The organism is Asanoa iriomotensis (genome assembly GCF_016862515.1).
GTDB classification, from domain to species: Bacteria; Actinomycetota; Actinomycetes; order Mycobacteriales; family Micromonosporaceae; genus Asanoa; species Asanoa iriomotensis.
Genome location: NZ_BONC01000025.1, coordinates 55662 through 105841, shown reverse-complemented (window position 1 = coordinate 105841; position 50180 = coordinate 55662). Strand labels below are relative to the sequence as shown.

At 71.0% G+C, this 50180-nt stretch carries 48 protein-coding genes, 4 tRNA genes and 1 pseudogene (1 of these 53 only partly in view); 23 read left to right on the top strand and 30 right to left on the bottom strand.

The features are described from left to right. Positions 1-216 (bottom strand): annotated as a pseudogene (locus tag Air01nite_RS19140) (hypothetical protein); the annotation flags it as partial. Between the two features lie 45 nt (positions 217-261). Then, entirely contained in the window at positions 262-615 is a 354-nt protein-coding gene (locus tag Air01nite_RS19135; RefSeq protein WP_203704015.1) for a PaaI family thioesterase, read from the bottom strand. A gap of 157 nt (positions 616-772) precedes the next feature. Here Air01nite_RS19135 and Air01nite_RS19130 point away from each other — a divergent pair, with 157 nt between their 5' ends. The 3 genes from Air01nite_RS19130 to Air01nite_RS19120 all read left to right on the top strand — a co-directional run bounded on the left by Air01nite_RS19130 (position 773) and on the right by Air01nite_RS19120 (position 3060). Further along, complete coding sequence (locus Air01nite_RS19130; protein WP_203703998.1) at positions 773-2113, top strand: ABC transporter substrate-binding protein; 1341 nt, start codon at positions 773-775, stop codon at positions 2111-2113. A gap of 159 nt (positions 2114-2272) precedes the next feature. Beyond that, positions 2273-2734, top strand: coding sequence for a hypothetical protein (locus Air01nite_RS19125; protein ID WP_203703996.1), 462 nt, complete (start codon positions 2273-2275; stop codon positions 2732-2734). 77 nt (positions 2735-2811) lie between these two features. Further along, positions 2812-3060, top strand: a complete 249-nt coding sequence (locus Air01nite_RS19120) for a hypothetical protein (protein ID WP_203703995.1) — start codon at positions 2812-2814, stop codon at positions 3058-3060. Positions 3061-3138: 78 nt separating this feature from the next. Here the strand turns inward: Air01nite_RS19120 and selA are convergent, their stop codons facing one another. After that, on the bottom strand, positions 3139-4437 hold the full coding sequence (gene selA / locus Air01nite_RS19115; protein ID WP_203703994.1) for an L-seryl-tRNA(Sec) selenium transferase: 1299 nt from the start codon (positions 4435-4437) through the stop codon (positions 3139-3141). Positions 4438-4461: 24 nt separating this feature from the next. Beyond that, a tRNA-Sec gene (locus tag Air01nite_RS19110) sits at positions 4462-4557 on the bottom strand. 104 nt (positions 4558-4661) lie between these two features. Between Air01nite_RS19110 and eno the strand changes: the two genes are divergently transcribed. Together eno and Air01nite_RS19100 are read left to right on the top strand one after the other, a co-directional pair. Next, positions 4662-5933 carry a phosphopyruvate hydratase gene (gene eno / locus Air01nite_RS19105; protein WP_203703993.1) on the top strand — a complete coding sequence of 424 codons (1272 nt, stop codon included), beginning with the start codon at positions 4662-4664 and terminating at the stop codon, positions 5931-5933. 90 nt (positions 5934-6023) lie between these two features. Further along, the gene (locus Air01nite_RS19100; protein ID WP_203703992.1) at positions 6024-6842 is read left to right on the top strand and encodes a hypothetical protein; all 819 of its coding nucleotides are present in this window, start codon (positions 6024-6026) and stop codon (positions 6840-6842) included. A 91-nt stretch (positions 6843-6933) separates the two neighbouring features. Here Air01nite_RS19100 and Air01nite_RS19095 read toward each other — a convergent pair. The 8 genes from Air01nite_RS19095 to Air01nite_RS19060 form a co-directional block, all read right to left on the bottom strand. Then, positions 6934-7007: transfer RNA gene (locus tag Air01nite_RS19095), tRNA-Phe, on the bottom strand. Between the two features lie 14 nt (positions 7008-7021). Then, positions 7022-7095, bottom strand: a tRNA-Asp gene (locus tag Air01nite_RS19090). Between the two features lie 38 nt (positions 7096-7133). After that, positions 7134-7206, bottom strand: a tRNA-Glu gene (locus Air01nite_RS19085). Positions 7207-7360: 154 nt separating this feature from the next. Continuing rightward, on the bottom strand, positions 7361-8182 hold the full coding sequence (locus tag Air01nite_RS19080) for a polysaccharide deacetylase family protein (protein WP_203703991.1): 822 nt from the start codon (positions 8180-8182) through the stop codon (positions 7361-7363). A 130-nt stretch (positions 8183-8312) separates the two neighbouring features. Next, a complete protein-coding gene (locus Air01nite_RS19075) occupies positions 8313-9218 on the bottom strand; it encodes a MerR family transcriptional regulator (RefSeq protein WP_203703990.1) in 906 nt (301 codons plus the stop codon). Continuing rightward, on the bottom strand, positions 9208-9822 hold the full coding sequence (idi, locus tag Air01nite_RS19070; RefSeq protein ID WP_203703989.1) for an isopentenyl-diphosphate Delta-isomerase: 615 nt from the start codon (positions 9820-9822) through the stop codon (positions 9208-9210). The genes Air01nite_RS19075 and idi overlap by 11 nt, the downstream gene beginning before the upstream one ends. Next, on the bottom strand, positions 9819-11297 hold the full coding sequence (crtI, locus tag Air01nite_RS19065) for a phytoene desaturase family protein (RefSeq protein WP_203704014.1): 1479 nt from the start codon (positions 11295-11297) through the stop codon (positions 9819-9821). Before crtI ends, idi begins: the two co-directional genes overlap by 4 nt. Positions 11298-11319: 22 nt before the next feature. Beyond that, entirely contained in the window at positions 11320-12429 is a 1110-nt protein-coding gene (locus Air01nite_RS19060; RefSeq protein WP_203703988.1) for a polyprenyl synthetase family protein, read from the bottom strand. 68 nt (positions 12430-12497) lie between these two features. Between Air01nite_RS19060 and Air01nite_RS19055 the strand changes: the two genes are divergently transcribed. Next, positions 12498-13439 carry a phytoene/squalene synthase family protein gene (locus Air01nite_RS19055; protein WP_203703987.1) on the top strand — a complete coding sequence of 314 codons (942 nt, stop codon included), beginning with the start codon at positions 12498-12500 and terminating at the stop codon, positions 13437-13439. Continuing rightward, positions 13439-14623 (top strand): cryptochrome/photolyase family protein, encoded by a 1185-nt coding sequence (locus Air01nite_RS19050; RefSeq protein ID WP_203703985.1) that lies wholly within the window; start codon positions 13439-13441, stop codon positions 14621-14623. Before Air01nite_RS19055 ends, Air01nite_RS19050 begins: the two co-directional genes overlap by 1 nt. Here the strand turns inward: Air01nite_RS19050 and Air01nite_RS19045 are convergent. Next, positions 14614-15702 (bottom strand): serine hydrolase domain-containing protein, encoded by a 1089-nt coding sequence (locus tag Air01nite_RS19045; protein ID WP_203703984.1) that lies wholly within the window; start codon positions 15700-15702, stop codon positions 14614-14616. The genes Air01nite_RS19050 and Air01nite_RS19045 overlap by 10 nt on opposite strands. 21 nt (positions 15703-15723) lie before the next feature. Between Air01nite_RS19045 and Air01nite_RS19040 the strand changes: the two genes are divergently transcribed. Beyond that, positions 15724-17085 (top strand): dihydrolipoyl dehydrogenase family protein, encoded by a 1362-nt coding sequence (locus Air01nite_RS19040; RefSeq protein ID WP_203703983.1) that lies wholly within the window; start codon positions 15724-15726, stop codon positions 17083-17085. Here the strand turns inward: Air01nite_RS19040 and Air01nite_RS19035 are convergent. Beyond that, positions 17082-17639 (bottom strand): Uma2 family endonuclease, encoded by a 558-nt coding sequence (locus Air01nite_RS19035; RefSeq protein WP_239090809.1) that lies wholly within the window; start codon positions 17637-17639, stop codon positions 17082-17084. The genes Air01nite_RS19040 and Air01nite_RS19035 overlap by 4 nt on opposite strands. Before the next feature lie 136 nt (positions 17640-17775). Here Air01nite_RS19035 and Air01nite_RS19030 point away from each other — a divergent pair, with 136 nt between their 5' ends. The 8 genes from Air01nite_RS19030 to Air01nite_RS18995 all read left to right on the top strand — a co-directional run bounded on the left by Air01nite_RS19030 (position 17776) and on the right by Air01nite_RS18995 (position 32701). Continuing rightward, the gene (locus Air01nite_RS19030; protein ID WP_203703981.1) at positions 17776-18783 is read left to right on the top strand and encodes a LacI family DNA-binding transcriptional regulator; all 1008 of its coding nucleotides are present in this window, start codon (positions 17776-17778) and stop codon (positions 18781-18783) included. A gap of 209 nt (positions 18784-18992) precedes the next feature. After that, complete coding sequence (locus Air01nite_RS19025) at positions 18993-20360, top strand: ABC transporter substrate-binding protein (RefSeq protein WP_203703980.1); 1368 nt, start codon at positions 18993-18995, stop codon at positions 20358-20360. 69 nt (positions 20361-20429) lie between these two features. Then, the gene (locus tag Air01nite_RS19020; RefSeq protein ID WP_203703979.1) at positions 20430-21341 is read left to right on the top strand and encodes a carbohydrate ABC transporter permease; all 912 of its coding nucleotides are present in this window, start codon (positions 20430-20432) and stop codon (positions 21339-21341) included. 11 nt (positions 21342-21352) lie between these two features. Further along, positions 21353-22318 carry a carbohydrate ABC transporter permease gene (locus tag Air01nite_RS19015; protein WP_203703978.1) on the top strand — a complete coding sequence of 322 codons (966 nt, stop codon included), beginning with the start codon at positions 21353-21355 and terminating at the stop codon, positions 22316-22318. Between the two features lie 84 nt (positions 22319-22402). Continuing rightward, entirely contained in the window at positions 22403-24019 is a 1617-nt protein-coding gene (locus tag Air01nite_RS19010; protein WP_203704013.1) for a glycoside hydrolase family 13 protein, read from the top strand. 100 nt (positions 24020-24119) lie between these two features. Next, the gene (locus tag Air01nite_RS19005; protein ID WP_203703976.1) at positions 24120-27533 is read left to right on the top strand and encodes a galactose-binding domain-containing protein; all 3414 of its coding nucleotides are present in this window, start codon (positions 24120-24122) and stop codon (positions 27531-27533) included. A gap of 53 nt (positions 27534-27586) precedes the next feature. After that, on the top strand, positions 27587-31870 hold the full coding sequence (locus tag Air01nite_RS19000) for a discoidin domain-containing protein (protein WP_203703975.1): 4284 nt from the start codon (positions 27587-27589) through the stop codon (positions 31868-31870). Between the two features lie 66 nt (positions 31871-31936). Beyond that, positions 31937-32701 carry an alpha/beta fold hydrolase gene (locus Air01nite_RS18995; protein ID WP_203703974.1) on the top strand — a complete coding sequence of 255 codons (765 nt, stop codon included), beginning with the start codon at positions 31937-31939 and terminating at the stop codon, positions 32699-32701. A 45-nt stretch (positions 32702-32746) separates the two neighbouring features. On the opposite strand, the gene Air01nite_RS18990 is transcribed toward Air01nite_RS18995, so the two are convergent. Beyond that, positions 32747-33496: a crotonase/enoyl-CoA hydratase family protein gene (locus Air01nite_RS18990; protein ID WP_203703972.1), complete on the bottom strand. Its 750-nt coding sequence runs from the start codon at positions 33494-33496 to the stop codon at positions 32747-32749. A gap of 210 nt (positions 33497-33706) precedes the next feature. On the opposite strand from Air01nite_RS18990, the gene Air01nite_RS18985 reads away from it, so the two are divergent. Then, positions 33707-34735 (top strand): ScyD/ScyE family protein, encoded by a 1029-nt coding sequence (locus tag Air01nite_RS18985; RefSeq protein ID WP_203703971.1) that lies wholly within the window; start codon positions 33707-33709, stop codon positions 34733-34735. Positions 34736-34790: 55 nt separating this feature from the next. Here Air01nite_RS18985 and Air01nite_RS18980 read toward each other — a convergent pair whose 3' ends face one another. Then, complete coding sequence (locus tag Air01nite_RS18980; RefSeq protein WP_203703970.1) at positions 34791-35213, bottom strand: hypothetical protein; 423 nt, start codon at positions 35211-35213, stop codon at positions 34791-34793. A gap of 80 nt (positions 35214-35293) precedes the next feature. Here Air01nite_RS18980 and Air01nite_RS18975 point away from each other — a divergent pair, with 80 nt between their 5' ends. Then, entirely contained in the window at positions 35294-35752 is a 459-nt protein-coding gene (locus Air01nite_RS18975) for a DUF1707 domain-containing protein (protein WP_203703969.1), read from the top strand. Positions 35753-35812: 60 nt separating this feature from the next. On the opposite strand, the gene Air01nite_RS18970 is transcribed toward Air01nite_RS18975, so the two are convergent. The 12 genes from Air01nite_RS18970 to Air01nite_RS18915 are packed head-to-tail and all read right to left on the bottom strand — an operon-like array spanning position 35813 to position 44728. After that, positions 35813-36940, bottom strand: a complete 1128-nt coding sequence (locus tag Air01nite_RS18970) for a LysM peptidoglycan-binding domain-containing protein (RefSeq protein WP_239090806.1) — start codon at positions 36938-36940, stop codon at positions 35813-35815. A gap of 32 nt (positions 36941-36972) precedes the next feature. Beyond that, complete coding sequence (locus tag Air01nite_RS18965) at positions 36973-37425, bottom strand: hypothetical protein (protein WP_203703966.1); 453 nt, start codon at positions 37423-37425, stop codon at positions 36973-36975. Continuing rightward, entirely contained in the window at positions 37422-37859 is a 438-nt protein-coding gene (locus Air01nite_RS18960; protein ID WP_203703965.1) for a TadE family protein, read from the bottom strand. Before Air01nite_RS18960 ends, Air01nite_RS18965 begins: the two co-directional genes overlap by 4 nt. Then, the gene (locus tag Air01nite_RS18955) at positions 37852-38304 is read right to left on the bottom strand and encodes a TadE/TadG family type IV pilus assembly protein (RefSeq protein WP_203703964.1); all 453 of its coding nucleotides are present in this window, start codon (positions 38302-38304) and stop codon (positions 37852-37854) included. The genes Air01nite_RS18960 and Air01nite_RS18955 overlap by 8 nt, the downstream gene beginning before the upstream one ends. 2 nt (positions 38305-38306) lie before the next feature. Next, on the bottom strand, positions 38307-38534 hold the full coding sequence (locus tag Air01nite_RS18950) for a hypothetical protein (RefSeq protein ID WP_239090805.1): 228 nt from the start codon (positions 38532-38534) through the stop codon (positions 38307-38309). A 29-nt stretch (positions 38535-38563) separates the two neighbouring features. Next, a complete protein-coding gene (locus Air01nite_RS18945; RefSeq protein ID WP_203704011.1) occupies positions 38564-39421 on the bottom strand; it encodes a type II secretion system F family protein in 858 nt (285 codons plus the stop codon). Further along, positions 39421-40320: a type II secretion system F family protein gene (locus tag Air01nite_RS18940; RefSeq protein WP_203704009.1), complete on the bottom strand. Its 900-nt coding sequence runs from the start codon at positions 40318-40320 to the stop codon at positions 39421-39423. The genes Air01nite_RS18945 and Air01nite_RS18940 overlap by 1 nt, the downstream gene beginning before the upstream one ends. Before the next feature lie 2 nt (positions 40321-40322). Further along, positions 40323-41855, bottom strand: coding sequence for a TadA family conjugal transfer-associated ATPase (locus Air01nite_RS18935; RefSeq protein ID WP_203703963.1), 1533 nt, complete (start codon positions 41853-41855; stop codon positions 40323-40325). Continuing rightward, positions 41845-42639: a CpaE/TadZ family protein gene (locus Air01nite_RS18930; RefSeq protein WP_203703962.1), complete on the bottom strand. Its 795-nt coding sequence runs from the start codon at positions 42637-42639 to the stop codon at positions 41845-41847. Before Air01nite_RS18930 ends, Air01nite_RS18935 begins: the two co-directional genes overlap by 11 nt. Positions 42640-42642: 3 nt before the next feature. After that, positions 42643-43293, bottom strand: coding sequence for an SAF domain-containing protein (locus Air01nite_RS18925; protein ID WP_373310431.1), 651 nt, complete (start codon positions 43291-43293; stop codon positions 42643-42645). Next, entirely contained in the window at positions 43290-44204 is a 915-nt protein-coding gene (locus Air01nite_RS18920; RefSeq protein WP_203703961.1) for a hypothetical protein, read from the bottom strand. The genes Air01nite_RS18925 and Air01nite_RS18920 overlap by 4 nt, the downstream gene beginning before the upstream one ends. Then, positions 44198-44728: a hypothetical protein gene (locus Air01nite_RS18915; protein WP_203704007.1), complete on the bottom strand. Its 531-nt coding sequence runs from the start codon at positions 44726-44728 to the stop codon at positions 44198-44200. The genes Air01nite_RS18920 and Air01nite_RS18915 overlap by 7 nt, the downstream gene beginning before the upstream one ends. A 516-nt stretch (positions 44729-45244) precedes the next feature. On the opposite strand from Air01nite_RS18915, the gene Air01nite_RS18910 reads away from it, so the two are divergent. The 4 genes from Air01nite_RS18910 to Air01nite_RS18895 all read left to right on the top strand — a co-directional run bounded on the left by Air01nite_RS18910 (position 45245) and on the right by Air01nite_RS18895 (position 47516). Further along, positions 45245-45979 (top strand): prepilin peptidase, encoded by a 735-nt coding sequence (locus Air01nite_RS18910; protein WP_203703960.1) that lies wholly within the window; start codon positions 45245-45247, stop codon positions 45977-45979. Positions 45980-45988: 9 nt separating this feature from the next. Continuing rightward, positions 45989-46357 carry an MmcQ/YjbR family DNA-binding protein gene (locus Air01nite_RS18905; RefSeq protein WP_203703958.1) on the top strand — a complete coding sequence of 123 codons (369 nt, stop codon included), beginning with the start codon at positions 45989-45991 and terminating at the stop codon, positions 46355-46357. Further along, positions 46354-46938, top strand: coding sequence for a hypothetical protein (locus tag Air01nite_RS18900; protein ID WP_239090804.1), 585 nt, complete (start codon positions 46354-46356; stop codon positions 46936-46938). The genes Air01nite_RS18905 and Air01nite_RS18900 overlap by 4 nt, the downstream gene beginning before the upstream one ends. A gap of 152 nt (positions 46939-47090) precedes the next feature. Further along, positions 47091-47516 carry a GNAT family N-acetyltransferase gene (locus Air01nite_RS18895; RefSeq protein ID WP_239090803.1) on the top strand — a complete coding sequence of 142 codons (426 nt, stop codon included), beginning with the start codon at positions 47091-47093 and terminating at the stop codon, positions 47514-47516. Here the strand turns inward: Air01nite_RS18895 and Air01nite_RS18890 are convergent. Together Air01nite_RS18890 and Air01nite_RS18885 are read right to left on the bottom strand one after the other, a co-directional pair. Then, positions 47488-48990 (bottom strand): aldehyde dehydrogenase family protein, encoded by a 1503-nt coding sequence (locus Air01nite_RS18890; RefSeq protein WP_203703957.1) that lies wholly within the window; start codon positions 48988-48990, stop codon positions 47488-47490. The two genes, Air01nite_RS18895 and Air01nite_RS18890, sit on opposite strands and share 29 nt — an antisense overlap. A gap of 10 nt (positions 48991-49000) precedes the next feature. After that, entirely contained in the window at positions 49001-49645 is a 645-nt protein-coding gene (locus Air01nite_RS18885; protein WP_203703956.1) for an adenylate kinase family protein, read from the bottom strand. Positions 49646-49777: 132 nt separating this feature from the next. On the opposite strand from Air01nite_RS18885, the gene Air01nite_RS18880 reads away from it, so the two are divergent. After that, positions 49778-50180, top strand: partial view of an epoxide hydrolase family protein gene (locus Air01nite_RS18880; RefSeq protein ID WP_203703955.1) — the beginning only. 737 nt of this gene lie beyond the right edge of the window; only the first 403 of its 1140 coding nucleotides appear in the window; it begins with the start codon at positions 49778-49780; its stop codon lies beyond the right edge, outside the window.

The window sequence follows — 50180 nt, the reverse complement described above, 5'->3', positions numbered from 1 at the left end:
GTCGATGTCGGGGAAGTCCAGCGTCCACCGGCCGGCCGGCACGCCCTCGCCGACCATCGTCGCGGCCAGGCACCAGGCGACGTCGTAGGCGCCGACCACACCGGACCGGTCGACCACGGCATCGAACGCGCTCGCTACGGCGTCGCTGTCGCCGTCGAGGGCGAGCCGCAACACCTGCGCGGCGTCGTCGACCGCATCCGGGGGAACCTCGACCACGGGCGAACTCTACGACCCGGCGTCAAACCGGACCACACGAACGGCTCACACGGGGGACCGCAACAGGCAGGTGAGTCGCGCGGTGCACACGCGGTCGCCGGCGTCGTCGGTGATGACGATTTCGTACGTGGCCACGCTGCCGCCGCGATGGGCCGGCGTCGCGACCCCGGTGACCGTGCCTGTGCGTACCGCCTTGTGGTGTGTGGCGCTGATGTCGACGCCAAGCGCGATCGTGCGGCCGATGCTGTGCCCGTGCAGGACGGCGGCGATCGAGCCCAGCGTCTCGGCGAGCACGCAGGACGCACCGCCGTGCAGCAGGCCGTACGGCTGGGTGTTGCCGTCGACCGGCATGGTGCCGACGACGCGGTCCGGAGTCATTTCGGTGAGCTTGATGCCCATGCGGTCGGCGAGCGCGCCAGGGCCGTGGTCGAGGGGTGATGTTGACACGCCGTCACGTTACCGCTCGGTAGACCGGGTTTCGTCGGGCGCTATCCCACATATCGGTGTCGGCACGCTAATGTGCCCTGGACTTCAGGGGAGGAAGGACGGACACCCCATGCTCGTCTCCCGCGGAGCGCGTCACCTGGCGATCGCCATGTCTGCCGCGCTTGTGCTGACCATCGCTGCCTGCGGTGAGGACGCGCCGCCATCACAAGCCGACACCTCCGCCACCCCGGCCAGGTTGTACGGCACGGACGGCAACATGATCAACTCGTTCGGCGACGAGTTCAAGGACCAGGCGGGCATGCTCGCCGGGATGAAGGGGACCACTCCGCTCACCCCGCTGTCCGCGGACTTCAAGGCGCGGCTCAAGTCGGTCCGCGCCGATCTCTCCGACTACCTGTACGCCGCCGAGACCTACGACGCGATGGTGATCAGCGCGATCGCCGCCGAGCAGGCCCGCTCCGGCGAGCCCGACGCGATCGCCAAACAGATCAACTCGGTCACCACAGGCGGCGAGGAGTGCGACACCGTCGCGGCGTGCCTGACGCTCGCCCGCGCCGGCGAGGACCTGAGCTACCGCGGCGTCTCGCTGACCCGCGGCGGGTTCACGGACGCCGGCGAACCCTCGACCGCCAGCTACGGGACCCTCCACTTCGGCACGGCGGACCGGCTCGACGACAGCAAGACGGAGTACGTGGGCGCCGGCGACGAGTCGACCACCACGACGAAGAAGCCGCCGCGCGCCGGCACCGGCGGCGACAAGCCCAAGCCGCTGAAGATCGGTGGCCTGCTGCCGGAGACCGGTGACCTGGCCCTCGCGTACCCGCCGATGGAAGCCGCCGCGGCGCTCGCGCTCAAGGAGATCAACGCCGCCGGCGGCGTCTTCGAGCAGGACGTCGTCTGGCTGCCCGGCGACGACGGCACCAACCCCGACGTCGCGAAGGAGACCGTGGCCAAGCACATCGCGGCCAAGGTCAGCGTGATCATCGGCGCCGGCGCGTCGAGCATCTCCCGCGCGGTGCTGCCCGACGTGGTCAAGGCGGGCCTGGTGCTCTTCTCGCCGTGCAACACCGACGCCGGGCTGAGCACGATCGACGACAGCGGCCTCTACTTCCGCACCGCGCCCTCGGACATCCTGCAGGGGCGCGCGCTCGCGGACGTGATCCTCCGGGACGGCCCACACAAGATCGCGATCGTGGCCCGCAACGACTCGTACGGCACGGGCCTGCAGGACAACGTCAAGTCCGAGCTGGAGCGGGCCGGCTTCCCGGCCGACATGATCGAGACGCTGGTGTACGAGCCCCCGACGCCCGCCGCACCGGACATCGACTTCACGGCCGGCGCCAACCAGATCAAGGCCCATGGCCCGGACGGTGTGCTGGTCATCGGCTTCGGCGAGTCGGCGCAGGTCATCAAGGCGATGGCGAAAGCCGGCGTGCAGATCCGCCACTAGGTCCTATTCGACGGCTCAGTGCGGCCTGCGACGGGCCCAGCCGCCGCCAGCCGACGCCTGGACTCCGTCTCGGCTCGCACTGATCCGTCGAATAGGACCTGGCCACGCCTGGCACGTTTCCGGGAGCCGCGGTCGGTGCGCCACCCATAGGTTCTGGTCATGAGCGAGTGGGACTCTTCCTACCTGGCGAGTGACCAGGACGCGGTGGACGGTTTCGGCAGCAGCGACGCGGGCGTGCCGCACTCCATCGTGGAGCATGAGGTCGACGGCGGCCGCCGCTACCTGACCGACGTCGACGGCGACGGTTACGCCGACCTGGTCGCGGTCGACGGCGACCACGACGGCGTGGTCGAGACGGCCTACAGCGACACCGACGGCGACGGCCGGCTCGACACGACGATGCGCGACTACGACGAGGACGGCCTGGCCGACCAGGTGCTGCACGACGCCAACGGCGACGGCCGCACCGACGCGGTCGCGAGCGACCACAACAACGACGGCCGGGTGGACGCGCTGGCGATCGACACGGACTTCGACGGTCGCACCGACACCTGGATCCGCGACACGAACTACGACGGTCTCCCGGACCACATGCGGACAAGTCTCTACGTGGCGAACTGAGCGTCGAGTCGCGGCGGGAGCCGGGTGGCCGTAGGTTGTGCGCGAACACAACCCGCACGCGCACGCGAGGAGATCCGATGAGCGAGTCCGAAGAGGTCGTCGAGACCCGCGGCGACGAACACGTCGAGCTGATGACGGCGGACGCCAACAACGACGGCAAGACCGACGTGTGGGTGGTCGACACCGACGGCGACGGCAAGCCCGACCTGTTCCAGTTCGACACCGACGGCGACGGCAAGGTCGACGTCACGATGGTCGACCTCGACGAGGACGGCACGCCGGACGAGATCGTCGACGGCGACGGCGGCCACCCGCCGGCGGCCTGACCTGTCTTCGGGCGCCCGCCTCCGCCGAGGCGGGCGCTCTGGGTCCGCCGCAGCCCGGCCATCACATCGAGACAGACCCTAAGTCTGCTTCGCGGCGGTGCGGACCGCGGTGAGTAGGTCCTCGTCGTCGTCCGGTGTGACCGTGCGCAGGTCGAGCAGGCAGCGGCCCGCCGAGACCCGGCCGACGACCGGCGGCTCACCGTGGCGCAGCAGCGCCGCGTACGCGGTCGGCAAGCTCAGCGCCACGCTCGGCAGCACCACCCCAGGCGCACCACCGCCGCCGACCGTCGAGCCGGTGTCCACCACCTCCACGTCCACGCCGGCATCGGCCAGCGCGGCCGCCAGCCGCCGCGCCCGTTCACGCAGTGCGGTCACCGGCGTGCGCAGCGCCGCCGTGGTCGGCGGGAGCGGCCCCCGCACGGTCGCCTCCAGCGCGGCCAGCGTCAGCTTGTCGACCCGCAGCGCGCGGGCCAGTGGGTGCCGGGCCAGCCGGGTCACGAGGTCCGAGCGGCCGAACACCAACCCGGCCTGCGGGCCGCCGAGCAGCTTGTCCGCGCTCGCCGTGACCAGCGCCGCGCCGCCGGCCAGCGCCGAGGCCGCGTCCGGCTCGTCGGGCAGCAGCGGCTCGGGCGCCAACAGCCCCGAACCGATGTCGTAGACCACCGGCACCTCCAGGCTCACCAACTCGGCCAGCGTGGGCGCCGCGGTGAACCCCGTGACCCGGTAGTTCGACGGGTGCAGGCGCAGCACCAGCGCGGTCTCGGGCCCGATCGCCGCGGCGTAGTCGGCCAGCCGGGTGCGGTTGGTCGTGCCGACCTCGCGGAGCACCGCACCGGCGGCGGTGAGCAGATCCGGGATCCGGAAGCCGTCGCCGATCTCGATCAGCTCACCCCGGCTGATCACCACCTCGCGCCCGCCGGCCAGGGCGAACACGATCAGCGCGAGCGCCGCGGCGTTGTTGTTGACGACGTGCACGGCCTCCGCACCGGGCACCGCGGCCCGCAGCGCACCGAGGACCTCGGCACCGCGCCGCGCGCGTACCCCCGCTGCAAGGTCGAATTCCACGTCCGTGTAACCGGCCGCGTCGGTGACCGCGGCCACCGCGGCCGGGGAGAGAGCGGAACGGCCGAGGTTGGTGTGCACGATGACGCCGGTCGCGTTGAGCACCCGACGCAGCGTGGAGGCCGACGCCGGCAGCGCCGCGACCGCCGCCTCAGCGGCCGCCTCGGCCGGCAGCCGCCCTGAACGCACGTCGTCGAGCGCCCGGGACACGGCGGCCCGGACCAGCACCGGGCCCAGCCGCTCGGCGGCCGCGACCAGGCGCGGGTCGGCGAGGACCGCGTCGACCCGCGGCGTACTGCGGCGTGGATCGCTCATCACACACCCTCGAGCAGTGCCTGGTGGCGGAGGCGTACGGGAATCGAACCCGCCTGACCCGGATGCCGGGTCACGCCGGTTTTGAAGACCGGGAGGGCCACCAGGCGCCCACTCGCCTCCGGCGCGACTATAGGCGACGAATCGGCCCCGAGAGCCGCGAACCGGCTTGACTCGCACCCGGAGGTGCGGGTTTAGGTTCCCGGCATGAGGGCAGGGGGAGCGCGATGACAGCCATCAGCCAGGTGATCGGGCGGCAGATCCTGGACAGCCGGGGCAATCCGACCGTCGAGGTCGACGTGACGCTCGCGGACGGCTCGATCGGGCGTGCCGCAGTGCCGTCGGGCGCGTCGACCGGGGCCAACGAGGCCACGGAACTGCGCGACGGCGACCCGGCGCGCTTCCACGGCAAGGGCGTCGGCAAGGCGGTCGCGGCCGTCAACGGCGTCATCGCCGAGGCCGTGACCGGGCTCGACGCGGAGGACCAGGCGCTGGTCGACGCGACGATGATCGAGCTCGACGGCACCAAGGACAAGGGGCGACTGGGCGCGAACGCGATCCTGGCGGTCTCCCTGGCGACCGTGAAGGCCGCGGCGCTCGCGCACCGGCAGCCGCTCTACCGCTACGTCGGCGGCGTCGGTGCCCGGTTGCTGCCGGTGCCGATGATGAACATCGTCAACGGCGGCGTGCACGCCGACAACCCGCTGGACTTCCAGGAGTTCATGATCGCCCCGATCGGCGCGCTGACCTTCTTCGACGCCGTCCGGATGGGCTCCGAGGTGTTCCACACGCTGCGCGGTGCGCTGATCGCCGCCGGGCACAGCGTCAACGTGGGCGACGAGGGCGGCTTCGCACCGCACTTCGGCGACGCCGACGAGGCGCTGCGGTTCGTCGTCCGGGCCATCGAGGACAGCGGCTACCGGCCGGGCACGGACGTCGCCATCTGCCTCGACCCGGCCAGCTCCGAGTTCTTCCGCGACGGCGCCTACGACTACGCGGGCGAGGGGCGTGTCCGCACGATCGACGAGCACATCGCGTACCTGCTGGAGCTGGCCGACCGCTACCCGATCACCTCGATCGAGGACCCGATGGCCGAGACCGACTTCGCCGGCTGGAAGCGGATCACCCAACAGGCCGGCGACCGGCTCCAGCTCGTCGGCGACGACGTCTTCTGCACCGACGCCGACCGGCTGCGCGACGGCATCGCGGGCGGTTACGCCAACGCGATCCTGGTCAAGGTCAACCAGATCGGCACCCTCACCGAGACGCTGCGGACGGTGGACACCGCGCGGAACGCTGGCTACGGCGTGGTCGTCTCGCACCGCTCCGGCGAGACCGAGGACACGACGATCGCCGACCTGGCCGTCGCGCTCGGCTGCGGCCAGATCAAGACGGGTTCGCTGTCACGCTCGGACCGCACGGCGAAGTACAACCAGCTCATCCGGATCGAGGAAGAGCTCGGCACCCAGGCCGGGTACGCCGGGCGTTCGGTCACCTGATCGGGTCGCCCGGTATCAAACCCCGGGCCGGGGCCTCCGTAGGTGCGAATAGGGCAGTCAGTCGCACCGGAACACCCGAGGAGGCCCGCCGTGGTGAGCGAAGCCCAGTTCAACGCCGACGCGTTCGTCAAGCGTGAGGTCGTCACGCCGGAGCTCGACGGGCTCGGCGACGACCTGTGCCGCCTCACCGGGCGCCCGCGGGTCGCCGCGGGCACCAAGGGCGACCACAAGCACCTGAAGGGCGGGCACCGGTCCAACGAGTTCGTCCGCGAGTCGCCGCTGTGCACGAACCGGACCTACACGTTCCAGTCGGGGCTGTCCGCCGAGCAGGAGCGGCACATCGCCGCGTTCGACTTCACCCCCGGCGAGTGGGGCACGGCCGCCAACCGCGCGATCATGCGCAAGCACACCGCCCGGCTCCGCGCGGCGATGCTCGACGGCAGCCTGGCGGGCGTGCGCCAGGTGATCGGCACCCTCGACGGCGAGGAGGTGTCGGCGACCAACGCGGACGGCTCGAGCTTCGACGCCGACGACTCGCACCTGGACCACTGGCACCTGACTTTCGACCGGCGCCGTTGCCGGGACAAGACCCTGATGGAGCGCGTCATCGCGGTCGCGCTCGGAGACGAGGAGGACGACGTGACACCCCAAGACGTAGCGGCGATCAAAGCAGCGATCCTCGGCGACGGCGGCATGCAGATGCTGTTCACCCGGGTCGAGGCGCTCACGTCCGGCCGGGACCCGCACACGGGCGGGCAGCCGAACGTGCTGCACCAGCGGCTGAACACGATCGCAAGAGCGGTGAGCCAGATCGACGCGGACCTGAGCGTGGCCGAACAGGCCGAGGTGCTGCGCAAGGTGCTCGGCGACCGCGCGGCCGACGTCGGCGCCCTGCTGGCCAAGAAATAGCCAACGGCCCCGGCGTCCGCGCCGGGGCCAAGCAAAACGCCCACCGGCGTGTGGGCTGGTGAGCGCTGCTGTAGCCCGGCGAAAGGCTATGTGGCCAGGGGCGGGGTCGAACCGCCGACCTTCCGATTTTCAGTCGGACGCTCGTACCAACTGAGCTACCTGGCCGTGAACGTCTTACGCGGTCCTGACGGGACTTGAACCCGCGACCTCCGCCTTGACAGGGCGGCGAGCACTCCAACTGCTCCACAGGACCTAGCTATAGCCACCGGCCGGAGCCGGGGCGCATTTCCGTGCCCCCAACGGGATTCGAACCCGTGCTACCGCCTTGAAAGGGCGGCGTCCTGGGCCGCTAGACGATGAGGGCGGCCCCGCAATCATCGCACATGAGGATCCAGGCGCGAATCTGCGGCAGTGCTCCCATCCGGCCCCGCCGGAGGCTTCGAAAGCATACGCGATCCCCGACTCCCTCTCCAAACCGGTATCAGTAGCACCGCAAACCGGCCTAAACCCCACCGGCGTCAGCGCAGCGGGGCGATGCCGAAGCGGCCTTTCAGGTTCTTGATCACATTTGGGCAGGCGCTGAGGGTGCCCTTCCGGTCGCCGCCGCCGTCGTGCATCAGGATGATCGAGCCCGGTCGGGCGTTGCCGATCACCCGGGAGCCGATCAGCTTCGCGTCGGTGATCTCCCAGTCGCGAGGGTCGACGTCCCAGTCCAGGGGCTGCATGCGCAGCGACTGCGCGACCTTGACGGCATCGGCGGTCCATTTGCCGCCGGGGTGCCGGAAGTAGGTGATCTTGGCGTTCGGCACCGCCTTGCGGATCTCGCGGTTGGTGGCCACCAGGTTGGCCTTGATGGCGTTGGGCGGCTTCGTGCCGAGGTCCAGCTCGTGGTTCCAGGTGTGGTTGCAGAGCGTGTGGCCCTCGCGGACGATCCGCCGCACCAGCGCCGGGTATTTCTTGACCTGCGTGCCGACCACACAGAAAGTGGCCTTCACGTGTGCCGCCTTGAGCCGGTCGAGCACCTGCGGTGTCCACACCGGGTGCGGGCCGTCGTCGAAGGTCAGTGCCACCGTCTTGCGGCCGGTCAGCCGCATGCTGCCGAACGGGCCGCTGCCGGGCCGGTCGGGCTTGGGTTTCGGTGCCGCGACGTGGGTCGGTGCGGCGGTCGGCGCGGTCGAGGGTGTGGCCTCCGGCGGTGGCGGCGTGTTCGGCGTCGTGGGGCCGGCCGGCACGGTGGACCGCTGGTTGGCCAGCACCGCGGAGCGGTTGGTCACCCAGCGCGAACCCACCAACAACGTGAGGACGACCAGCGCGGCGGCGACCGCGACGCGTCTCGTCATCGTCGACTCCAGGGCGGGAGCGGGGCGTGCTCCCAAGGGGCGCCGGCCCGAGCCGGCGAGGACCGCACACACGGTAGCGGAGGACGGCGATGGATTCGACTACCCGAAGGGGACTCACGCGCCGCCGGCCTCAGTCGGTCGGTTTGGCCCACGCCTTCGTGAGTTGGAGCGCGTCGGCCAGGCTGCTGGGAGCGACCACGCCGGGCGGCAGGTCGGCGGCCGTCCAACCCGGGCCGCCGGCCAGGATCAGCACCGGGCGGTGCGGCGCCTCCAGCAGCGCGACGAGTTGCCCCACGTGCGCGGTCGTCGGCGCGTGCGACCACAACATCACGACGGTCGGCCCCGTGCGCTCGATCGCGTCGGACAGCGCCCGCGGCGGCACCCGCGCGCCGAGCAGCCGGCTGCCGACACCGTCCGCCGCGAGCGCCGCCGCCAGCGCCTCCAGCGGGAGGCTGTGCTGCTCCTCGTCGGAGCAGGCGAGCAGGACCCGCGGCGGTTCACCGCCGTGCGGGCGGGGCACGGCGGCGAACACCTCGGTCGCCGTGCGCGAGAACAGGTGCTCGACCTCGATCAGCCGCTGCGTGGCCATGTGCCGCTCGCCGATCCCAGCCAGCACCGGGCGCAGCACGTGGTCCCATGTGGACACGACGCCCTCGTCGGTGACCGCGCGCTGCATGATCTCGCGCATCCCGTCGACGTCGAGCCGGATCGCCGCGCGGGCGAGACCACGCGCGGCCGGTCCGGCGCGCCCCACCGGGATGGCGAAGCCGCCGCCGGCCCGGGCCGCGGCCGAGGTGGGCGGCTCCTCCGGCGCATAGCGGGCCCACCGGGCCGCCTCGGCCGGTGCGATGCCCTCGGCGGTGAGCCGGCGCATCACCTCGAGCCGCGAGAGGTCCTCGGTCGTGTACCGCCGGTGGTGCCCGGGCACGTGGCCGCTCGGCCCCAGCCCGTACCGCTGGTGCCAGGTGCGCAGGGTGGTGACGGCGACGCCGAGGCGGCGCGCGACGGCCCCGGCGCTCAGCCCTTCATCGGCCACCCGACCGCTCCGCCGTGTCGCCGTCGGCTTCCGCCGGGCCCGCGGCGGCGCCGACCGAACGCCCGCCCTGGGCCGTGGCGACCTGGTTGATCACCCCCGCGAGCCACGGGGAGTAGAGGGTCGGCTCCGCGCGGATCGACCGCGGCAGCTCCTGCGGGTCCACCCAGGCCAGCTCGGCGACCTCGTCAGGGTCGGGCACCAGGTCCTCGTCGCCGGTCACCTGGCCGAGCAGCACGTGGTCGTACTCCCACTCGACCCGACCGGTCGACGGGTCCTCCGCGTAGTAGACGTAGACCCCGACCTCGGAGAGTGACACCGGCGCCGCACCCAGCTCCTCCTTGAGGCGCCGGTTGGCGGAGACGGTCACCTCCTCGCCGGGTGCGGGGTGCCCGCAGCAGGTGTTGGCCCACCGCAGCGGGAAGCGGGTCTTCACCGCGGCCCGTCGTTGCAGCAGCACGCGGCCGGCCGGATCCATCAGCACCACCGAGAAGGCGCGGTGCAACTGGCCCGGGCGTTGGTGTGCCACCTCGACGGTCTCGCTGCCGATCGGCAGGCCGTCGTCGTCGACGAGCTCGACGAGGTGTCGTTCACGAGAGTCGGTCATGTCAGTCCTCCGACGATCCGGCCAGCGGCGAGCTTGCCGGAGATGAGCACCATCGGCACGCCGACGCCCGGCTGGGTGCCGGAGCCGACGAAAACCACGTTGGACAGGTGGCGGTGCAGGTTGCCGGGCCGGAACGGCCCGGTCTGGAACAGGCTGTGCGCGGCCGCGAACGGAGTGCCCGCGGCCATCCCGGCGGCCGCCCAGTCGGCGGGCGTGACCACTCGGGAGACTTCGACGCCGGCGCCGAAGCCGTGGTAGCCGCGCCGTTCCAGCGTGGCGACCAGCTCGTCGGCGTAGCGGTGGCCGAGCGGCCCGCGCCAGTCGAGCGGTGCCCGGTCGAGGTTGGGCACCGGCGCGAGCACGTAGTAGCTGTGCCGGCCGGCGGGCGCGACCGTCGGCTCGGTGCGGCTCGGGTTGGTGACCAGCAGCGACGGGTCGGACATCAGCTCGCCCCGGTCGATGATCTCGGCGAACGTGCGCCGCCAGGCCCGGCCGAAGTGGATGTTGTGGTGCGCGATCCGCTCGTACCCCTGGCTCGATCCGATGTGCAGGACCACCGCGGAGGGTGAGTAGCGCAGGGCGCGGCGCGGCTCGCCGAGCAGCGTGCTGGCGGCGACCGGCAGGTCCGGGTTGAGCACCACGACATCGGCCGGGATCCGCTCGCCCGTGGCCGTGTGCACCGCGACCGCCCGGTCACCGGCGGTCTCCACCCGGGTCACCGCGCAGTCGTAGCGGATCTTCACGCCGTGCTTCTCGGCCGCGCCGGCCAGGGCGCGCGGCACGGCGTGGATGCCACCGCGTGGGTAGAACACCCCGGCCACCGAGTCGAGGTACGCGATGACGGCGTAGATGGCCAGCGCGTCGTGCGGCGCGAGGCCGGCGTACATCGCCTGGAAGGAGAAGATCCGGCGGGTACGCGGGTCGCGGAAGAACTGGTTGACCTTGGTCTGCAGGCGGCGGAAGGCGCCGGTGGCGAACAGCCGCAGCAGGTTGCCGGTGAGCAGGTCGGTCGGCGCGTCGAAGTTCCGTGCGATGAAGTCGGTGCGCTCGAGCCGCCACAGCCGCGCGGCGAAGTCGACGAAGCGCAGGTAGCCGTCGGCCTCCCGCGGCCCGCAGACGCGGGAGATCTCGGTGGCCATCCGGGCGGTGTCGGTGATGACGTCGAGCGTCGAACCGTCGGGATAGTGCGCCCGGTAGGCGGGGTCGAGGGGTAGCAGCTCGAGCCAGTCGCCGAGCTCCTCGCCGACCGCCGCCAGCGCCTCGGCGATCAGGTCGGGCATGGTGAGCACGGTGGGGCCGGTGTCGAACTCGTAGCCGTCGAGGCTGAGCCGGCCGGCCCGGCCACCCGGGACGGCCTCCCGCTCGACGACGGTCACCTGGCGGCCCGCGCCGGCCAGGTGCAGCGCGGCGGCGAGCCCGCCCAGGCCCGCGCCGACCACGACCACCCGGTCGGTGGGTCCGGTCACGGTTCGCACGCGCATCTCCTGAAGGTAGCCGTCACGATCGCCGTTTCGTCGCCGTCACCGCGAGAGCACGCAGCGCGGCGTGGGTGGTGGGATCGAGTGGTGCCTGGTCGAGCGCGGCGAGCGCCAGCTCGATCCGATTCTCGATCATGGCTTCGACGACCGCCACCGCGCCAGTATCGGCGACGATCTCGGCGAGGCCGGTGAGGTCGGCCGCGACCGGCTGGGCCAACTGCGCCGCCTGTGCCGGGGTGGCCAGCTGCCGGGCCAGCAGCAGCAGCGCCGTGGGCTTGCCGGCGCGCAGGTCGTCGCCGGCCGGCTTGCCGGTCTCGGCCGGGTCGCCGACCACGCCGAGCAGGTCGTCGCGGAGCTGGAAAGCCTCACCGACCGCGGCGCCGTAGCGCAGGTAGGCGCCGGTGAGCGGGGCACCCTGGCCGGACAGCGCCGCCCCGAACAGCAGCGGTCGGGTGACCGTGTAGCCGGCGGTCTTGAGCCGGGCAACGCGCAACGCGCGGTCGACCGTCCAGCGGTCGGGCTCGGTGTCGCCGAGCACGTCGAGGAACTGGCCGGCGATCGCCTCGACGCGCATCTCGTCGTAGCAGTGCCGGGCGGCCAACAGCGCCGTCGCTGGAACGCCGGTCTGTGACAGCAGCCGGTCGGCCCAGACCAGGCAGAGGTCGCCGACCAGCACAGCGCCGGCGGCGCCGAAGCGGTCGGCCGCGCCGACGCGCCCCGCCCGCACGTGTTGGGCGGCGAGCACCTCGTGTGCCGTGGGCCGGCCGCGCCGGGTGGCTGACCCGTCCATCACGTCGTCGTGGATCAGCGCGAACGCGTGCAGCAACTCGAGCGCGGCGAACGCGGGCAGCACCGGCTCGACCGCCGGGGCCGGACCGGCGGCGCCTCGCCAACCCCAGTGTGCGAACGTCGGCCGCAGTCGTTTGCCGCCGGCCAGCACGCTGTCGCGGGCGAGCGCGGCGAACGGGCGGAGGGCGGTGTCGGTGGACTCGAGGGTGGTGGATTCGTGCCGGAGGAACTCGGTGAGGGTGGTGTCGATCGCCGCCCGCAGCCATCCGTCGGCGGGGGGCGCGGAGCGCTGCGGCGGTGGGCGGAGGTCGGTGTCGCCCGCGAGCGTGTCGTTGGCCACGCGGTCGAGCGTACCCTAGAATTGCGAGTTGCGTCGATTGCTGAGTCGATTCATCGGCGGGAGGGTTGATGGACGAATCCTTGGCCGCGTCCTACGAACGCTGCCGTGAGCTGCACAGACACCACGGTCGCACGTACTATCTCGCGACCCGGTTGCTGCCCGCGTGGAAACGACGCCATGTTCACGCGTTGTACGGATTCACCCGGTACGCCGACGAGATCGTCGACCGCACCGACGACCTGCCGGCCGCCGACCGGGCCACCGCGCTCGCCGGCTGGTCGGAGCGCTTCGTCGCGGGCCTGCACGGTGCGCCGGTCGACGACCCGCTGCTGCCCGCCGTGCTGCACACGATCGCGGTCTTCGACCTTGACCGCGCCGACTTCACCAGCTTCCTGCGCAGCATGGCGATGGACCTCACGGTCACCAGCTATCCCCGCTACGCCGACCTGCTCGACTACATGGAGGGCTCGGCGGCGGTGATCGGCACGATGATGCTGCCGATCCTGGGCAGTGCCGACCCCGCTGCCGCCCGCGAACCCGCCCGCCAGCTCGGGCTCGCGTTCCAGCTCACGAACTTCATCCGGGACGTCGGCGAGGACCTCTACCGCGGGCGCACCTACCTGCCCGACGAGGACCTCGACCGGTTCGGCGTCACCCGGGCCGACCTCGCCGGCGCGGTCACCCGCCGCGCGGCGACACCGAAGATCAGGAGCCTCATCGCGTACGAGGTGGAGCGCGCACACCTGCACTACGCCGCTGCCGCGCCCGGCGTCGCGATGCTCGCTCCCGGGTCGCGGTCGTGCATCCGGGCCGCCTACACGCTCTACGGCGGCATCCTGGACGAGGTGGTCGCGGCGGACTACGACGTGTTCGTCCGGCGGGCCACGGTGCCCAACCATCGCCGGGCGGCCGTCGCCGCTCGCGCGCTGCTGGCGGGCCCGCACGCGCCGCTGGTCGTGCCGCCGGCCAACCTGCGCACGGTGTCCCGGGAAGCGGCCGGGGCGGCCTGATGCGCACGGCGATCGTGCTCTTCACCCGGGACCTGCGGCTGCACGACAACCCGGCGCTTTCCGCCGCGTGCGGCGCGGCCGAGCGGGTGGTGCCGCTGTTCGTGTTCGACCCGGCGTTGGCCGGGCGGTCGTCCAACCGTGACCGGTTCCTCCACCAGAGCGTGGCCGACCTGCGCGGGCTGCTGCGTGCGCGGGACAGCGACCTGGTCGTGCGCACGGGTGACCCGGTGGCTTCGACGGTCGAGTTGGCCCGCGAGGTCGGCGCCGAGGGCGTGGCCGTGGCGGCGGACGTCTCGCATTACGCGCGGCGGCGGGAGCGTCGGCTCGGCGCGTCGGGACTGGACGTGCGGCTGTTTCCTGGATTGACCATTGTGGAGCCCGGTGCGCTGCGCCCCGGTGGTGGCGACCACTACCGGGTGTTTTCGCCCTATCACCGTTCCTGGATCGCGGCGAAGTGGCGTGATCCTGTGGGTTTGCCGAAGAAGGTGCCGTTGCCGTCCGGTGTGCAGGTCGGGCGGCTGCCGGCCCAACCCGACGGTGAGTCGCCGGACACGGTGCCCGGCGGGGAGAGCGCGGCTCGCGAGCGGTTGCGCGGGTGGCTCGGCAACGTCGAGACCTACGAGGACGGGCACAACGACCTGGCCGGTGACCGGACGTCGCGGCTGAGCCCCTATCTGCGGTTCGGTTGCCTGTCACCGCTGGAGGTGGCGCACGCGGCGCTCGGGCGGCCGGCGGCGGACCCGTTCGTCCGACAGCTCTGCTGGCGGGACTTCTACTACCAGGTGGCGTACGCGTTTCCGCAGATCTCCTCGCGGGCTTACCGGCGGGGTGCGACCGAGAGCTGGACGGACGATCCCGCCGCGTTCGAGCGCTGGACGTCGGGCTCGACCGGCGTGCCCATTGTGGACGCCGGCATGCACCAGCTCCGCCGGGAAGGCTGGATGCACAACCGGGCCCGGCTGGTCACCGCGTCCTACCTGACCAAGGACCTCGGCGTCGACTGGCGGCGCGGGCTCGCCTGGTTCTACCGCTGGCTGCTCGACGGCGACGTGCCCAACAACTCGGGCAACTGGCAGTGGGTGGCCGGCACGGGCAACGACACCCGGCCCTATCGGCGGTTCAACCCGGAACGGCAGCGGGAGCGCTACGACCCGGACAGCTCCTATGTGGAGCGCTACGCCTGAACCACGCCCATGACCGCCGCGTCGAGCTCGTCGAGGCGGTCGAAGTCGGCCAGGCGCCGCGTGACGAAGCCGACCGCCAGGCCGGCGCTGGGCAGCGCGTAGCCGCAGCTCCCGCCGATGCCGCCGTGGCCGAAGCTGCCGTCGTCGTCGATCTGGAAACCCAGCGCCCATTTCACCGGTCGGTCGAGCAACTGGTCGGTGCCGTCGTGCTGGACCCTCGTCATCTCGGCGGCCGTTTCCGCGCTGAGCATCTGGTGGCCGTCGAGCACGCCGCCGGCCAGCATGCCCGCGTAGAACCGGGCGACCGCGGAGGCGGTGGTATGCATGTTGACCGCCGGCACGTCGTTGTCACGCCATAGTGGACCGTTGAGCACCGCGAGGTCGCGGCAGCCGTCCGGGTTGGCCAGGGCGCGGTGGCGCAGGCTGCCCGGCTCGCCGACCGAGGTCGTCGGCCACTCGGGGTCACCGAACACGAGGTCGGCGACGTCCTGCCGGCCACCGGAGCCGAACGCCAGGTCGAGCCGCCACGGCCCGGCGACCTCCTCGGCGAGGAACCGGCCGATCGGCCGTCCGTCGACGCGCCGCACCAACTCGCCGATCAGGTGGCCGTAGGTCAGCGCGTGCTCGGCCGCGGTGGTGCCGGGCGTCCACATCGGAGTCGCGCCCGCCAGGTCGGCGACGAGGGTCGGCCAGTCGGCCCAGGCGGCGGAGGGGCGCGGTGTCGGAAAGGCCGGGCGGCCGGCGGTGTGCGCCAGCACGTGGCGGACCGTGGTGCCGTCGTCGGCGAACTCCGGCCAGTGCCGGTGCACCGGGTCGTCGAGCCCGACCAGGCCGCGGTCGACGAGGATCATCAGGCAGGCGGCGGCGAACGGCTTGCCCGTGGAGTAGACCGCGACCACCGTCCGCGGGGTCCAGGGCTGCCCGTCGGCCCGCGAGCCGCCGACCAGATCGACCACGAGCCGGCCCTGGTGCACGACGGCAATCCCCGCGCCCGTCTCGCGGCCGTCGGCGAAGAGACGCTCGAAGACCTCGCGGACGGATGTGAAATCCGCGTCGGCGTGGCCGGTCACCTGCGACATGGCCGCCACTCTAGAGCTTTAATGGGCTACGTGGCTGAGCGCGTGGACGTCGTCGTGGTGGGGTTGGGCGTCGGTGGCGAGGAGGTCGCCGGCAAGCTCGCGGAGGCCGGGCTCGCGGTCGTCGGCATCGAGAGCAACCTGGTCGGCGGCGAGTGCCCCTACTGGGGGTGCGTGCCGAGCAAGATGATGATCCGGGCGGCCAACGCGCTGGCCGAGACGCGGCGGGTGGCCAAGCTGGCCGGCTCGGCGACGGCGCATCCCGACTGGTCGCCGGTCGCCAAGCGGATCCGCGAGGAGGCCACCGACGACTGGGACGACACGGTCGCTGTCGACCGTTTCGTCGGCAAGGGCGGCCGGTTCGTCCGGGGCTATGGCACGTTGACCGGGCCACGCACGGTGACGGTCGGCGACCAGGAGTTCGAGGCGACCCGCGGGATCGTGATCGCCACGGGCGCGGCCCCGGTGGCGCCGCCGATCGAGGGCCTGGCGGGCACGCCGTACTGGACCAACCGCGAGGCCATCGAGGTCGAGCACCTGCCGACGTCGCTGGTCGTGCTCGGCGGTGGCGCGATCGGGGTGGAGTTGGCGCAGGTCTTCGCCCGCTTCGGCGTGCGGGTGACGGTGGTCGAGGCCGCGGACCGGCTGCTGCCGTTCGACGAGCCGGAGGCGGCGGACCTGGTGCGCACCGCCCTCGAAGCCGACGGTGTAGTCGTGCGGACCGGCATGCACGCGACCCGGGTGCTCTACAGCGAGCCGGACGGCTTCGCGGTCGAGGTCGGCAGCGAGAGCGTGACCGGCGACCGGCTGCTGGTGGCCACAGGCCGCCGCGGCCGGGTGGCCGACCTCGGCCTGGAAACGGTGGGCCTCGACCCGTCGGCCCGCGCGATCGAGACCGACGACCGGATGCGGGCGGCGGACGGCATCTGGGCGGTCGGCGACGTGACGGGTCACGGTGCCTTCACCCACATGTCGATGTACGAGGCCGGCATCGCGATCCGCGACATCCTCGGCCAGGAAGGCCCGCCCGCGGACTACCGCGCGGTCCCGCGCGTGACCTTCACGGACCCGGAGGTAGGCACGGTCGGCCTGACCGAAGCGGAGGCCCGGGATCGCGGCTTGAACGTCCGAGTAGGACTGACGGACCTGACAACCTCTTCGCGCGGCTGGATCCACAAGGAGGGCAACGCGGGTCTGATCAAACTGATCGCCGACGGCGACGTCCTGATCGGCGCGACCTCGGCAGGCCCGATGGGCGGCGAGGTCCTCAGCATGCTCACCCTCGCGGTCCACGCCCGCGTCCCACTGCCTCAACTACGCAGCATGATCTACGCCTACCCCACCTTCCACCGCGCCATCGAAGACGCCCTCCGCAACCTCGCCTAGAAGATCTCTGCCGGGTCGACGCTTAGCGGGAACGGCCACGCCCCCGACCAGACGTGACCTGGCCGGCAGGCCGCGACCTCTTGGTAGGCGCCATTTCCGAGCCGCAATACGGTCAACACCGGTTGGCGGCCGTCGGCGATCCAGTACTCAGGGATACCGAGCTCGGCGTAGACGATGCGCTTGAGCAAGAGGTCATTGCCGGGATTGGACGGCGATACGACTTCAACTGCGAGCAACACATCTTTCGGGCTGATGCCGTTGTCGCCACCGCCAAGCATTGACGCGTCGGCTACCAGCAGGTCCGGCACGTAGTAGTTGCGCTCGTTGGCATAGACGCCCCATCCTTCCGTCACCACGGCAAACGGTGCAGGCGCCTGACGATCGAGCAGACGTCGTAACTGGTAGACCGTGTTGACGTGTGGGGTGGCGGGGGCGGGCGTCACCAGGAGGCTCCCATCGAAGATCTCGTAGCGCGAGGCCTCGGGCAGCCCGGGAAGGTCGTCTACCGTCCACGGGCCATTGTCATCGGCACGCATCTGCTGCGGATTGGTCATGGTTGTCACGCCCCTTGTCTACCGAATCAGCGTTGCATCTGCGTTTGATCCATTACAACCTGTGGATAACCGGGTGTTGTCGGGGTCGGGCAAACGGCTGTCATGTTCTTGCAAAAAGATGACGTACCCTTGCGGCGTGACCAGACGACTGACCGAGGTCGCGCGCAAGGCCGGCGTCAGCGAGGCGACCGTGAGCCGCGTGCTCAACGGCCGTGACGGCGTCTCCGAGTCCACGCGCACCGCGGTGCTGACCGCGCTCGACGTGCTCGGCTACGAACGCCCGACAAAGCTCCGCGGCGAGCGCGCCCGGCTCGTCGGCCTCGTGCTGCCCGAGCTGCAGAACCCGATCTTCCCCGCCCTCGCCGAGGTGGTGACCGGCTCCCTCGCCCAGCGCGGCCTCACCCCCGCCCTCTGCGCCCGCACCATCGGTGGCATCTCCGAGCCCGACTACGTCGACATGCTGCTCGACCACCAGGTCTCCGGCGTGATCTTCGCGGGCGGCTCCTACGCCCTGGCCGACGCCAAGCACGAGCACTACCGCCAGCTCACCGACCGTGGCCTGCCGGTCGTCCTGGTCAACGCCGGCGTCGACGAGCTGCCCTTCCCGCGCGTCTCCACCGACGACGCCGTCGCGGTCGAGCAGGCCTTCGGCCACCTGCGGTCGCTCGGCCACGAGAACATCGGGCTCGTGCTCGGCTCCGAGGACCACATGCCGTCCCGGCGCAAGCTGGCGGCGATGGCCGACGCGGCCGGCTGGAAGGACGACGACGTCGAGCGCTGGGTCGGCCGCACGAGCTTCTCGATGGAGAGCGCCCGGGTCGCCGCGACCAAGCTGATCGACAAGGGCGCCACCGGCCTCATCTGCGCCAGCGACGTGATCGCGCTCGGCACGATCCGCGCCGTCCGCCGGCTCGGCAAGCAGGTGCCCGACGACATCTCGGTCATCGGCTTCGACGACTCCGGCCTGATGACCTGCACCGACCCGCCGCTGACCACGATCCGCCAGCCGATCGAGATGATGGGCCAGGCGGCCGTCGACATCCTCGTCAACCAGATCGAGGGGGTCGGCGTCAACACCGACGAGCTGCTTTTCGAGCCGGAGTTGGTGGTGCGCGGGTCGACGGGCCCGGCCGGCTCACGCTGACCTGCGTCGATGGGGCGGACCGCACGGTCCGGCCCATTTTCGTGCTCGGATTGGGAGCGCTCCCAGAACAAGTCGTGTTTTTTCTGAGACCAGTCAGCTTCTTGCGAGAGCTAGTTCGGCTTTGTATCGTCATCGCCACGAAACATGCACGTGCGAGAGCCACATCACACCGAAGAATCCCCGCTCCACCCAGGAAGGGCGTTCACCTCATGAACAGATCCAGGCTGCGTAGCGCCGTCGGGCTGCTGCTGGTCGCCGGGGTCGCACTGTCGGCGGCCGCGTGCGGCTCGGACGACGGCGGCGAAGCGCCGGCTTCTGACCCCAATGCCAAGGTCACGCTCGTCATCAACGGCCTGCCGCCGGACACCGAGGCGGTCAACCGGAAGCACTTCCTCGACAACGTCGCCGAGTTCGAGAAGCTCAACCCGAACATCGACGTCGATGCCAAAGAAGGCAAGATGGACCCGCAGACCTTCCAGTCGAAGCTCGCGGGTGGCCAGCTCGAGGACGTCTTCTACGTCTACTTCACCGACCCGGCCAGCCTGATCGCGAAGCGCCAGGTCGCCGACATCAGCAAGTACCTCGACGAGTTCGCGCCGACCAAGGAACTCCGGCCGGACCTCATGAAGATCTTCTCGGACGACAGCGGCAAGGTGTACGGCCTGCCCGCCAAGAACTACTCCCTCGGCCTGCTCTACAACCGGGAGCTGTTCGAGAAGGCCAAGCTCGACCCGAACAACCCGCCGAAGACCTGGGAAGAGGTCCGCACCGCCGCCAAGGCGATCGCCGGCCTGGGCAAGGACTACGTCGGCTACGGCGACTACAGCAAGAACAACACCGGCGGCTGGCACTTCACCGCCGAGATGTACTCGCTCGGCGGCGACATCGCCGTCAACGAGGGCGGCACCTGGAAGGCCGCGTTCAACAACGACCAGGGCAAGCAGGTCCTGCAGCAGCTCAAGGACATGCGCTGGACCGACAACAGCATGGGCCAGCGCCAGCTTCTGGAGTGGGCCGACCTGCTGCAGATGATGGGCTCCGGCAAGCTCGGCATGTACGTCGCCGCACCGGACAACATCGAGACGATCGTCAACCAGTTCAAGGGCGACTTCAACAAGTACGGCCTGGGCCCGATCCCGAACGGCACCGCCACCCTGGCCGGTGGCGAGGGCTACATGTTCAACGCCAAGGCCACGCCCGAGAAGATCCGCGCCGGTCTCAAGTGGCTGACCTACTGGTGGAACAACCCGGACCGGATCGAGGCCGAGTACCAGTGGGCCGCCGAGCAGAAGACCCCGGTCGGCCTGCCCGAGCCCGCGCTGTGGACCGGTGAGGCCAAGAACAAGCAGCAGGCCGCGATCGACAAGCTCAAGAACCTGCCGGTCGAGAACTACAAGCCGTTCGCGGACGCGACCGCCAACATCCCGCTGAAGGTCGAGCCGCCGAACGCGCAGCAGATCTACGCGGTGCTCGACGTGCCGATGCAGAAGGTGCTGACGGACAAGAACGCCGACATCGCCAAGCTCCTGTCTGACGCCGAGACCCAGGTCAACAGCATCCTCGCCAGCGTCAAATAACCCGTAGCGGCCGCCGCCGGCGCACCACGCCGGCGGCGGCCCGCCCAGACCTGAAAGAGGACGCTGGAGATGGCGGTCGCCACCGCCGGCCGGCGGACTGCGTTCCGCAGCCGCCTGGGCCGGAAGATCCAGGACAACCTCATGGCGTACGCCTTCATGGCCGGAGGCATCGCCTGCTTCGCGCTCTTCTCGTGGTACCCGCTGGTGCGCGGCGTGATCCTGAGCTTCCAGCAGATCAACTTCGTGACGGACCCCTACTGGGTCGGCGCGGAGAACTTCACCGCCATCTTCGACGACCCGCTGTTCTTCACCGCGTGGAAGAACACCCTGGTCTTCACGGGGCTCGCGCTCATCTTCGGCTTCTTCGTACCCCTGGCGCTGTCGATCCTGATCAACGAGATGCGCCACCTCAAGGGCTTCTTCCGGGTCGCCGTCTATCTGCCCGTGATGCTCCCGCCGATCGTCGGCGTCCTGCTCTTCCGCTACTTCTACGACCCCGGCTTCGGCCTGTTCAACACGATCCTGCGCGGGGTCGGCCTGCCGGAGTCCCAGTGGACCCAGTCCTCGTCCACCGCGATGATCTCCCTGGTCCTGGTCTCCACCTGGGCCAACCTGGGCGGCGCCACGCTGATGTACCTCGCCGCGCTGCAGAGCATCCCCGGTGACCTCTACGAGGCGGCCGAGCTCGACGGCGCCAGTGCCTGGCGCCGGTTGCGGCACGTCACGTTGCCGCAACTCCGGTTCATCATGCTGGTCCTGCTGCTGCTGCAGATCATCGCGACCATGCAGGTCTTCATCGAGCCGTACCAGCTCACCGGCACCTCTAACCCCGACACGGTGACGGTGATGGTGCTGATCTACCGGTACGCGTTCACCGTCAACCAGGACTTCGGCATGGCCGCCGCGATGAGCGTGCTGCTGTTCGTGGTGCTGGCCATCTTCTCCGCGATCTACCTGCGGGTCACCCGGGACCGGGACTGAGGGGCACCACGATGACGATCACCGCGCCGATCCGGCCGTTGCCGGCCACCCCGCCGGCCGCCGCGCCGCCCCGCAAGCGCCGCGCGTCCAGCGGCGGGGTCACCCGTACCCTCTTCTCCGAAACGGAGATCAGCCGGGGCAAGGGCCGCGTCCTCTACTGGGTCGTCCTGACCCTGGTGTTCGTGCTCTTCCTGGCCGTGTTCATCTTCCCGCTCTACTGGATGTTCAGCAGCGCGGTGAAGACACCCGAGGAGTACGCCCAGCCGGACCCGACGCTGTTCCCGCACTCCTTCGAGCCGGAGACCTACCGGCTCGCCTGGGATCGCATGCGGATCGCCAAGTTCTTCGGCAACACCGCGCTGTACGCCTTCGGCGGCTGGCTGATCCAACTCGTCTTCCAGGTCGGCGTCGCGTACGCCCTGTCGAAGCTGCGCCCGATGTTCGGCAAGGTCGTCCTCGGCGGGATGCTGGCCAGCCTGATGCTGCCGGCCACCGCGCTGTTGATCCCGGCCTACCTGACCGTCACGGACGTGCCGATCTTCGGCTGGAACCTGCTCAACAGCCCCTGGGCGCTCTGGCTGCCGGCGGTCGCCAACGCGTTCAACATCTACGTGCTCAAGCGGTTCTTCGACCAGATACCCAACGACCTGCTCGACTCCGCGGCGCTCGACGGCGCCGGCCGCTTCCGGGTGCTCTGGAGCATCGTGCTCCCGCTGTCGCGACCCGTACTCGGCGTGGTGTCGATCTTCTCGATCGTGGCCATCTGGAAGGACTTCATCTGGCCGCTGCTGGTGCTCCAGGACCCGGAGACGCAGACTCTGAGCGTCGCGCTCAGCCGGCTCGCCTCCACCAGCCAGGTGCCGCCGACCCAGCTGATGGCGGGGCTGGCGATCGCGAGCGTCCCGATGATCGTGGTCTTCCTCATCTTCCAGCGGAGCATCATCGGCGGATTGGCGGCAGGCAGTATGAAGGGCTGACCAGCGGATCAGCGCCGGCGAGGATGCCGGACCGAGCGAAACGCACCCGAACCACCTGAAACAGAAAGCAGGTATCCAGTGTCCATCGCAGAGAGCCAGCCGTGGTGGCGCGGGGCGGTGATCTACCAGATCTATCCCCGCAGCTTCGCCGACGGCAGTGGCGACGGCATCGGCGACATCGCCGGCATCCGGGCACACCTCGACTACCTGTCCTCGCTCGGTGTCGACGCGGTCTGGTTGAGCCCCTGGTTTCCGTCGCCCATGGCGGACGCGGGCTACGACGTCTCCGACTTCCGGGACATCGACCCGCTCTTCGGCACCCTGGCGGAAGCCGAGGCGATGATCGCGGAGGCCCACGAGCGTGGCATCAAGGTGATCATCGACGTGGTGCCCAACCACTGCTCCGACCAGCACCCGTGGTTCCAGGCCGCGCTTGCTGGCGGGCCGGGCGCGCCCGAGCGGGAGCTGTTCTGGTTCCGGCCCGGTCGTGGGCGCAACGGCGACGAGATGCCCACCGACTGGCGTGGCGAGTTCAAGGGCACGACCTGGACCCGCACCACCAACCCGGACGGCACACCTGGCGACTGGTACCTGCACCTGTTCACCCCGGAGCAGCCGGACTTCAACTGGGACCACCCGAAGGTCCGGGCCGAGTTCGAGAGCATCCTGCGGTTCTGGCTCGACCGGGGCGTCGACGGCATCCGGATCGACTCCGCCGCCCTGCTGCTCAAGGACCCCGCGCTGCCCGAGGTCGAAGCGGCCGAACTGCACCCGTTCCACGACCTGGACGGGGTGCACGAGATCTACCGGAGCTGGCGGCGGATCGCCGACGAGTACCCGGGCGAGCGCGCGCTGATCGGCGAGGTCTGGCTGCCCGACGCGCACCGGTTCACCAATTACCTGCGCCCCGACGAGCTGCACGCCGCGTTCAACTTCGACTTCCTCGGCTGCGCCTGGGACCCGGAGCTGCTGCGCGCCTGCATCGACCGCACGATGGAGGCGCACGCGCTGGTCGGCGCGCCGGCCACCTGGGTGCTCTCCAACCACGACGTCACCCGGCCGGTGACCCGCTACGGCCGGGCCGACACGACGTTCAGCTTCGCCACCAAGCGCGAGGGGACGCCGACCGACCTGCAGCTCGGTTACCAGCGGGCCCGGGCGGCGGCGCTGCTCTGCCTGGCGCTGCCCGGCGGCGCCTACATCTACCAGGGCGAGGAGCTCGGGCTCTGGGAGGTCGAGGACATCCCGCCGGCGATGCGCACCGACCCGATGTACCCGAGGTCGGGCTTCGTCGACCCCGGTCGCGACGGCTGCCGGGTGCCGCTGCCGTGGTCCGGCGTCGAGTCGCCGTTCGGCTTCTCGGCCGCCGGCTCGGCCGCACCCTGGTTGCCGCAACCGGCCGACTGGAAGGACCGCACCGTCCAGGCGCAGACCGGCGACCCGCACTCGATGCTCGAGCTCTACCGCTGCGCGCTGCGGGTCCGGCGGGAGGCGGCGGCCCTCGGCGACGGCGCCATGACCTGGCTCCCGGCGCCCGCCGGGGTGCTCTCCTTCACCCGCGACCCGCGCTTCACCTGCGTCGCCAACCTCTCCGCGGCCAGCGTCGACCTCCCCGCACACGAGGAGATCTGGCTGGCCAGCGGCCCGCTCGACGGCGACCGGCTCCCGCCGGACACCACCGCCTGGCTCCGCACGGCCTAACAGACTGACGGCTCCACGGAAACAACTGAAGACCACGGGGGTACGCGCACCAAAGGGCACCACGCACGGGGGGATCGTCCCACCTCTCGGAAGGGAACCCATGCCCAACCACGACGCCGTCGCTGCGCCCACAGCCGGCACCGCATCGCGCACCGCCACCCGCCGCCGGGCGGGGCTCGCCATCCTGGCGAGTTCCGCCCTGCTCGCGACCGGCATCAGCGTGATCACCCTTTCCGCGACGCCCGCCGCCGCGGCCGGCCTGTCACCGTTCGACATCGCCGGCCGCGGCGCGACCGTCCCGTTCATCGAGCACGAGGCCGAAGAGGTCGCGCACACCGGCACGAAGATCGGCCCGACCCGGTTCTACGGCCAACTGCCGGCCGAGGCCTCCGGCCGGGAGGCGGTGACGCTGGACGCCGTCGGTGAGTACGTCGAGTTCACGCTGACCGCGCCGGCCAACGCCGTGACCTTCCGCTACAGCATCCCGGACGGGCCCTCCGGCCAGGGCCGGGACGCGACCATCGACCTGCGCGCCAACGGCACCCTGCTCAAGACCGTGCCGGTCACCTCGAAGTACGGCTGGTACTACGGCGGCTACCCGTTCAACAACAACCCGGGCGACACCAACCCGCACCACTTCTACGACGAGGCACGGGCGATGTTCGGCTCGACCCAGCCGATCGGCACCAAGATCCGGCTGCAGGTCAACTCCACCGCCGCGTCGCCGACCTTCACCATCGACCTGGCCGACTTCGAGAACGTGCCGGCGCCGATCGCCAAGCCCACCAACGCGATCGACGTGGTCGCGGACTACGGCGCGGACCCGACGGGCGCGACCGATTCGACGGCCAAGTTCCAGTCGGCGGTCAACGCCGGCCAGGCACAGGGGCGTCCGGTCTACGTGCCGCAGGGGAACTTCACGCTCTGGGACCACGTCGTGGTCGACGGCGTGACGCTGCGCGGCGCGGGCCCGTGGTACTCGGTGCTCGGCGGCCGGCACCCGACCGACCGCAAGCGCGCGGCCGGCATCTACGGCAAATACGTGCCCGGCGGCGGCTACACCGGTGAGATCCGCGCGCACGAGGCCAACGGGCCGAGCCGCAACGTGACCGTGCGCGACCTCGCGATCATCGGCGACATCCAGGAGCGGATCGACGACGACCAGGTCAACGCGTTCGGCGGCGCGATGACGGACTCGGTCATCGACAACGTCTGGATGCAGCACACCAAGGTCGGTGCCTGGATGGACGGCCCGATGAACAACTTCACGATCCGCAACAGCCGGATCCTCGACCAGACCGCCGACGGGGTCAACTTCCACACCGGCGTCACGAACTCGACGGTCACCAACACGTTCCTGCGCAACACCGGCGACGACGCGCTGGCGATGTGGGCGCAGAACGTGCCGAACGTCGGCAACTCGTTCACCCACAACACGATCGGCGTCACGCTGCTCGCCAACCACCTGGTCAGCTACGGCGGGCGGGACATCACCATCAGCGACAACGTCGTGGCCGACTCGCTGACCAACGGCGGCGGCATCCACGTCGCCAACCGGTATCCGGGCGTGCAGGGCGCGACCGCGGTGCACGGCACCTGGACGATCGCCCGCAACACCACGATCCGGGCCGGCAACTCCGACTACAACTGGAACTTCGGCGTCGGCGCGATCTGGTTCTCGGCGCTCAACGAGGCGTTCGCGAGCGACGCCACCATCAACATCACCGACACCGACATCCTCGACAGCTCGTACGCGGCGCTGCACTGGATCGAGGGTCAGACCCGCGGCATCAACTTCAACAACGTCCGCATCCAAGGTGCGGGCACCTACGCGCTCCAGGTGCAGGCGGCCAGCCAGGTCTCGTTCACCAACGTGGTGGCGACCGGGATCGCCCAGCCGGTGCCGATCCACAACTGCGTCGGCTCGGGCTTCCAGATCACCCAGGGCGCCGGCAACTCGGGCTGGTACACCGCGACACCGGCGTGCGGGCCCTGGCCGGCTCCACAGTGGAACAGTGGGCCGACCAACCCGCCGACGACGCCGCCCGGGTCCGGCCAGATCGTCGCCAGCCCGAGCAGCCTCACCTTCGGCACGCAGAACCTCAACACCACCAGCGCGCCGCAGACCGTGACGTTGCGCAACAACGGCACCGCGAACGCGCCGGTGTCGGGCATCTCGGTCAGCCCGGCCGACTTCAGCCAGACCAACAACTGCCCGGCGACCCTGGCACCCAACGCCACCTGCACGCTCACGGTGACGTTCCGGCCGACCGCCGCCGGCAACCGCGCCGGCATGGCGTTCGTGCAGACCACGCCGGGTGACCTGGTGATCGGGCTGTCGGGCGTCGGGTTCGACCCGGCCGGCAACCTGGCCGCGGGCCGGCCGGTCACGGCGACCACCAACAACGGCCCGTACGTCGCGACCAACGCCGTCGACGGCAACGTCGCCTCCTACTGGGAGGGCAGCAACGGGCAGTTCCCGCAGTCGTTGACCGTCGACCTGGGTGCCGCCCAGTCGGTCAACCGGCTGGTGCTCAAGCTGCCGACCAACTGGGAGACCCGCACGCAGAACATCACGGTGCTGGGCTCGACCGACGGCGGCTCGTACAGCCAGATCCTCGGCGGGGCCAACTACACGTTCAACCAGGGTTCGTCCGTCACCGTCAACCTGCCTGCAGGCACCCGGCGGTTCGTCCGGCTGACCTTCAACAGCAACAACGTCTGGCCGGCCGCGCAGCTATCCGAGTTCGAGGTCTACGGCGGCGGCGGGTCGACCGGCCCGGCCCTGTCGGTCACGCCGGGCGCGTTGACGTTCGCGAGCCGGCAGGTCAACACGACCAGCCCGGCGCAACAGGTGAGCGTCACCAACACCGGCAACGCCACCGCGTCGATCTCCGGCGTCTCCGTCACCGGCGACTACGCGCAGACCAACAACTGCGGGTCGGTGGCGGCCGGCGCCTCCTGCACGGTCAACGTCACCTTCACGCCGACCGGCACGGGCACCCGCACGGGCACGCTGTCGATCGCGTCCAACGCACCCGGCTCGCCGCACACCGTGAGCCTGTCCGGCGTGGGCACCAGCACCACCCCGCCCGTGACCAACCTGGCCCTCAACCGGCCGATCACCGAGACCAGTCACGCCGACGTCTACGGCGCCGGCAACGCGGTCGACGGCAACGCCAGCACCTACTGGGAGAGCGCCAACAACGCGTTCCCGCAGTCGGTGACCGTCGACCTGGGCAGCGCGCAGTCGATCTCCCGGCTGGTGCTCAAGCTGCCGCCGCCGGCCGCGTGGGCGACGCGCACCCAGACGATCGCGGTGTTGGGTTCCACCAACAACTCGTCGTTCACGACCCTGGCGGGCGCCGCCGGCCGCACGTTCAACCCGGCCAGCGGCAACACCGCCACCATCACGTTCCCGGCGACGTCGCAACGCTACGTCCGGCTGACGTTCACCGGTAACACGGGCTGGCCTGCCGGTCAGCTCTCCGAGTTCGAGGTCTACGCCTCCTGACCCATCCCTTCCGACTCCACGGAATCCCTCACGGAAGAGGTGCTACCCCCGCCATGTCCCTACCCCGGAAAAGACGTTCGCGGCTGATCGCCGCCGCGGTATCGACCCTGCTCGTCGGCTCCGTCCTGTCCGCCGTGTCCGGCTCGCCCGCCGCCGCGGCCGGCGGGCCCAACCTGGCCGCCGGCAAGCCCACCTCGGCCAGCAGCACCAACGCCGGCTTCGTCGCCAGCAACCTCACCGACGGCAACAAGGGCAGCTACTGGGAGAGCTCCGGCGCCTTCCCCCAGTGGGGCCAGGTCGACCTGGGCAGCACGATCAGCATCGACCAGGTGGTGCTCAAGCTCCCCGACGGCTGGGGGCAGCGCACCGAGACGCTGTCCATCCAGGGCAGCACCAACGGCACCAGCTTCTCGGCGATCACCTCGTCGGCGGGACAGACCTTCTCGCCCGGCAACAACAACACGGTGACCATCAACTTCGGCGCGACCAACGCCCGCTACGTGCGGGTCAACGTCACCGCCAACACCGGGTGGGGCGCCGCGCAGATCTCCGAGCTGGAGGTGTACGGCGCGACGACGTCGTCCAGCAACCTGGCGCTCGGCAAGGCGACCGCGGAGAGCGGGCACGCCGACGTCTACGGCTCCGGCAACGTCGTCGACGGCAACCAGGCGTCGTACTGGGAGAGCACGAACAACGCGTTCCCGCAGTGGGTGCAGGTCGACCTGGGTGCCGCGGTGGCGGTCAACCGGGTCGTGCTGAAGCTGCCCACCGGTTGGGGCAGCCGGACACAGACGCTGTCGGTGCAGGGCAGCACGAACGGCTCGTCGTTCACCGACCTGTCGCCGTCCGCGGGCCGCGCCTTCGACCCCGCCAGCGGCAACACCGTCTCGATCACCTTCAACCAGGCCACCACGCGGTACGTGCGGATCAACGTCACCGCGAACACCGGTTGGCCGGCCGGCCAGCTCTCCGAGGTCGAGGTCTACGGCCCGACGAGCGGTGACACCTCCGCGCCGACCGCCCCCACGAACCTCGGGTTCACCCAGCCCGCCTCCGGGCAGATCCGGCTGACCTGGACGGCCTCGACCGACAACGTCGGGGTGACCGGCTACGACATCTACGCCAACGGCCAGCTCCGCACCAGCGTCGGCAACGTGACCACGTACACCGACAGCCAGCCGGACAGCGCGACGGTGTCCTACTTCGTCCGTGCCAAGGACGCGGCGGGCAACCAGTCCGGCAACAGCAACACGGTGACCCGGCAGGGCACGTCGACCGACACGCAGGCACCGTCGGCGCCGTCCGGGCTCGCGTACACCGAGCCGGGCTCGAACCAGATCCGGCTCACCTGGACCGCGTCCACCGACAACGTCGGCGTGACCGGCTACGACGTCTACGCCAACGGCTCGGTCCGGGCCAGCGTGGCCGGCAACGTGCTGACCTACACCGACACGCAGCCGGCGACCGCGACGGTCTCCTACTACGTGCGGGCCAAGGACGCGGCCGGCAACGTCTCCGGCAACAGCAACACGGTCACCCGGGCCGGCAGCGGCGGGCCGGGCGGCACGAACCTGGCCGTCGGCAAGCCGATCACGGGCTCGTCGACCGTGCACACGTTCGTCGCCGCCAACGCCAACGACGACAACGCCGCCACCTACTGGGAGGGCGCGCCGGGTGCCTACCCGAGCACGCTGACCGTCTCCCTCGGTGCGAACGCCACGGTCAGCTCGGTCGTGGTCAAGCTGCCGCCGGACGCCGCCTGGGGTCCGCGTACCCAGACGTTCTCGATCTCCGGTCGGGAGCAGAGCTCGTCCACGTTCACCACCCTTGTGGGCTCCGCGACCTACAGCTTCAGCAACTCGGTCGCGAGCAACACGGTGACCATCCCGGTCAGCGGTTCCGTGGCGGACGTGCGGCTCACCTTCACCGCCAACAGCGGCTCGTCCAACGGCCAGGTCTCCGAGTTCCAGGTGATCGGCACCCCGGCACCGAACCCGGACCTGACCGTCACCGCGATGTCCGCGTCGCCGGCAAGCCCGATCGAGACCGACGCGATCACGCTGTCGGCCACGGTCAGCAACATCGGCAACGCGGGCTCGGGTGCCACGACGGTCGGCCTCTACCTGGGTACGACCAAGGTCGCCACGGCCAACGTCGGCGCGCTCGCCGCCGGCGGCCAGACCACCGTCACCTCGAACATCGGCCCGCGCGACGCCGGCACCTACCAGCTGGTCGCCAAGGTCGACGAGAACAACACGGTGATCGAGCAGAGCGACGCGAACAACACGTTCACCGGCGGCAACCTCGTCGTCGGCCAGGTGCAGAGCTCCGACCTGGTCGCCGGCTCGGTGAGCTGGTCGCCGAACAACCCGTCGGCCGGCCAGTCCGTCGCGTTCTCGGTGGCGATCCGCAACCAGGGCACGATCGCCTCGGCGAGTGGGGCGCACGGCATCACGCTGACGATCCTCAACGAGTCGGGCGGCACGGTGCAGACGCTCACCGGCTCCTTCAGCGGCACGATCGCCGCGGGCGCCACGGCGCCGGCGGTCAACCTCGGCTCATGGACGGCGGCCAACGGCCGCTACACGATCCGGGTCGTGCTTGCCGACGACGCCAACGAGCTGCCGGTCAAGCGCACCAACAACACCAGCGAGCGGCCGTTCTTCGCGGGCCGCGGCGCCAACATGCCCTACGACATGTACGAGGCCGAGGATGGCTCGATCGGTGGCGGCGCGCAGTCGCTGGCACCGAACCGGACCATCGGCGACCTCGCCGGCGAAGCGTCGGGCCGGCGCGCGGTGCGCCTGCCCACCAACGGCTCGTGGGTGCAGTGGACCACCCGCAACCCGACCAACACCCTCGTGGTCCGGTTCTCCATCCCGGACTCGGCGGGCGGCGGCGGGCAGACCTCGTCGCTGAACATCTACGTCAACGGTTCGCTGCACAAGGCGATCCCGCTGGACTCGAAGTACGCGTGGCTCTACGGCGCCGAGGCGAGCCCCAACAACTCGCCTGGTTCCGGCGGGCCGCGGCACATCTACGACGAGGCCAACATCATGCTGAACTCGTCGATCCCGGCCGGCGCCACGATCCGGCTGCAGAAGGACAGCGGCACCGAGGCAACGGTCGACTTCATCAACCTGGAGCAGGTCGCGCCGCGGGCCAACCCGGACCCGGCGCGCTACAAGGTGCCGGCCGGCACCAGCCAGCAGCAGGTCCAGGCGGCGTTCGACGCGGCCCGGCAGGACACCACCTCGCTCGGCGTCTACCTGCCGGCGGGCACCTACGAGACGGCGAACAAGTTCCAGATCTACCTGCGGCCGATCAAGGTCGTCGGTGCCGGCATCTGGTACACCCGGTTCCAGACGCCACAGACCCAGCAGGACACCAACGCCGGCTTCGACGTGCAGGCCTCGGCCAGCGGGTCGTCGTTCGAGCACCTGGCGTTCTTCGGCAACTACACGTCGCGCCAGGACGGGCCGGGCAAGGTCTGGGGTGAGCTGCAGAACGTCGACAACATGACGATCGACAACGTCTGGGTCGAGCACACGATCTGCGCGTACTGGGGCGTGAGCGTGAGCGGTCTGCGGATCACCAACAGCCGCTTCCGCAACACGTTCGCCGACGCGGTCAACATGACCAACGGCAGCACCGACAACCTGATCTCCAACAACGAGGGCCGGGGCAACGGCGACGACGCGTTCGCGCTGTTCTCCGCCACCGACGCGGGTGGCGGTGCGAACACCGGCAACACGTTCGAGAACCTGTCCGCGACGGTGACGTGGCGGGCGGCCGGTGTGGCGGTGTACGGCGGACAGAACAACACGTTCCGCAACCTCTACATCGCCGACCAGCTCACCTACTCCGGGTTGACGATCAGCTCGCTGGACTTCGGTTACCCGTTCGTCGGGTTCGGCCCGGGGCTCACGACGTTCGACAACATCTCGCTGATCAGGTCGGGCGGCCATTTCTGGGGCAACCAGACCTTCGGCGCGATATGGGCGTTCTCAGCGTCCAAGGAGTTCCGCGGGATCAGAGTGTCCAATGTCGACATCGTTGATCCGACGTACTCCGGAATCATGTTCCAGACGAAGTACAACGGAGCGGCGGAGTTCCCGGTGCAGGACACCATCTTCACGAACATCTCGATCTCGGGTGCGCAGAAGAGCGGTGACGCGTTCGACGCCAAGTCCGGCTTCGGCATCTGGGTCAACGAGTTGCCCGAACCCGGGCAGGGCCCGGCGGTCGGCTCGGCGACGTTCAACAACCTGCGGTTCAGCAACAACTTCCAGAACATCAAGAACACGACGACCACGTTCCAACTGATCATCAACTAGGTACGGACCGGGTGCCCCGGGGACAACGCCGAGTCCCCGGGGCACTCCCGATCTTCCGGAGGTCTGATGCGACGGGGGCTGGTGGCCGGCATGGCCGCTTTGCTGTTTCTGGCTGGTTGCTCGGGTGACGTGGGCTCCGGTGCGGCCGCGCCGAGCCCGACCGGCCCGGTGCCGGGCGCCGAGTGCCCGGGCATGGCGTCGGGCGTGGGCGCGAAGCCGGTGCGCTTCGGCGTCGACGGCGCCACGAACCTGGCCGGCCTGCTCGGCGGCAAGGGTTCGACGGGAGTCGTGCTGGCCCACCAGGCCGAGGCCGACCTGTGCCAGTGGATCCTGGGTTTCAACGAGCTGATCGGCAAGGGCTATCAGGTGCTCGCGTTCGACTTCCACGGGCACGGTGCGTCGGAGAGCAGCGAGGTCGGCTTCGACAAGGACGTGGCGGCCGCGGCGGCGACGCTGCGTGCGGCGGGTGCGACCACCGTCGTGCTGGTCGGCGCCTCGATGGGTGGCACGTTCTCGATCGCGGCGGCGGCCGAGATCAGCCCGCCGGTGGCCGGGGTCGTCTCCGTGTCGGCGCCGCTCGCCTACGGCGGGGTGAGCGCGCAACAGGAGACGCCCAAGCTGGCGGTGCCGGCGCTCTTCCTGGCCCAGCAGGACGACGGCCTCTTCGGCGACGCCGCGCTGGAGTTCGAGAAGGCCGCCACCGCCAGCCCGGACGCCCAGGCGTTGGTCACACCCGGCGCGACGCACGGCGTGCCCCTGGTGATCGAAGGCGGCGACGCCAAGCTGCGCGCGGCCTTCTTCGCGTTCCTCGCGAAGCACGCCTCGGTTTAAGGAACGGTCCGTTGTTAACGCTTTCCGCATAGGAACGGTCCGTTCCTAACTCTCGGCGGCGGGCGCGCCGTGGCGGCCCTGGCCGGCGACGAACCGTGCGGCTCCCTCGGCCGCGCCGGCCGCGAGCGACTCGAGGCCGAACGCGAACTCGTCTTCCATCGTGCCGGCGTAGACCGCTTGCCGGTCGTTGCGCAGGCAGGTCTGTGGCAGGCTCGCCAGCTCCGCGGCCAGTGCGCGGGAGGCGGCGAGCGCCTCGCCGGCTTTCGCCAGCCGGTTGACGAGACCCATCTGGTGCGCCTCCAGCGCGGGCACCGGGCGGCCGGTCAGGATCAGGTCCAGCGCCCGACTCTCGCCGATCAGCCGGGGGAGCCGCACCGTGCCGCCGTCGATCAGCGGGACGCCCCAGCGGCGGCAGAAGACGCCGAGCACCGCGTCGTCGGCGGCGACGCGCAGGTCGCACCAGAGCGCGAGCTCGAGGCCGCCGGCGACGGCGTGCCCCTCGATCGCGGCGATGACCGGTTTGGACAGTGCCATCCGGGTCGGGCCCATCGGGCCGTCACCGTCCGGTGCGACGCGGTTGCCCCGGGCCGTGCCGATCGCGGTGAGGTCGGCGCCGGCGCAGAACGTGCCGCCCGCGCCGGTGAGGATCGCGACCGCGGCGCCGTCGTCGGTCTCGAACGCCCGGAACGCGTCCGCGAGCGCAGCGGCGGTCGGTCCGTCGACGGCGTTTCGCTTTTCGGGCCGGTCGATGACCACTGTGGTGACGGCGCCGTCCCGCTCGGTTCGCACGGTCATCACCCAACGATCACAGACCCGCGCGGGTGACCTCCGGCGGGGCACCCGCCCGGGACGCGGCTCGCATGCCAGCATGGTTGCGTCCTTTGTGCCTATACGGGGGGTTTAGTGAGACTTCATCGTTTTGCCGCAGTGCTTGCCGGTGCGCTCACCGCCACCATGCTCGCGCCAGCGGTCGCGAACGCCGCACCCATGCGCGATCGAGCCTGGGTGACCGTGGTCGCTCGCGGGCTGGACAACCCGCGCGGCGTCACGATCGGCTACGACGGCGCAGTCGTGCTGGCGGAGGCGGGCCGCGGCGGTCGCAGCGATCGGTGCGTCGACTCCCCGGAAGGCGGAAAGGTCTGCCTCGGCCTCAGCGGCGGCATCACGGCGGTTTCCGTCGGCCGGCGCGGGGCGTGGTCGCAACGGCGGATCGTGGGCGGTCTTCCCTCGCTCGCGGGCCGCGACGGCGCGTCGGCGGTCGGGCCGCACGACGTGTCGCCGTACGGGGATCGCGAGTACGTCACGGCGCTCGGGCTCGGCGGCACGCCGCAGAGCCGGTTCGACCTGGGTCTCGCGGGTCTGATGCTCGGGCAGACCCTGATCGTGCGGTCCGACCGCAACGGTCAGAGCACCCGCTCGTTCGGTGACCCGGCGGCCTTCGAGGGCCGGCGCGACCCGGACCGGCAGGGCGTCGACTCCAACCCGTACAGCATCCTCGGCACCCGCAACGGAGCGGTGGCCGTCGATGCCGGTGGCAACACCCTGCTGACGATCGGTCAACGCGGTGCGGTCTCGACGCTGGCGGTTTTCCCCAACCGCATGGTGGCCGGGCCGTCCGGTGGTCGGGTGTCCATGCAGGCGGTGCCGACCTCGGTGGTGCGGGGTCCCGATGGCGCCTTCTACGTCGGCCAGCTCACCGGCTTCCCGTTCCCGGTCGGCGGAGCCCGGGTCTACCGGGTCGTGCCGGGCCAGCAGCCGACGGTCGTCGCCCGCGGGTTCACCAACATCGTCGACATCGCGTTCGACCGCCAGGGCCGACTGCTGGTGCTGGAGATCGCGAAGAACGGTCTGGCCAGCGGTGACCAGACCGGTGCGCTGATCAGGGTCGACCGGCGTGGCAACCACACCGAGTTGGTGCCGGGCCGGCTCACCGCGCCGGGTGGCCTCGCGGTGGGCGCGGACGGTTCGTTGTTCGTTACCAACCACTCCACGTCGGCGGGTCGCGGCGAACTGCTGCGGATCGCCAACGTGTAGCTTCCTTCCCTCCCGAACGACCCCCGGTCCACATCGGACCGGGGGTCGTTCTTCGTCAGGCGGCGGCCTGCAACACGAGGATGCCGAGCGTGAGGACACCGGCGGCGAGGAAGAGGGCGCCGATCCAGATCAGGGCGACCAGCGCGTTGGGCTTGGTGCGGCCCTTGCCCATCGAGGAGAAGAAGAAGCCGGCGGGCATCAGGATCGCCGTGATCGGGATCGCGGTGCGGGCCAGCCAGCCCCAGAAGCCGTGCGCGCCGACCGCGTCGGCATACGGGAGCACGACCAGGCTGAGGATCACGAAGACGCCGGCGTGCGCGTGCCCGGCCCGCGCGAACGCCTTCTGGAAGTCGGTCAGCGCCACCGCACCGCGGGCCACCCTGGTCAGGTAGTAACCACCCGTCTCGATGGTCACGATGGTCAGCAGAAGCACCCCGGCGATGCCCAGTGACTGCGAGGTCAGCGTCACGGAGGCCATCCAATCTTGACATCGACTAGTTATCTTGACGGTGACAAGACTAACCTGGAAGGTAGATGGTGGGAAGAGGGGGCCCCGACATGACCAGACCGCACGAGCGCGTGTCGAACGCCGAACGCGAGTCGGCCGCCAAGATGCTCGCCGACGCGACCGGCGCCGGCTATCTCACGACCGAGGAGTTCGACGCGCGGGTGGCGGAGGCGTACTCCGCCGTCACCAGAGCCGACCTCGACCGGGTCCAGGCCGAGATCCCGCCCGAGTGGGTACGGAGTTGGGAGAAGTCCCGCCGGCGCACCGAGCGGTTGCTCGCGCAGCGGTCCTCGGCGCGCAAGCACCTGGCCGCCTATCTGGCCGGCAGCTCGCTGATGATCTTCATCTGGCTGGCCGTCGGCGTCGCCACCGGCGCCTGGTACCCGTGGCCGCTCTGGCCGATCCTTGGTTGGGGCTTCGGCGTCTACCACCAGACCAAGCCGCTGCGCCAGGCCCGCCAGTTGCGCGGCGACAGCGGCCCGCGCGCGTTGGGCCCGGGCACCTACTGAGAGCAGCGCGGGTTCCCGCCGCCGCCCGAACAAACGGCGGGAACCCGCGAGCCCGGCAGGTCAGTCGTCTTCGGCGCGGTGGCGGCCGCCGTCGACCGGGGTCCCGGCCGGCCGACGACGTAGTCCGAAGACGGTGCCGACCTGCGCGCCTACGATCGCCGCGGCGGCGATCACGGCCGAGACGGCGAGCGGGCGGTTGATCTCGAGGCCGCTGTCGTCCTGCCGCTGCGGGCCGGCCGCCAGGTTCTCGTCCGGCGAGGCCGGCGGCAGGGGGACCACCCTCGGCGGCTGCGGCGCCGGCAGGACGGGTGGCACGGTCACGACCGGGGGCGGAGCAGGCTGCGCCGGCTTGGTCGGCTGCGCCGGCTTGGCGGGCGGTGGCGTGGCCGGCGGTGCGGTGGCCGCCGGCGGCCGCGTCGGGTCGTGTCCGTCGTCGAGCCCTGGCTGGATGACCATGCCGCTGGCGTGCTCGCGGTAGCCGCGGTCGCGCGCCTCGTCGGGCAGCCGCAGGAGTTGGCCCGGGTAGATCCGGTCCGGATCCTTGATCTTGTTGATCCGGGCCAGTTCCGGATAGTCGGTGAAGTCGCCGACGTACCGGTCCGCGATCGAGCCCAGGTAGTCGCCGCGCTCGACCTGGTAGCGCGGCTCGTCGCCCGCGCCGCTCTGCCGCTGCGCCGCGACCGGCAGCAGGTGCGCGACGCCGCCCGGACCCGCGACCGCGTCACGGGCCGGTGGCGGCGCCGCGACGGTGGATCGCTCGGGTGTGGACGCCCACGGTGTCGCCGCGGCGGCTGCGAGGCCCGAGCCGTGCGGCTGGCCGGGTGCCGCGATCGCCGCGGTCGCCGGGCTGCCGATCAGGATGAGTGCGGAGCCGACCAGCGCCGCCGCCATCCGCTGCTGGCGGCGGAGCCCGGGTAGTCGGGGCGCCGGCCGGCGGAAGAGCCGGAACGGCAGCTCGATCAGGACGGAGACGGCGAACGTCGCCCAGCCCAACCAGCCGACCACCGCCAGCGCGCGCACGAACAGCTGACCGTCGTCGCGACTGGTCAACGTCGTGCCGATCTCGCCGAGGGTGGGCACGTGGTCAGGCAACGGATTGCCCGCGAAGGCGAGCAGTGCGATCGGCGCACCGCCGACCAGGCCGACCAGCACGACCAGCGCGCCCAGGCCGGTGACGATCTGCCCCACACGTCGGGGCGGAAAACCGCGCACGGAACCCCCTACGAAGTCGCATCGGTGGTGGTGACCAGTTCGACCGTGGCCTCGCCCCGCACCGGGAACGTGTCGGCGAAGCCGAAGAAGTCGAGCATCGCGGCGTCGTACGAGATGGTCACCGCGACCCGGAGGAACTGGGTGCTCTCGTTGCCGCCGGCGTCCTGACCGAGCGACACCTCGCGGTCGACGATGGTCGGGTCGTCCAGGTTGTCGATGAAGGCCAGCGCGGCGGCGGTCGCGTCCGCCTCGTCCACGGCCGGCGTCGCACCGGCGATGGCGTCGGCGACGTTGATCGCCTGCCCACCGGCCCGCGCGGCCTCGGCGGCGATGTTGGCGGCCCGCTGGTAGGCCCGGATGCGGCCGATCCCGTCGAACGTCAGCCCGATCACGATCAGCACGCCGACCAGGGCGACGGCGATGAAGACGCTGACCCGACCGCGGTCGGCCGAGCCGTTCACCCGAGACTCCGGCCGCGGTACCAGTCCAGCGGCGAGGTGTAGCGGGAGGACACCGTCGTCGTGGTGAAGTCGAGGAAGGGGAAGCCGACGAAGTTCAGCGTGCAGTCGACGGTCACCGTGACCACGGGCGGCGGCCCGTCCTGCGGGCCGAAGTCGTCGTTCGCGAACGCGTCGGAAACGTCCGGCGTGATCGTCCGGCTCGCGCAGAGCACGCCGAGCTCGTCGAGGGTGTCGGTGGCGGCGTCGGTGGCCGCGGCGGCCGCGAGGTCGCCCTCGCGCTCGATCGACGCGGCCCGGGCGGCGTCGTGCGCGGCCAGGTCGACGGCGTTCTGCGCGATGGTCACGCGCCCGACGAAGGACGCCACCACCATCAGCATGATGAACGCCGGCAGCAGGATGGCCACCTCGACCGACGCCGAGCCGCGCTCACTCATTTCCGTCCAATGTGAATCGCTCGATCTCGCCGTACGCGGTCTGGGAAACCTCGAAGTCCATGCCCGGGATGACCGACAGGGCTTGGCCGGTGACCGTGAACGCCACCTCGTTGGGCTCGGCCGGCGCGGCCACCACCTCGGCGTCGGTCAGCAGCTCGCTGGTGTGCGTGAGGAACTCGTTGCCCTTGGCCAGGCCGGCGCCCGGTTGCGCCTGGTAGGCCCGCTGCGCGCTGACCGCCTCCTGCGCGGCGGACAGCGCCGCCGACCGGGCCAGGAAAACGGCGGAGATCTGGATGGCCAGGAACAGCAACAGGATGATCAGCGGCGCCACGATGGCCAGCTCGACCGGCGAGGCGCCCCGGTCGGACCCGCTCCGATCTCCGGGCACGGTGCGGCCCCGGCGCGCGGCAGCCGCGTCCGTGCCCGGGATCGGTGGCAGGGCCATCGTCAGCCGCCGGCTCCGGGAGCGGGCAGTTCCTGGATCTGGTCGGACTGGTCCATGAAGTTGTTGGCCGTGGTCATTGCCCAGGCCACGACGATGCCGGCCATCAGGGCGAGGCCGACGATGATGATCGCGGTCGGCACCGGGTTGTCGCCCCGGTCCCCTTCGCCGCCGCGGGACAGTGACCGCAACCGCTCTGTCGCGACCGTGTAGCAATAGGCGAGGTACACCATGGTGGTGCTTCCTTTCGGACGCCCGGGTCTCACACCCGGGTCAGGAAGGGGTAAAGAACGAAGCCCATGAGTACGAACACGAGCATCGCTCCGGGTACGTCGAGACGGCCGGTGACCGCCTCGGCGCGGCTGAGGTTGTCGGTGCGGATCTGGTCGCGCAGCGAGTCGGCCCGGGTGCGCAGGGTCTCGTGGACCTGTGCGCCCTCGGTGCCGGAGGACTGCATGATGGCGCCGACGTCGCCGAGCTCCGGCACACCGATCTCCTCGGACAAGCCGCGCAGCTCGTCCCACGGCGAGTGCATCTGCAGCTGGGCCAGCCGCAGCGCGGTGCGGATGCGCTCGAACACCCAGCCGTCGCAGACGGCCGCCGCGTTCTCCAACGCCTGCACCGGGCCGTGCGCCGCGGTCAGTTGCAGGGCCACCAGGTCGAGATAGGTGCACACGGCGCGGCTGAACTCGCGCCGCGCGCGGTCGGCCTTGCTGAGCACGTCGCGGTGCGCGATCACGGCGGCGACGACGGCGAGGCCGAGGCTGCCGATCACCGGCACGAAGAACGGCACGCCGATGCCGAGGATCTGGAAGATCACCAGCAGCAGCACCGGCGCGAGCAGACCGGCGCCGGCCGCGGTGACGATGGACAGCGCGTACTGCTCGGGTGTGCGGCCCAGCAACGCCAGGTCGCGGGTCGGCGGGCGGAGCCAGCGCGACAGCCCGCCCAGCCAGTCGAGGTTGGTGCGGGTGGGCGCCGCGGGCCCGGCCTGGTGCAGCCGGCGCAGCGCGGGCGCGAGCGCCGGTGCCGCCGGCAGGGTCTCGCGGACGATGACGAACAGGCCGGCGCCGATCAGCGCGCCGCCGAGGACGCCACTGACGAAGGGCACGTTGACGATCACCGGACGGCCTCCTCGAACTTGGGTGCGGCGAGGAAGCGGGCGGACCGCGGCGGCAGGCTCATCGTGCGTACCCAGGCGAGCAGGCCCACGAAGATCGCGCCGAGCACCACCATCACGATCTGGCCGGTCGGTGTCCCGTACGGGCGCATGTAGTCGGGGTTGACCAGCCCGTAGCCGAGCACCAGCAGCACCATGCCGGTGAGGAACCGCACCGCGAACCGCGGTTGGGTGCGCTTGGCCTCCACCTCGCGGCGGGTGCCCACCTCGGCGGCGGCCGCCGACGCGATCGAGCCGAGCACGTCGCCGAGCCGCTCGCCGCGATCGCTGAGGTGCAGGATCAGCGCGGCGACCACCTGGTCGGCGACCGGGTCGGCGATGTCGTCGGCGAACGCCAGCAGCGCGGTGCGGGCCTGCCAACCAGCCTGTAGGCGCGCGGCGAGCAGCCGTACCTCCTCCTGGATCTGTTCCGGCACCGTCGCGACCGTGCCGACGATCGCCTGTTGCAGGCCCTGGCCGGTGCTGGAGACGTCCTTGAGGCGGCGGGTCCACTCGCCGATCGCCTCGATCCGGGCCACCGCCCGCTGCTCGGCACGGCCGACCGTGAACAGCCACGGTGTGCCCGGCACGGCGATCGCCACCAGCAGGCCGACCACGGGCAGCCCGCTGACCAGGAAGGCCAGTGCGCCTGCGGCGGCCGCGCAGAGCAGCAGGATCTGGTGGCGGCGGCGGTCGCGTGGGTTGTCGCTGGAGCCGGTCCACAGCCTGGTCAGGGCCGATCCGCGCGATCCGGGCCGGGCCTGCCGGGTGGTGCCGACGACGGCGACGACCGCCAGGATCGCGCCAGCCACGCAGGCGGCGCCGGACAGCAGCGCGATCAGCTCGAGGTCGGCGGGCAGCTTCACATCGCACCCCGCTTCTGGAGCTGGGTGTGCCGGGGCCGGCGCCACGCACCGACACCCGCCTCGATGTAGCGGGTCAGCATCCGGGCGTCGTACCCGATGCGCATGAGCTGGTCGCGGACCCGTTCCGGCAGGTGGCGGGGGACCGCCCGCCCGTCGGCGCCCGGGCCGAACACCGTGGTCGTGGCGATCCGGTTGTGCTCGCTGACGCCGATCACCTCTTCGATGTGCGAGATGAAGCGGTGTTTGCGGCCCCCGATCGCGGTCTCGTCCTCGACCGTCACGTAGACGATCAGGTCGAGCGCGTTGCCGGCCATCCGGCGGGCCTGGTCGACGGTCATCTCGCGGCCGTGGGAGAGCGCGAGCTCGATGATGCGTTCGCTGACCCCGCCGGGCGTACGCGCGTGAATCGTGCACATCGAACCGCGGCTCGTGGTCATCGCCTGCAGCATCGGCACGATCTCGCGTGATCTGACCTCGCCGACGATGATCCGGAGCACGCCCATCCGCAGCGAGACCGGGATCAGGTCGGCGATCGTCACCTCACCGGCGGGGCGGCCGTCGAAGCCGCGCTCGCCGTGTCCCTCGCGGGACTCGAAGCTCATCACCGCGCGGTGCTTGAGCTGCCGTCGGGCGGGCAGCAGCTCGCGGCTCTCCTCGAGCAGCACGTAGGGTTCGTCGGCCGGGATCTCGTTCATCAGGGCCCGGATCACCGTGGTCTTACCGGCGCCGGCGAGCCCGGCGACCATGATGTTGAGGCCGGCGCGCATCGCGGCGCGGAGGAAGTCGCGTACCAGCGGATCGATCATCTCGTCGAGGTCCGCGCGGGCCCCGGCCAGCTCGTCGAGCGTCACGTCGAGCGTGTTGTGCCTGCGGATCACCGCGTACGGGCGGTGGCTGACCAGGAAGACCGCGGCGAGCCGGCTGCCGTCGGGGAGTTGCAGGTCGAGGGTGGGCTTGGAGGTGGACAGGCTCCGCTCGGTCGAGCCGGCCCGGCGGGCGGCCGCCTGGAGGATCTCGACCATCTCCTCGTCGCTGTCGGCGATCGGGTCGCCCCAGTCGACGCCGCCGCCGTGCCGGGTGATCCGGACCTGATCGCAGCCGAGGATGTGCACCTCTTCGATCGACTCGTCGATCAGCAGGGACTGGAGCCGGCCGAGGCCGACCAGCTCGGCGGTGACCTGGTCGAGCAGCGCGCGCTCGTCGGCGGCGTGCAACGGGGTGCCGGCCCGGCGGACGGCGTCGGCGTAGGCGGCGACGACCTCGGCCGCGAGTCGGGTGCGTTCGAGGTCCTCCTCGCCCGGTGTGTAGTCGCGGCCGCGTTGCCAGTGCGTGAGCCGTTCGGAGAGCTCGCGGCGCAGCTCGCGGACGAGGGCGAAGTCGATCCTGCGGCGTTGCTGGTTCTGGGGCTGGTGCTGTGGCGCTGGTGCTGGCGGCGCCGGCTCGGGGTGGTGGTGCCGGCCGTTGGGCAACAGCGGCGGGACCGTCGAGGTGGCGGCGCGGGGGTCCTGTGCGACCGGCTCAAACCGCATTGCCCACCTCCGTCGGCCAGCTCAACCGGGCCCGGCGGCGCTCGAGCAGGCTGTGCACGGGCACTTCGAGCGCGCCGGCCGCGCGCATCAACGGTCGGTTGGCACGCACGGTGCCGCCGTGGGTGAGCACTTCGGCGGTACGCGGGTCGTGCGGCAGGTGGCCGATGACCGGCAGCCCCATCGCCTTGCTGATCTCCGACTTGGGGTGGCCGTCGCCGATCACCAGCAGGCGCAGGTTGCCGGGCGGGACGCGGTTGTCGGTGAAGTCACGTTCGATCGCCTTGACCGCGCCGCGGGTCGCCGACAGGTCGGCCAACCGCGCGCCGGTGACCACCAGCACGGTCGCCGCGGCCCGCAACAGCGGCCACGGCGGGTTGCCGACCTGGACGCGTCCACAGTCGACCAGCACGTCGAACGGTGGCTGGCCGCGTTCGAGCGAGCTGAAGAAGTCGGCGAACCGTTGCCAGAAGGGCGTCACGCTGCCGGCCTGCGCGGCGTCGACGATGCCCGGCAGCAGCAGCCGCTCGCGCTTGGGCGCGTCGAGGTCGACGAGCTGCGACCAGAAATGCGCCTCCAGGTTGCCGTCGCGCAGTTCGGCGACGGCCACCTCCCCGAGCCCGCGGCGGCCTTCCAGCGCGCCGCCGAGGTACCCGGCCAGGACGGAGCCGCCGGCCGGGTCGCACTCGGCCAGCACGAGCCGGCGGTGCCAGGTGAGCGTGCAGGCCAGGGCGGTGGTGGTGACACCCGGAGCGCCCTTGCCAGAGACCAGCGCGATGATCGCCACTGGTCACGCGCCGGGGGTGAGCACGACGGCGATCCGGTCGGCGTCCGCCAGCAACACGACGGCCGCGACGTCAGCGCTTCGAAGCGCCAGGTAGACCGTCGCGTTGCTGCGGTCCAGGGTCATGTCGATGACCGTGGCGTCGTAGCGGGTGACCGACGGCGGCGCGCCCTTCTCCGGGGTGCCGACCAGGACCACCTTGTCGCCGGGCAGCAGCCGCCGGGCGGGCACCTGGTTGGCCCGCAGGCCGAGCGCCACCTGCTGCTGGCCTGCGGCGAGCAGCGGCTTGTCGGTGAGCTGCGCCATGGTCAGCAGCGAGCCGGGCACGAGCGAGACGGCGGCGCGCTTGCCGACGACCTGGGCCTGTTGGCTGGCCGGCACGGGCGCCAGCCCGGCGCCCCCAGCCACCTGCACGGTCACCAGGTCGTCGGCGGTCAGCACGGTGCCCTGCGGCACCTGACGCCCGACGGCGAGGTAGGAGCCCGTCGCCTTCACCGAGGTGATGGCGAACGCGGCGCCGAGGCCGCCCAGCGCGATCAGCAACACGGCGAGGCCGAGCAGGCCTGGGCGCATCCGGCGCTGGCGGATCACCTTGGGCGGTGCCACCGGCGCGGGCACCGGGACGGCAGCGTTGTTGCGGGTCGGCGTCGCGGTCACTTGGTCACCACCTGGAGCTCGTCGATCTGGATCTGCGCGGGCTCGCTCTCGCGGGTGACGCCGTCGATCGTGCCCGTCTCGCCACCGGCGTCCCAGGTCACGGACCACGTCGTGGTCGCTTGGACGCTGAACGTGCCGGCCGCCCGATAGCCGTCGAATCCGCAGGTGGGCGACTTGCCGCCCTGCCGCACGTACGGCGTGCCCGGGTTGGTGCAGGTCACCGTCTCGTCGTTGCCCATATCCCAGACGATCTTGCCCACGGTGGCGGTGAGGTTGACGGTGACGCCGCGCTCGGACTCGCTGGCCGTCAGCGGACCCCAGGTGCTGACGTTGTCGCCGGGGTTGCCGTCGGCCGGCACCCAGAGCCAGATGGGCAGGCCGACCAGGCCGGGCCCGACGGCGGGGTCCGGCGCGATGCCGACCTCGGGTGGGAGCAGGTCGAGCTGGGCCAGGGCCCGGGCGGCCAGCTCGGCCGGGTCGGGTGGCGCTGCGAAGCCGGGCGGCGGGTTCTCCAGCAGGACCGGCTCACCGCCGGCCAGTGCGCCCGCGCCGCAGCTTCGGGTGTACGAGGTCATGCCCTCGGGCACGCCCGCCGGCTGTGGCTCGGTGACCCGGTAGTAGCAGCTGTCGCTGGAGTTGAACCAGCCGAGCAGGTCGTCGTAGCAGGGGACCTGCTCGCCGTTGCGCAGGCACGGGCTGCCGCCACCGCCGCCGTTGCCGCCACCTCCGCCGGTGTTGCCACCGCCGCCACCGGTGTTGCCGCCGCCTTCGCCCCAGCCCTCGCAGGTGGTCTGGGTGGGCGGGCATTCGGCGCCGCCGTCGTCGGCCAGCGCGGCGACGGCGCCGACCAGCACGACCGCGATGCTCGCGGCGAACACGCCGAACCGGGTCAACCGGCGCCGGGTCAGCACGGCTGGTCCTTGTGCGCGAGGCCGGAGTCGATCAGCCAGCGGCCGTCGGGGTAGCGGCTCGCCGTCGCCGTCGCGACGTATCGGCCCGCCGCGTGACCGGGGACGCGCTTCTTCGTCTTAGCGTCGACCATCGTGTAGCCGGTGGCGTCGATGCAGTCCTGGATCGAGACGGTCGCCGGCACGGAATCCAAGCTCACGGCGGTTACCCGCGGGTCGGAAATGAGTTTGCCGGTACGCATCGCACCGTGCTCCTTAATGTCGCGAATAGTGGTCCGGACACGGGTCAGCAGCGGATCGCCGAGGTATTTCTTCAGCTCCGGATAGTTCGGATCGGGAATTGCCTCGGCCTTTCGGGCGGCGGCGAGATAACCGGCGTACGCGTCGAGCGCGGACTTTGTCGCCGTGGCCGTATCGGGGTCGGCCGAGCGCGCCGGTGCATTGTCGAATGTGGCCGTCGAGGGCGGCTCTGAACCGCAAGCGGCCAGCGCCGCCGCGAGCGCGACGGCGACGGCGGCGCTCGCCAGTCGTGGTGCGGGCACGGTGCATCCTCCCTGCGTCGCCTGGGACCGTGGGCGAAACTGGGCGTGGTCAGCTAAGGGTCGGACGGCGGTCCGACCACGTTTCCTATTCATGAACTTGGATAGCGCATGTGGGCTTTGCGGTGGGTAGTGCAACACCCGAGGGCCGAGCATAGGCTGACGATCGCCGATGCAACAGAGGCGATCTCAAATAACACGTAGGGTCACGGCGGTGGTCGTGACCGGCCGGAAAGGATCAACGATGGCGGCGTTTTTCGGCTGGCTGCGGCACTCGGGTGAACGCAACCCGCGCTTCTTATCCGACGACGGACAGCGTGTGCGATTCAAACTTCGATATGCGCGAGACCGTCGGTTTGTGTCCGATTCGTGGATCGGAAGTTCGGGCATTGGCGCGTCGGCGTTGTCCACCGCTTCTGCTTGCTTGGGTGTGGATGACCGGCGGCTGGAGAGATCGACAATTGCGATCATGGCATCACTCTCCGTGACGACCGGGCGGTTGGCATGACTACGTGGGAACGGGTACGGACGGCACCGTCCTGGCTACCTGCCGTGTTCGTCGCGCCGGTGTTGCGGTGGCTCGCGGTGCGGCACGCGGTGCCGCCTGGGTCGCCGTGGCTTCGCGCGTGCCCCTCTTGCGCCGCTTCGATCGGTCTGGCCGGGCCGTCGGGGCGGTGTGGCGGGTGCGGGTCACGGCTCGGGCCGTGGGCCTTCTCGGTGGAGGTGCTCGCGCTGGTTGCCCTCGCGGTGGGGGTGTTCGCGGTGCCGGGGTCGGTGCTGGCGGCCTATCTGTGGTGGGCGGCGTTCGCCGTGCCCCTGGTGCTGGTCGATCTGGCCGTGCACCGCCTGCCGGACCGGTTGACGCTGCCCGCCGCGGGCGGCGTGGTCCTGCTGCTCCTGGTGCCTGCCGTGTTCTCCGGCGAGTTCGACCGATGGTGGCGCGCGGCGCTGGCGGGTGCGGCGGTGGCGCTGTTCTTCGCGGCGACCACGGTGCTGCTCGGCCGGCGCGGGTTCGGGCTCGGCGACGCCAAGCTGGCCCTGAGCTGTGCGGCACTGCTCGGCTGGTTCGGCTGGGCTGCGGTGCTGGCGGGGCTGCTGGCCGGGCTGCTGGCGTCGGCGCTCGTCAGCATCGCGCTCCTGGTGGCCGGCCGGGTGCGCTGGACGAGCCACCTGCCGTTCGGCCCGTTCCTGGTGGCCGGGACGCTGCTGGCGCTGATTCTTGTCGGACCTCGGTCGTAGCGTGTTCCTATGGTCACCATCGATGACGTCCGCGGGCTGGTGCGGCTTTTGCCGCGGGCCTACGAAGCACTGGTCCGCGACCGGGTGAAGTTCCGGGTCGGCCAGATCGTGTTCGTGGCGTTCTCGCGCGACGAGACCGTGATGGGCTTCGGCTTTCCCAAAGAAGAGCGGGCGGCCCTGGTCGCCGCCGAGCCCGACAAGTTCCTGATGCCGGAGCCCTCCGACGAGCGCTACAACTGGGTCCGGGTCCGCCTGGCGGCCATCGACGAGGTCGAGATGCGCGAGCTGGTCCTCGACGCGTGGCGGATGTGCGTCCCCAAACGGGTCGCGCGTGAGTTCCTAGAGAGCCCGTTGGGCGAGCTAACGTCCAACGGGTGACAGCGGAGACGATGGTCGGGTTCGGCCATAAACAGGCATGGCTGGCGATCCGCGGCAGCGACCCGCGCGCGGTCGTCGACACGTTGGGCCTGCGCGACCTGGGCCCAGCGCCGTGGCGCGAGGGCGTCGACCTGGCGCACCTGACCGACGACCGATTGGCGGTCACACCGCCGCTGCCGGGCGCCCGCGACGGCAGTTGGATCCTGGTCGCCGGCCGCCGCCTGTTCACGATCCCGAGCACGGTCGAAGCCGTGGCGCTGTCGGTGGCCCTGGCCACGGAGGTCCAGTTCTTCTCCACCCACCGGGTCGGCGAACAACACCGCTGGGTCCGCGCGGTCGACGGGGTCCTGGTCCGCGCCTTCGACTTCGTCGGCGAAACCGGCAAGGTCACCGAATGGCGCGGCGACCCCGACGAGGCGGAGCGCTCCCTGGGCATCCCAGAATCGGCCCCGGACACCGACGAACTCCTGGTCGGCGAAGACGACGTGGCCCGCCTGGCGGGCCGCTGGAGCATCGACCCGACAGCCCTGGACGGCCGCCCGTCCCCGGGCCCCCTCCACGTCGCCGCCGCCCCAGACTGACCCGCCCCGACGCCACACGGGGTTCAAGCGGGGCGCGCCGGCGCTGGCGCGTGTCCGGTGCTGTCGCCCGCCGCAGCCGTCCCAGGGTTTCGCGGTGGCGCCCTGCTCGGCCGACCGGATGGTCTTCCGGCGGGCTCGTGATTCGGAGGTGCTTGACGCTGGTTGCCTATGCATGGCGTGGTGACTTCGACAACGGCGAGGTCGAGGCCTTGCACGCGGCGGGTTTCGGGCACGACGTGACGACTGACGACTGGTCCGCGCGGGTGCGTCGGCACAGCCTGGGCTGGGTGTGTGCCCGTGCCGGCGGAGAGCTGGTCGGGTTCGTCAACGTCGCCTGGGACGGTCGCGGGCACGCGTTCGTCCTGGACACCGTCGTTGCCGAGCGCGTCCGCCGTGCGGGCGTCGGCGCCCGGCTCGTCGGCCTCGCCGCCGAGCACGCGCGGGCGGCCGGCGTCGCGTGGCTGCATGTCGACTTCGAGGAACACCTACGTGGGTTCTACCTCGACGCTTGCGGGTTCAGGCCGACCGGCGCCGGCCTGATCGCGTTGGCTACAGGCGGAAGTCCAGGTCCGGGGTGATGGATTGGGTGTCCATCTGGGCCTTCTGCAGGCGGCCCGAGTAGTCCCAGTTCATCGACTGCCAGCGGGTGAACTGGTCGAGCACCCAGATGCCCGACTGCCGGGAGCCGTTGCCCGACCGGCCGTTGCCGCCGAACGGCAGGTGGGCCTCCGCGCCCGACGTGGAGTTGTTGACGCTGACCATGCCGGCCGAGACGCCGGCGCGGAAGGCGAACGCCGATCGCGGGTCGTTCGTGTAGATCGACGACGAGAGGCCGTAGCCCGGCGCGTTCGCCAGCTCGATCGCCTCGTCCAGCTCGCGGTAGGGCATCACGCCCACGATCGGGCCGAACGTCTCCGTGCGGAAGAGTTCGTCGTCCGGGCGGACGCCGGCGACCAGCACCGGGTGGTAGAAGAGCCCGCCAGCAGGGTCGCCGGCGAAGCCTGGCCGCGGGTTGTCGGCGGTGATCCGGCCCGTGCGGCCGCCCGACCCGAGCACGCGGTGGTGCGGGCCGATCCAGCCCAGGTAGTCCTCGTAGCGCCGGGCGAACCGGTCGGCCAGCAGCGGTCCATAGAGGACGTCCTCCCGGGAGGGATCGCCGATCACCGCGTCCGACAAGGCCTTGCCGAGCGAGTCGACGAACGACTCGTACACCGACTCGTGCACGATCGCCGTGCCCAGCGACGTGCAGCGCTGGCCCGCGGTGCCGAAGCCGCCGAACAGCGCGCCCTCGACCGCCAGCGACAGGTCCGCGTCGGGCGTGACCACCATCGGGTTCTTGCCGCCCAGCTCCAGGCACGGCGTCTGCAGGTGGCGGCCGGTCAGCTCGCCGATCCGCGCGCCCACCTCCGACGAGCCGGTGAAGCCCACCTTGTCGACCAGCCCCGCGTCGAGCGCCCCGGACAGACCCTCGTAGGTCGCGGCGCCGTCGGCGTCGACCACTTCGAAGACCCCATCGGGTGCGCCCGACCGCCGCACGAGTGCCGCCAGCGCGGCCGCGCTCGCCGACGCGTACTCGGCGGGCTTCCAGACGACGGCGTTGCCGCAGAGCAGGGCGGGCACCAGGTACCAGGACGGCACCGCGACCGGGAAGTTGCCGGCCGTGATGATCGCGGCGACACCGACCGGCACGCGGAACGTGAACAGCTGCTTGTCGGACATCTCGCTGGGCACCGTCTGCCCGTACAACCGGCGTCCCTCACCAAGGAAGAAGTCGCAGGTGTCGATGATCTCCTGGACCTCGCCGCGGGCCTCCGCGATCGGCTTGCCGATCTCGCGGGTGACGAGCCGCGCGAGCGTCTCGAAGTTGGCACGCACCAGGCGGCCCAGGTTGCCGATGACCTGACCGCGGACCGGCGCGGGCACGGCAGCCCAGCCACGCTGCGCGGCCCGCGCGGTGCGGCAGGCCGCGACGAAGCCGTCGGCGTCGGCCAACCGCACCTCGGCGACCACGTCGTCGAGCCGGGCCGGGTTGACAGAGCGGTAGATCGTCATGCCACCCACCCTATTTCCCCGGCGGCAGCCCCAGACCGGCGCGGATCGCGTTCTGCACGGTGGCGGGGTCGGGCCGGGCGTCGACGGTGAGCACGTACTCCTTGCGCCGAAACAGCTCGAGCACCGGCTCCGTCTTGCTGTAGTAGTCGCGCAGCCGGGCAGCGAGCGCCTCCGGGGTGTCGTCGGCGCGCGTCACCAGCTTGCCGCCGCAGACGTCGCACTTGCCCTCGACCTCGGGCCGGTCGGAGATCAGGTTGTAGTCCATGCCGCAGTTGGCGCAGAGCCGGCGGCTCAGCACCCGCTTCTGCACGTCCTCGTCCGGCAGGTCGAGGTGGATCACGCCGTCGATGTCGTAGCTCTCCAGGAAGAACGAGGCCTGGCGCACGTTGCGGGGGAAGCCGTCGATGAGGAAGCCGTAGTTCCAGTCGTGCTGCTGGAGCCGGTCGCGCACGATCGACTCGACCAGGTCGTCGCTGACCAACTCGCCGGCGGTCATCGTGCGGCGGACCTGTGCGCCGATCTTGGTGTGCTCCTGGACGTGCCAGCGCAGTATGTCGCCGACGCTGATGTGGGTCAGCTCCAGATCGCGGCGCATGAGGGTGCTCTGGGTGCCTTTGCCGCTGCCCTGGACACCCATGATCACGTACTTCCGCATGCGAAAACGTTCCCACATCGCGCGGGCGACCTGCCAACCGATTGCCTCGATCCAAGTGTTGGAACGAACCATTCCGTTCTGCTATGGTGAAGTGGAACGGAACGCAACGATCCGAAATCTTGGAGGCCCGCCATGCAGCCCTACCGCATCGACGTCGCCCAGGCCCACCTCGACGACCTCCGCGAGCGGCTCGCCCGCTCCCGCTACCCGTTCGCGCTGCCGGGCGCCGAGTGGTCCCGCGGGGTGCCGGTCGACTACCTGCGCGACCTTGCCGCCTACTGGGCCGACGGCTACGACTGGCGTGCCGCCGAGCGCCAGATCAACGAGTTCCCGCAGTTCACCACCGAGATCGACGGCCAGCGGGTGCACTTCCTGCACGTCCGCTCGCCCGAGCCCGGCGCCCTCCCGCTGGTGCTGAGCCACGGCTGGCCGGGCTCGATCGTCGAGTTCCTCGACGTGATCGGCCCGCTGACCGACCCGCGCGCACACGGCGGCGACCCGGCCGACGCCTTCGATGTGGTGATCCCGTCGATCC

Excerpts from the sequence above, each read along its gene's own strand:
- Air01nite_RS19135 (WP_203704015.1), bottom strand. The coding sequence starts at position 615 with ATGGGCATCAAGCTCACCGAAATGACTCCGGACCGCGTCGTCGGCACC.
- Air01nite_RS19130 (WP_203703998.1), top strand. The coding sequence starts at position 773 with ATGCTCGTCTCCCGCGGAGCGCGTCACCTGGCGATCGCCATGTCTGCC.
- Air01nite_RS19125 (WP_203703996.1), top strand. The coding sequence starts at position 2,273 with ATGAGCGAGTGGGACTCTTCCTACCTGGCGAGTGACCAGGACGCGGTG.
- Air01nite_RS19120 (WP_203703995.1), top strand. The coding sequence starts at position 2,812 with ATGAGCGAGTCCGAAGAGGTCGTCGAGACCCGCGGCGACGAACACGTC.
- selA (WP_203703994.1), bottom strand. The coding sequence starts at position 4,437 with ATGAGCGATCCACGCCGCAGTACGCCGCGGGTCGACGCGGTCCTCGCC.
- eno (WP_203703993.1), top strand. The coding sequence starts at position 4,662 with ATGACAGCCATCAGCCAGGTGATCGGGCGGCAGATCCTGGACAGCCGG.
- Air01nite_RS19080 (WP_203703991.1), bottom strand. The coding sequence starts at position 8,182 with ATGACGAGACGCGTCGCGGTCGCCGCCGCGCTGGTCGTCCTCACGTTG.
- idi (WP_203703989.1), bottom strand. The coding sequence starts at position 9,822 with ATGACCGACTCTCGTGAACGACACCTCGTCGAGCTCGTCGACGACGAC.
- Air01nite_RS19055 (WP_203703987.1), top strand. The coding sequence starts at position 12,498 with ATGGACGAATCCTTGGCCGCGTCCTACGAACGCTGCCGTGAGCTGCAC.
- Air01nite_RS19050 (WP_203703985.1), top strand. The coding sequence starts at position 13,439 with ATGCGCACGGCGATCGTGCTCTTCACCCGGGACCTGCGGCTGCACGAC.
- Air01nite_RS19045 (WP_203703984.1), bottom strand. The coding sequence starts at position 15,702 with ATGTCGCAGGTGACCGGCCACGCCGACGCGGATTTCACATCCGTCCGC.
- Air01nite_RS19040 (WP_203703983.1), top strand. The coding sequence starts at position 15,724 with ATGGGCTACGTGGCTGAGCGCGTGGACGTCGTCGTGGTGGGGTTGGGC.
- Air01nite_RS19035 (WP_239090809.1), bottom strand. The coding sequence starts at position 17,639 with ATGACCAATCCGCAGCAGATGCGTGCCGATGACAATGGCCCGTGGACG.
- Air01nite_RS19025 (WP_203703980.1), top strand. The coding sequence starts at position 18,993 with ATGAACAGATCCAGGCTGCGTAGCGCCGTCGGGCTGCTGCTGGTCGCC.
- Air01nite_RS19020 (WP_203703979.1), top strand. The coding sequence starts at position 20,430 with ATGGCGGTCGCCACCGCCGGCCGGCGGACTGCGTTCCGCAGCCGCCTG.
- Air01nite_RS19015 (WP_203703978.1), top strand. The coding sequence starts at position 21,353 with ATGACGATCACCGCGCCGATCCGGCCGTTGCCGGCCACCCCGCCGGCC.
- Air01nite_RS19005 (WP_203703976.1), top strand. The coding sequence starts at position 24,120 with ATGCCCAACCACGACGCCGTCGCTGCGCCCACAGCCGGCACCGCATCG.
- Air01nite_RS19000 (WP_203703975.1), top strand. The coding sequence starts at position 27,587 with ATGTCCCTACCCCGGAAAAGACGTTCGCGGCTGATCGCCGCCGCGGTA.
- Air01nite_RS18995 (WP_203703974.1), top strand. The coding sequence starts at position 31,937 with ATGCGACGGGGGCTGGTGGCCGGCATGGCCGCTTTGCTGTTTCTGGCT.
- Air01nite_RS18990 (WP_203703972.1), bottom strand. The coding sequence starts at position 33,496 with ATGACCGTGCGAACCGAGCGGGACGGCGCCGTCACCACAGTGGTCATC.
- Air01nite_RS18980 (WP_203703970.1), bottom strand. The coding sequence starts at position 35,213 with ATGGCCTCCGTGACGCTGACCTCGCAGTCACTGGGCATCGCCGGGGTG.
- Air01nite_RS18975 (WP_203703969.1), top strand. The coding sequence starts at position 35,294 with ATGACCAGACCGCACGAGCGCGTGTCGAACGCCGAACGCGAGTCGGCC.
- Air01nite_RS18960 (WP_203703965.1), bottom strand. The coding sequence starts at position 37,859 with ATGAGTGAGCGCGGCTCGGCGTCGGTCGAGGTGGCCATCCTGCTGCCG.
- Air01nite_RS18955 (WP_203703964.1), bottom strand. The coding sequence starts at position 38,304 with ATGGCCCTGCCACCGATCCCGGGCACGGACGCGGCTGCCGCGCGCCGG.
- Air01nite_RS18950 (WP_239090805.1), bottom strand. The coding sequence starts at position 38,534 with ATGGTGTACCTCGCCTATTGCTACACGGTCGCGACAGAGCGGTTGCGG.
- Air01nite_RS18935 (WP_203703963.1), bottom strand. The coding sequence starts at position 41,855 with ATGCGGTTTGAGCCGGTCGCACAGGACCCCCGCGCCGCCACCTCGACG.
- Air01nite_RS18910 (WP_203703960.1), top strand. The coding sequence starts at position 45,245 with ATGACTACGTGGGAACGGGTACGGACGGCACCGTCCTGGCTACCTGCC.
- Air01nite_RS18905 (WP_203703958.1), top strand. The coding sequence starts at position 45,989 with ATGGTCACCATCGATGACGTCCGCGGGCTGGTGCGGCTTTTGCCGCGG.
- Air01nite_RS18890 (WP_203703957.1), bottom strand. The coding sequence starts at position 48,990 with ATGACGATCTACCGCTCTGTCAACCCGGCCCGGCTCGACGACGTGGTC.
- Air01nite_RS18885 (WP_203703956.1), bottom strand. The coding sequence starts at position 49,645 with ATGCGGAAGTACGTGATCATGGGTGTCCAGGGCAGCGGCAAAGGCACC.